This window comes from Allobosea sp. Root670 (assembly GCF_001429415.1).
Classification (GTDB): Bacteria; Pseudomonadota; Alphaproteobacteria; order Rhizobiales; family Beijerinckiaceae; genus Allobosea; species Allobosea robiniae.
Window position 1 is genome coordinate 55,970 of sequence record NZ_LMJU01000005.1, and the last position, 47,044, is coordinate 103,013.

The 47,044-nt window shown below is 64.5% G+C and carries 38 protein-coding genes; 14 read left to right on the plus strand and 24 right to left on the minus strand.

What is annotated here, in order from left to right; genetic code table 11:
* Positions 1 to 16: 16 nt before the first annotated feature.
* From ASE61_RS08400 to ASE61_RS08415, 4 genes are all read right to left on the minus strand, one after another.
* Entirely contained in the window at positions 17 to 1,711 is a 1,695-nt protein-coding gene (locus ASE61_RS08400) for a flotillin family protein (RefSeq protein WP_061966444.1), read from the minus strand.
* A 3-nt stretch (positions 1,712 to 1,714) separates the two neighbouring features.
* Complete coding sequence (locus tag ASE61_RS08405; protein WP_061966445.1) at positions 1,715 to 2,365, minus strand: OB-fold-containig protein; 651 nt, start codon at positions 2,363 to 2,365, stop codon at positions 1,715 to 1,717.
* A complete protein-coding gene (locus ASE61_RS08410; protein ID WP_162260082.1) occupies positions 2,365 to 3,453 on the minus strand; it encodes a PspA/IM30 family protein in 1,089 nt (362 codons plus the stop codon). The genes ASE61_RS08405 and ASE61_RS08410 overlap by 1 nt, the downstream gene beginning before the upstream one ends.
* Before the next feature lie 114 nt (positions 3,454 to 3,567).
* Entirely contained in the window at positions 3,568 to 4,179 is a 612-nt protein-coding gene (locus ASE61_RS08415) for a TetR/AcrR family transcriptional regulator (RefSeq protein WP_061966447.1), read from the minus strand.
* A 124-nt stretch (positions 4,180 to 4,303) separates the two neighbouring features.
* Between ASE61_RS08415 and ASE61_RS08420 the strand changes: the two genes are divergently transcribed.
* The 9 genes from ASE61_RS08420 to ASE61_RS08455 all read left to right on the plus strand — a co-directional run bounded on the left by ASE61_RS08420 (position 4,304) and on the right by ASE61_RS08455 (position 13,992).
* A complete protein-coding gene (locus ASE61_RS08420; RefSeq protein ID WP_061966448.1) occupies positions 4,304 to 4,999 on the plus strand; it encodes a PspA/IM30 family protein in 696 nt (231 codons plus the stop codon).
* A 39-nt stretch (positions 5,000 to 5,038) separates the two neighbouring features.
* Positions 5,039 to 5,317, plus strand: coding sequence for a YiaA/YiaB family inner membrane protein (locus ASE61_RS08425; protein WP_061966449.1), 279 nt, complete (start codon positions 5,039 to 5,041; stop codon positions 5,315 to 5,317).
* Positions 5,318 to 5,423: 106 nt separating this feature from the next.
* Positions 5,424 to 8,831, plus strand: a complete 3,408-nt coding sequence (locus ASE61_RS08430; protein ID WP_061966482.1) for an acyl-[ACP]--phospholipid O-acyltransferase — start codon at positions 5,424 to 5,426, stop codon at positions 8,829 to 8,831.
* Positions 8,831 to 9,793, plus strand: a complete 963-nt coding sequence (locus ASE61_RS08435) for a hypothetical protein (protein WP_061966450.1) — start codon at positions 8,831 to 8,833, stop codon at positions 9,791 to 9,793. The genes ASE61_RS08430 and ASE61_RS08435 overlap by 1 nt, the downstream gene beginning before the upstream one ends.
* Entirely contained in the window at positions 9,790 to 10,671 is an 882-nt protein-coding gene (locus ASE61_RS08440; RefSeq protein WP_061966451.1) for a ThiF family adenylyltransferase, read from the plus strand. Before ASE61_RS08435 ends, ASE61_RS08440 begins: the two co-directional genes overlap by 4 nt.
* On the plus strand, positions 10,668 to 11,888 hold the full coding sequence (locus tag ASE61_RS08445; protein ID WP_061966452.1) for a hypothetical protein: 1,221 nt from the start codon (positions 10,668 to 10,670) through the stop codon (positions 11,886 to 11,888). The genes ASE61_RS08440 and ASE61_RS08445 overlap by 4 nt, the downstream gene beginning before the upstream one ends.
* Positions 11,885 to 12,706 (plus strand): GNAT family N-acetyltransferase, encoded by an 822-nt coding sequence (locus tag ASE61_RS08450; RefSeq protein WP_244492761.1) that lies wholly within the window; start codon positions 11,885 to 11,887, stop codon positions 12,704 to 12,706. Before ASE61_RS08445 ends, ASE61_RS08450 begins: the two co-directional genes overlap by 4 nt.
* Complete coding sequence (locus ASE61_RS27070; RefSeq protein ID WP_244492762.1) at positions 12,703 to 12,999, plus strand: hypothetical protein; 297 nt, start codon at positions 12,703 to 12,705, stop codon at positions 12,997 to 12,999. Before ASE61_RS08450 ends, ASE61_RS27070 begins: the two co-directional genes overlap by 4 nt.
* Positions 13,000 to 13,002: 3 nt before the next feature.
* A complete protein-coding gene (locus tag ASE61_RS08455; RefSeq protein WP_244492763.1) occupies positions 13,003 to 13,992 on the plus strand; it encodes a hypothetical protein in 990 nt (329 codons plus the stop codon).
* Positions 13,993 to 14,003: 11 nt separating this feature from the next.
* Here the strand turns inward: ASE61_RS08455 and ASE61_RS08460 are convergent, their stop codons facing one another.
* From ASE61_RS08460 to ASE61_RS08515, 12 genes are all read right to left on the minus strand, one after another.
* A complete protein-coding gene (locus tag ASE61_RS08460; RefSeq protein ID WP_061966453.1) occupies positions 14,004 to 14,318 on the minus strand; it encodes a hypothetical protein in 315 nt (104 codons plus the stop codon).
* Positions 14,319 to 14,923: 605 nt separating this feature from the next.
* Complete coding sequence (locus ASE61_RS08465; protein WP_061966454.1) at positions 14,924 to 16,504, minus strand: sulfite reductase subunit alpha; 1,581 nt, start codon at positions 16,502 to 16,504, stop codon at positions 14,924 to 14,926.
* The gene (locus ASE61_RS08470; RefSeq protein WP_061966455.1) at positions 16,501 to 18,297 is read right to left on the minus strand and encodes a NirA family protein; all 1,797 of its coding nucleotides are present in this window, start codon (positions 18,295 to 18,297) and stop codon (positions 16,501 to 16,503) included. Before ASE61_RS08470 ends, ASE61_RS08465 begins: the two co-directional genes overlap by 4 nt.
* An 11-nt stretch (positions 18,298 to 18,308) precedes the next feature.
* Positions 18,309 to 19,103, minus strand: coding sequence for an ABC transporter ATP-binding protein (locus ASE61_RS08475; protein ID WP_061966456.1), 795 nt, complete (start codon positions 19,101 to 19,103; stop codon positions 18,309 to 18,311).
* Positions 19,104 to 19,111: 8 nt separating this feature from the next.
* Positions 19,112 to 20,020 carry a nitrate ABC transporter permease gene (gene ntrB, locus ASE61_RS08480; protein ID WP_061966457.1) on the minus strand — a complete coding sequence of 303 codons (909 nt, stop codon included), beginning with the start codon at positions 20,018 to 20,020 and terminating at the stop codon, positions 19,112 to 19,114.
* Positions 20,021 to 20,079: 59 nt separating this feature from the next.
* Positions 20,080 to 22,767 (minus strand): nitrate reductase, encoded by a 2,688-nt coding sequence (locus tag ASE61_RS08485; protein ID WP_061966458.1) that lies wholly within the window; start codon positions 22,765 to 22,767, stop codon positions 20,080 to 20,082.
* Positions 22,767 to 23,978: an NAD(P)/FAD-dependent oxidoreductase gene (locus tag ASE61_RS08490; RefSeq protein ID WP_061966459.1), complete on the minus strand. Its 1,212-nt coding sequence runs from the start codon at positions 23,976 to 23,978 to the stop codon at positions 22,767 to 22,769. Before ASE61_RS08490 ends, ASE61_RS08485 begins: the two co-directional genes overlap by 1 nt.
* A 4-nt stretch (positions 23,979 to 23,982) precedes the next feature.
* Positions 23,983 to 25,311, minus strand: coding sequence for a CmpA/NrtA family ABC transporter substrate-binding protein (locus ASE61_RS08495; protein ID WP_061966460.1), 1,329 nt, complete (start codon positions 25,309 to 25,311; stop codon positions 23,983 to 23,985).
* Between the two features lie 383 nt (positions 25,312 to 25,694).
* On the minus strand, positions 25,695 to 26,279 hold the full coding sequence (locus ASE61_RS08500) for an ANTAR domain-containing response regulator (protein WP_061966461.1): 585 nt from the start codon (positions 26,277 to 26,279) through the stop codon (positions 25,695 to 25,697).
* Positions 26,280 to 26,465: 186 nt separating this feature from the next.
* Positions 26,466 to 27,095: an Isoquinoline 1-oxidoreductase subunit gene (locus ASE61_RS08505; RefSeq protein WP_320409861.1), complete on the minus strand. Its 630-nt coding sequence runs from the start codon at positions 27,093 to 27,095 to the stop codon at positions 26,466 to 26,468.
* Positions 27,095 to 29,275 carry a xanthine dehydrogenase family protein molybdopterin-binding subunit gene (locus tag ASE61_RS08510; RefSeq protein WP_061966462.1) on the minus strand — a complete coding sequence of 727 codons (2,181 nt, stop codon included), beginning with the start codon at positions 29,273 to 29,275 and terminating at the stop codon, positions 27,095 to 27,097. The genes ASE61_RS08505 and ASE61_RS08510 overlap by 1 nt, the downstream gene beginning before the upstream one ends.
* Positions 29,276 to 29,278: 3 nt before the next feature.
* The gene (locus ASE61_RS08515) at positions 29,279 to 29,737 is read right to left on the minus strand and encodes a (2Fe-2S)-binding protein (RefSeq protein WP_061966485.1); all 459 of its coding nucleotides are present in this window, start codon (positions 29,735 to 29,737) and stop codon (positions 29,279 to 29,281) included.
* Between the two features lie 201 nt (positions 29,738 to 29,938).
* Here ASE61_RS08515 and ASE61_RS08520 point away from each other — a divergent pair, with 201 nt between their 5' ends.
* On the plus strand, positions 29,939 to 30,559 hold the full coding sequence (locus tag ASE61_RS08520) for a TetR/AcrR family transcriptional regulator (RefSeq protein WP_061966463.1): 621 nt from the start codon (positions 29,939 to 29,941) through the stop codon (positions 30,557 to 30,559).
* A 241-nt stretch (positions 30,560 to 30,800) separates the two neighbouring features.
* Here ASE61_RS08520 and ASE61_RS08525 read toward each other — a convergent pair whose 3' ends face one another.
* From ASE61_RS08525 to ASE61_RS08560, 8 genes are all read right to left on the minus strand, one after another.
* Positions 30,801 to 31,553: a hypothetical protein gene (locus ASE61_RS08525; protein WP_210171883.1), complete on the minus strand. Its 753-nt coding sequence runs from the start codon at positions 31,551 to 31,553 to the stop codon at positions 30,801 to 30,803.
* A 274-nt stretch (positions 31,554 to 31,827) separates the two neighbouring features.
* Positions 31,828 to 33,960 (minus strand): type I secretion system permease/ATPase, encoded by a 2,133-nt coding sequence (locus ASE61_RS08530; RefSeq protein ID WP_162260083.1) that lies wholly within the window; start codon positions 33,958 to 33,960, stop codon positions 31,828 to 31,830.
* A 72-nt stretch (positions 33,961 to 34,032) separates the two neighbouring features.
* Entirely contained in the window at positions 34,033 to 35,451 is a 1,419-nt protein-coding gene (locus ASE61_RS08535) for a TolC family protein (RefSeq protein ID WP_061966466.1), read from the minus strand.
* An 809-nt stretch (positions 35,452 to 36,260) separates the two neighbouring features.
* Positions 36,261 to 38,033 (minus strand): DUF5801 repeats-in-toxin domain-containing protein, encoded by a 1,773-nt coding sequence (locus ASE61_RS27385; RefSeq protein ID WP_061966467.1) that lies wholly within the window; start codon positions 38,031 to 38,033, stop codon positions 36,261 to 36,263.
* Complete coding sequence (locus ASE61_RS08545) at positions 38,030 to 38,398, minus strand: DUF5801 repeats-in-toxin domain-containing protein (RefSeq protein WP_061966468.1); 369 nt, start codon at positions 38,396 to 38,398, stop codon at positions 38,030 to 38,032. Before ASE61_RS08545 ends, ASE61_RS27385 begins: the two co-directional genes overlap by 4 nt.
* Positions 38,374 to 39,480 (minus strand): hypothetical protein, encoded by a 1,107-nt coding sequence (locus ASE61_RS08550; protein WP_061966469.1) that lies wholly within the window; start codon positions 39,478 to 39,480, stop codon positions 38,374 to 38,376. Before ASE61_RS08550 ends, ASE61_RS08545 begins: the two co-directional genes overlap by 25 nt.
* Before the next feature lie 315 nt (positions 39,481 to 39,795).
* The gene (locus ASE61_RS08555; protein ID WP_162260084.1) at positions 39,796 to 40,776 is read right to left on the minus strand and encodes a transglutaminase-like cysteine peptidase; all 981 of its coding nucleotides are present in this window, start codon (positions 40,774 to 40,776) and stop codon (positions 39,796 to 39,798) included.
* Between the two features lie 666 nt (positions 40,777 to 41,442).
* Positions 41,443 to 42,276, minus strand: a complete 834-nt coding sequence (locus tag ASE61_RS08560) for a GGDEF domain-containing protein (protein WP_082617310.1) — start codon at positions 42,274 to 42,276, stop codon at positions 41,443 to 41,445.
* A 211-nt stretch (positions 42,277 to 42,487) separates the two neighbouring features.
* Between ASE61_RS08560 and ASE61_RS08565 the strand changes: the two genes are divergently transcribed.
* The 4 genes from ASE61_RS08565 to ASE61_RS08575 all read left to right on the plus strand — a co-directional run bounded on the left by ASE61_RS08565 (position 42,488) and on the right by ASE61_RS08575 (position 46,832).
* Positions 42,488 to 43,843 carry an HlyD family type I secretion periplasmic adaptor subunit gene (locus ASE61_RS08565; protein ID WP_244492764.1) on the plus strand — a complete coding sequence of 452 codons (1,356 nt, stop codon included), beginning with the start codon at positions 42,488 to 42,490 and terminating at the stop codon, positions 43,841 to 43,843.
* Positions 43,843 to 44,448: a ribbon-helix-helix domain-containing protein gene (locus tag ASE61_RS08570; RefSeq protein WP_061966473.1), complete on the plus strand. Its 606-nt coding sequence runs from the start codon at positions 43,843 to 43,845 to the stop codon at positions 44,446 to 44,448. The genes ASE61_RS08565 and ASE61_RS08570 overlap by 1 nt, the downstream gene beginning before the upstream one ends.
* A gap of 823 nt (positions 44,449 to 45,271) precedes the next feature.
* Positions 45,272 to 46,552, plus strand: coding sequence for a tyrosine-type recombinase/integrase (locus ASE61_RS25890; protein WP_082617311.1), 1,281 nt, complete (start codon positions 45,272 to 45,274; stop codon positions 46,550 to 46,552).
* 10 nt (positions 46,553 to 46,562) lie between these two features.
* Complete coding sequence (locus tag ASE61_RS08575; protein ID WP_082617312.1) at positions 46,563 to 46,832, plus strand: hypothetical protein; 270 nt, start codon at positions 46,563 to 46,565, stop codon at positions 46,830 to 46,832.
* Positions 46,833 to 47,044: the final 212 nt, after the last annotated feature.

Here is a 47,044-nt window from a genome sequence, read left to right on the forward strand (position 1 = left end):
TGATGGAAGCCTGGCTCTACGTCTTCGGCTCGGCCGCAGGCGCCGGCTGCGCGGGCGCCTTGCTCGCCCCGCCCACGGACGCGGCCAATAGCGCCTGCGTCGGATCGGCGCCCTCGAACCCGGCCTGCTTCAGAATCTCGTCGAGGATCGGCTTCTGCGCGGTGAAGCTGAGCAACTGGCTCGACAGATCGCGGACCGCGCCCGCCTGCTCGCCGCCCGCACCGCCATTCATCGCGCCGACGAGATTGCCGGCACTGAAGATGCGGATATCGGAGATCTTCTCGATCGGCTTCATCGCCTGTGCCAAGGCCGCCGGCACGATGTCGACGCGGGCCTTGTTGAGCTCGAACTCGATGATCGCCGGCGACAGGGCGTTGCGGGCCTCGTTCTTGGCCCGCTCGGCGCGCGCCTGCGCCTCGCCGAGCTCGATCACGCCGGCGGCACGGATCTTGGCGGCTGCCGCCTCTGCCTCCGCTTCGATCTTGGTCGCGGCCGCGAGGTTCTCGGCCGCCTGGCGCTCGGCCTCGGCCTTGACGGTGACCGCCGTGGCTTCCTGCTCGGCGATGCGGCGCGCATCGAGCACGGCGATGCGCTTGGCGCGCTCGGCGATCTCGACTTCGCGGGCCGTCGTCACCTGCTCTTCGGCGGTGATGGCGGAAGCCTTGGCCTCGTCGGCGCGGGCGCGGGCGGCCTGCTCCTCCTCGGTCTTCTGGGCAACGGCGATCGCCGCCTCGATACGCGCGGTCTCGGTGATCTTGCGGGCTTCCGCCTCACGCTCGGCAATGCCGCGCTCGGCGGCGATGCGGGCGGATTCACGGGCCTGGCGCGTCTCGGAATCGCGTTCGGCGATGCCGCGCTCGGCTTCGAGCCGCGCCGTCTCCTCGTTGAGGCGGGCGAGCTGCTCGGCCTTGGCCGCCTCGGCGCGGGTTTCGGCCGTCTTGTTGGCGATGTCGCGTTCCTGGCTGAGCTCGGCGTCGCGCTGCTCGCGCTCGATCGTCAGGCGGCGCAGCGAGGCCTCGCGGTCCTTGGTCGCGATCTCGACCTCGTTGTCGCGGACGATCTGGTTGCGCTCGCGCTTGCGCTCCTCGGTGATCTTGGTGAGCGCCGTCAGGCCTTCGGCGTCGAAGGTGTTGTTCGGGTTGAAATGCTTGATGTCGGTCTGGTCGAGCCGCGTCAGCGAGACCGATTCGAGCTCGAGGCCGTTGGACTGCAGGTCATGCGCGACCGCCGCCTGCACCGATTTCACGAACTCGGCGCGCTGTTCTTGCAGGTCGCGCAGCGACATGGTGGCGGCGACCGAGCGCAGGCCGTCGACGAACTTGGCCTCGACCAACGCCTTCAGCGCATCGGCGTCGTTGGTGCGGTCGCCCAGCGTCTGTGCGGCGAGAGCGATGTTCTCCGCATCCGGCTTCACCCGGACATAGAACTCGGCGGTGATATCCGCCCGCATCCGGTCCTTGGTGATCAGGGACTCGTTCTCGGCGCGCTTCACTTCAAGGCGCAGCGTGCTGAGCGAGACCCAGGAATAGGAGTGGAAGATCGGCAGGATGACCGAGCCGCCGTCGAGCACGACCTTCTTGCCGCCGAGGCCGGTGCGGACATAGGCCTTGTCGCGCGTCGCCCGCGTGTAGAGCGACGTCATGATGATGCCGATCACCACGATGGCGACGAGAATGCTGGCGGCGATGATGCCGAGCGAGAAGAAATCCATGTCTCAGACCCCCGTTGAGGCGCTGTTTGCGACGCTGTCCGGAGCGGGAATGGCCTCGAACAGGCCATCCGCTCCATCGACGATCAGCACCAGCGTGCCCGTTGCCATCAGATGTCCCGGCGCCGCCCTGGCGCGCAGGATGTGAACATTGTCGTACCGGTCCTTCACGCGAACCGCGCCGGGATGGCCCTGGTCGAGCGGGCCAATCGTGACGGTGCCGATCAGGCCGATGAACTCGGCCTGGCTCAACGCATTGGTCTCGTCGCGCGGGATGACCTTGGCGATGCCGCGGCTCGCCCAGCGCGTCGCCGGCACGGCCGCCAGCGTGGCGGCTGGCACGGCGATCAGGAGCGGCAGCGGCCGCAAGATATGCGCGGCCAGGCTCTGCAGCGCGAAGCCGAAGACGGCGAAGGCGGTGAGCAGGATCACCGCCAGGACCAGGATCGGCACGCCGCCGGCATTGAGCCAGGACATCCAGCCGCCGAGCAGGCCGGCTTCGTGGTCGCCCGGCCCGTGATGGCCGAGCCCGTCATCGAGCAGGCCAGAGGCCGAGGCGCCGATCAGGACCGAGACCAGCTCGATCAGGCCGAGCCCGGCCACGACCATCAGCGCCACCCAGAAGGGCGCGGTGCCCGGCTGGATGATGTCGCTCATCAGCGCTGGCCTTCCCGGAACGCCCTGAGCCTGGCTTCGATCGCATCCTCGCGCTGGATACGGCCGAGCTCATCCACCTCCGCCGCGCCCGTCATCGGCTTGGCCGGAACTCCGGTGACGCGCTCGACGGCGGAAAGGGCCGCGGCGAGGCGCTGATCGTTGCGCTGCGAGGGGGTGGAGGGATCGCTCGCAGCGACGGCACGTTCGGCGCGCCTGGCATCGTCGAGCCGCTTCATCGCATCGGCGCGGGCCGAGGCGATGCTGCGCAATGTGGCCTCGGCTTCCGCGATCTCGCCGGCATTCTCGGTGACGGCCTTGGCGAGCGCGGTGCGCTGTGCTTCGAGGTCGATCTGGACGCCGGTCGCCGCACGGGCAAGGTCCTCGCGGCCCTTCTCCAGCCCCGTCTTGATCTTCTGGTCGAGGTCGCGGATCTCCTCATCGAGATCGGCAGCCTTGGCCTTGAGACGATGGCCGGCGGCAACCGCGACGCCGAGCGCGGCTCGGGCCTCCTCGGCGATCTTCTCGATCTCGCGCACGGCCTGCTGTGCGACGGCGGTGGTGTTGGCGCCTTCGGCGGCGTCGACCGCATTGTTGACGACGCCGGCGATCACGCGACCGAGGCGGGCAAGGATTCCTTCGTTGGACATCGTGCTCTCCCTGTGTGTGTGAATTCCGGCCTGGACAGCGACGAGGACGCTGATCGTCGATCCCTGGAAGGACAGACGCGCCTCGGCAAAGTCGTTCCAGCCGCCGCGATAGCCATCCACCGAATAGGGGACGACAATCCGCCCGTTGATGGTGGCGATGCTGATGCTGTCCGGGCCCTTGATGGCGAAAAGCTTGGAATCGAGCGGGATTTCGACGGTGGGCTCGTTTGGCTGTTGCCGGCTGTGGTCGCGCAGCGCCAAGGTCGCCATGCGCGAGGGCAGGCCGGTCCGCGCCCGGATCTCCTCATAGGCTTCCTCGTGCAACGCCACGAGATTGGCGCCTGTCGTGCCGTCGAGGATCGCCATGGCCTGCCGGTAGGCGGCGAGGGTGGCGTTCAGCGCCTCGCGATCTTCGTCGCTGGGCGCCAGCAGAAGCGCCATCGTGGTTTGAGGCTTCTTGACCATGTGGTTTATATAAAGCACTTCATTGGTGCTTTCAAGGATGGGCGCTGCACCGGGCTCCGTGAAAGTTAACGCAGGTTAACGGCTTTGGCCTCAATTCGCGGCAGATAGGCCACGGCAGGCCAGTCGCACCAGCCCCTCGATCTGGCGGTCGAGTTCGGGGCGGGGAACGGCGATCAGCTTCTCCTCCAATCCGATCGCGACGACGCCGTGGACGGCCGAGAACAGCGTCCGGCCCAGGAGGTTGCGGTTCTCCGCGCTGCGATCCGGCACCAGCGTGCCCAGCGGCTGGAGAATGTGCCGGAACATCATCATCTGCTCCGAGACGGCCCAGTCGGGCACCACGGCGCCCTCAGCCATGCGGTGTTCGAACAGCACGCGCCATAGCTGCAGGTTGTCGCGGGCGAAAGCCGAGTAGGCGAGGGCGACCGCGACGAGGGCTTCCGTGGCCTGTTCCTGTGACGAAACGGGTGGGGATGCGGCGTTGAGCGCCGCGTCAAGCCGGGCGAGGGTGCGCGAGCCGACCCGCAGCACGAGCTCGTCCATATCCGCGACGAGATTGTAGATCGCGCCGAGCGAGCAGCCGATCTCCTGCGCGAGCTCGCGCGCCTTCAGGCCCGCAAGGCCTTTCCCGGCGATGGCCCGCTCCGCCGCATCGATCAGAAGGTCGCGCTGCCGGTCGCGCCGCGCTGCCGTGGTGGTCATCTCTGCGTTCTCGCCTGGTCGTCTGTCACCTGACTGTGAACGTCGTTCAAAATAATTCTTGAACGACGTTCATAGACGCGCTATCGATTCATTAATGAACAACGTTCATAGCAGGGGAAAGCCAATGCTCAAGATGTTTCTCACCTTCGTTCGTGGCGGCGCCGCCGTCGCCGAGGAGCGCTTCGCCGATCGCAACGCCCTTCTGATCCTCGACCAGCAATTGCGGGACGCAGCCGGCGCCTTCGAGCGCGCCAAGAAAGCGCTGGCGATCGCAATCGCGCAGGACCGGCAGGAGACCGAACGCCTCGCCTCAAGCAGCACGCGCATCGCCGATCTGGAAAACCGCGTCGCAGCGGCATTGGTCGCTGGCGACGAAAGCCTCGCCCGGGAGGGCGCCGAGGCAATTGCGGCGCTGGAGGCTGATCGCGAGGCGGCTTCAAGCGCGCAGGCGCTTTTCGCTGCGGAAATCCTCCGCCTGCGCCGCCATGTCGCTCAGGCTCAGGCGCGGATCGCCGAGCTCGATCGCGGCCGGCGCCTCGCCCGTGCCTCGGAAGCCGTGCGCCAGATGCGGCAGGGCCGGATCGAGCCCGGTCCCGCCCATGAGGCGACGCTGGCCGAAGCCGAGCAGACGCTGAAGCGATTGCGCGAACGCCAGGTCGAGGCTGAGGCGGCGGAGACTGCGCTCGACGAGCTCGATGGCGCAGCCGCAGTTTCCGTCACGGAAAAGCTGGCGGCCAAGGGCTTCGGCCCCCGGCTGCGGACGACCGCCGAGGATGTGCTGGAGCGCCTGCGCCAGCGTGCGCCCGCCCCTGCGAACTGATCGAGCGGCAATCGCATTTCAAACAGGGAGATCGTCATCATGAACCAGAACGTTCAGCCGCATAGCGGCGCCTGGGTCAGCTTCACCTACGCCTCCTTCTTCGCGGCCGGCGCGATGGTCGCGGCTGGTATCCTGTTCCTGCCGCTCGACTGGTGGGCCAGGGGTTATCTCGCCATGGGTTGCGTCATGCTGGTCCAGTCCTGCATCACCATGACCAAGACAGTGCGCGACATGCACGAGGCGTCCAGGCTGGTGAACCGCATCGAGGACGCCCGCACCGAACGCCTGCTGATGGATGCCGGCAAGCCGGCGCCGTGAACCTCGCCGGTAAGCTCCGCTTAACCGCAAGATCGCATCGCCCGCCGCCGGCAAGGATTGCTTTGCGGGGGCGATGCGAACCTTCCTCGAACCGCGCGAGTGCATGATGTTCGACACCTTGATGCTGAAACGGCGCTTCGCGCCGCTGTTCTGGGCGCAGTTCTTCTCCGCCTTCAACGACAATTTCCTCAAGAACGCGCTGGTCTTCATCATCCTCTACCGGCTCGCCGGTTCGCATGGGGAAGCGCTGGTGACGCTGGCCGGCGGGCTCTTCATTCTGCCCTTCTTCCTGCTCTCCGGCATCGGCGGCCAGATGGCCGACCGCTTCGACAAGGCAATGATGGCGCAGCGCCTGAAGCTCGCCGAGATCGGCGCGGCCGGCGTCGCGGCGCTCGGCTTCACGCTGCATTCCGTGCCGATGCTGTTCGCTGCGCTCTTCCTGTTCGGCGTCATCGCGGCTTTGTTCGGGCCGATCAAATACGGCATCCTGCCGGATCACCTGAAGCGTGAGGAACTGCCGGCCGGCAACGCGCTGATCGAAGGCGCGACCTTCATCGCGATCCTGCTCGGCACCATCGCCGGCGGCCTGACGGCACGCGAGGGTGGCGATGCGGCGCAACTCAGCCTGCTGATCATGGTCTTCGCACTCGCCTGCTGGGTCTCGACCCTGTTCATCCCCAAGACCGGCGCGGCCGCGCCCGATCTCGCGATCGACCGCAACATCCTGCGCTCGACCCGCGACCTCCTGAAAGACCTCTGGGCCGATGCGCGGCTCTGGCGCACCGGCGTGATGGTCTCGCTCTTCTGGTTGATCGGCGCCGTCGTGATGGCGCTGCTGCCGGCGCTGGTGAAGAACGGCATGGGCGGCACCGAGATGGTCGTCTCCGCCTATCTCGCCACCTTCGCGATCGCGATCGCCGTCGGTTCCGGCATCGGCTCCTTCCTGGCGAGCGGGCGCATCGTGCTCCTGCCCGTGCCGGTCGCCGGCATCGTCATGGGCCTGTTCGCGCTCGATCTCGGCTGGGCCGTGTCCGGCGTCATCGCGCATCAGCCGGCGCAGGATATAGGCGTCTTCTTCGGCGGTTCTCCCGCCTGGCGCGTCGGCATCGACCTCGCCGGCCTCGCCATCGCCGGCGGCATCTTCATCGTGCCGTCCTTCGCCGCGACCCAGGCCTGGGCGCCGGCCGAGAAACGCGCCCGCATCGTCGCCGCCGTCAACGTGCTCTCGGCTGCCTTCATGGTCGCTGGCGCGGCGGTCGTCGCCCTGCTGCAGGCTGCGGGCCTGACGCTCAGCCATCTCTTCATGCTGATCGGCGTCCTGACCATCGCGGCTTCCGTCTGGATTTTCCGGACGCTGCCGACCAATCCGCTCAGCGATTTCCTCTCGATCCTGTTCCGCGCCTTCTACCGCGTCGAGGTCACCGGCCGCGAGAACATTGCCAAGGCCGGCGACAACGCCATCATCGCGCTGAACCATGTCTCCTTCCTCGATGCCGCGCTGGCGCTCTCGATCCTCGACAAGGAGCCGGTCTTCGCCATCGACCATGGCATCGCCCAGCGTTGGTGGGTAAAACCCTTCCTGAAGCTGACACGGGCGATGCCGCTCGATCCGTCACGCCCACTGGCGACGCGCTCGCTGATCAACGCGGTCAAGAACGGCGAGAGCCTGGTGATCTTCCCGGAAGGGCGCCTCACCGTCACCGGCAGCCTGATGAAGGTCTATGACGGCGTCGGCATGATCGCCGAGAAATCCGGCGTGCCGATCGTGCCGGTCCGCATCGAGGGGCTGGAAGCGACGATCTTCTCGCGCCTGACCCGCGAGCAGGTCCGCCGCCGCTGGTTCCCCAAGGTGCGCGTCACCGTGCTCGATCCGGTCTCGCTGACCGTGCCCGACGAGCTCAAGGGCAAGCCGCGCCGCCAGGCTGCGGGCGCCGCGCTCTACCAGATCATGTCGGACCTGATCTTCAAGACCACCGTTATCGACCGCAGCGTCTTCGAGGCTGTCGCCGAGGCCGCGAAGCTCAACGGCAAGGGCCGTGTCGCGGTCGAGGACCCGATCACGGGCACGCTGACCTACAAGCGCCTCCTGATCGGCGCCGAGGTGCTCGGCCGCAAGCTGATGCCGCTGGCGGCAAAGGGCGACGCGATCGGCGTGATGTTGCCCAATGCCAATGGCGCGGCGGTGACGCTGCTCGGCCTGATGTCGGCGGCGCGCGTGCCGGCGATGATCAACTTCACGGCCGGCGCCGGCAATATCGCCGCCGCTTGCAAGGCCGCGCAGGTGAGGACCATCGTGACCTCCCGCGCCTTCGTCGAGAAGGGCCGGATGGGGCCCCTGATTGAGGCGCTCTCCGCCGACGTGAAGATTGTCTATCTCGAAGACGTCCGCGCCACCGTCTCGACCGGCGACAAGCTCAAAGCGCTCTGGCGCCATGGCCATGCGATCGAGCAGGCGAAGGGCTCGGACCGCGCCGCAATCCTGTTCACCTCGGGCTCGGAAGGCGCCCCCAAGGGCGTCGTGCTCAGCAACAGCAATATGCTGGCCAATGCGGCGCAGGCGGCGGCCCGCATCGATTTCGGCCGGCGCGACAAGGTCTTCAACGTGCTGCCGGTCTTCCACTCCTTCGGCCTGACGGCGGGGCTGATCCTGCCGCTGGTCTCGGGCGTGCCGGTCTATCTCTATCCCTCGCCGCTGCATTACCGGATGGTACCGGAACTGGTCTACGGTTCGAATGCGACGATCCTGTTCGGCACCGACACCTTCCTCACCGGCTATGCCCGCGCCGCGCACCCCTACGATCTGCGCTCGCTGCGCTACATCGTGGCCGGCGCCGAGCCGGTGAAGGACACGACGCGGCGGACCTATGCCGAGAAATTCGGCCTGCGCATTCTCGAAGGCTATGGCGTCACCGAGACCGCGCCGGTGCTGGCGCTGAACACGCCGATGTTCAACCGCTTCGGCACGGTCGGCCGGATCATGCCGGGCATGGAAGCCAGGCTCGAGCCGATGCCGGGCGTCGAGGAGGGCGGTCGCCTGCATGTCCGCGGCCCCAACATCATGCTGGGCTATCTCAAATCGGAGAACCCCGGTGTGCTGGAGCCGCCGCCCGAAGGCTGGCACGATACCGGCGACATCGTCGTGATCGACAAGGACGGCTTCGTCACCATCAAGGGCCGGGCCAAGCGCTTCGCCAAGATTGCGGGTGAGATGGTCTCGCTCGCCGCGGTCGAGGCGCTCGCCGCCGAATGCTGGCCGGGCGTGCTCTCCGGCGTCGCGAGCCTCCCCGATGCCCGCAAGGGCGAGCGGCTGGTGCTGGTGACGCAGCAAAAGGACGCGACGCGCGCGGCCTTCCAGGCCTTCGCCAAGGCCAGGGGCGCGGCGGACCTGATGATCCCGGCCGAGGTCGTGGTGGTGCCGGCCGTGCCGGTGCTCGGTTCCGGCAAGCTCGACTTCGCGGGCATCACCAGGCTGGTCAAGGAACGGGTTGCGGCGCCCGCCCCGGTGGAGGCCTGATGCTCGGCTTCTGGCTGAAGGCGCTGACCCGGCCGACGCTGGACCTGAGGCTGACCACCGCGCCGGGCCAGCAGACCCGCATCATCGAGCGGCCCGGCGCCGTGCTCGACGATGCGGAACTCGCCGCGCTGGTCGAGCAGTTGCGCACGGTCGCGGGCCGGACGCTGGCGCAGGGCGCGTTGACCTATGGCGTCTTCTCCGGCGAGCGCGAGCGCCTGAGCCAGAGCATCGTCACCCTGATCAGCGAGACGGCGACCGGCCGGCCGATCGCCTTCAATGCGCTGGCGCAGATGCCGCTCACGCTCGCGGGCGAGCCCGAGCAGGTCACCCATCTCGGCCTCGTCATGGTCGATCCCGAGGTACGCGGGCGCGGTCTGTCCTGGGTGCTCTACGGCCTGACCGTGCTGGTGCTGTTCGTGCGCGGAGGTTTGCGACCGCGCTGGATCTCCAACGTCACGCAGGTGCCGAGCGTCGTCGGCATGGTCTGCGAGACCTTTTCGGAGGTCTATCCCTCGCCCGATCCGGGCAGCCGCCAGAGCTTTGCGCATCTCTCGCTCGCGCGGCAGATCATGCGCGATCACCGCCATGTCTTCGGCGTTGGCCCCGAAGCCGGCTTCGACGAGAGCCACTCGATCATCACCGATGCCTATACCGGCGGCTCGGACGACCTGAAGAAGAGCTTCGAACAGGCGACACATCACCGCGAGGAGCGCTACAACGCATTCTGCCGCGAGAAGCTCGATTACGGCCGCGGCGACGACGTGCTCCAGCTCGGCCGCATGGATTTAGCCGCGGCGCGGAGCTACCTGCTCGGCCAGGTGCCACGTTCATCGCTGCCGGGACTGCTCGGCGCTTCGGCCTTCCTGCTGGTACAGCGCCTCCTGCTGCCGCTGGTGCATTGGCTCGACGATAGCCGCCGTTTCGGTACGCTGCGTCCGCGCACGGCAAGGACGAAACCATGATCCCCGGCTTCAGCTACGAGCTTTTCGCCACCCGCAATATCGGCTTCGTCTCGGAGGCCGAGCAGGCGAAACTCAGGCAGGCGACGATCTTCGTCTGCGGGGTCGGCGGCATGGGCGGGGCGGCCTTCATGGCTCTGGTCCGAGCTGGGGTCGGCCGCTTCGTCATCGCCGATATCGACGTCTTCGAGATATCGAACCTAAACCGGCAGGTCTTCGCCAATGCCGGCACCATCGGCCGGCCGAAGGCCGAAGCGGCGGCCGAGGCTGCGCGCGCGATCAACCCGGAAATCGAGATCGAGGTGCTTGGCGCCGAATGGGTCGAGCGCCTGCCGGAGATCGCCCGTCGCTGTCCGGTGATCGTCAATGGTATGGACGACATTGCGGCCGGCTTGCATCTCTACCGCACGGCCAAGATCGCGGGCGCGACCGTCATCGACGCCTATATGGCGCCTTTGCCCTCCGTGATCGTGGTGCGCCCCGGCGATCTGCGTCCCGAAGAGCGCCTGGGCTTCCCGACGCTCAGTAAGGACTGGCGGACGCTATCGGATGATGACAAGCGCGCGGCCATGCTCTGCGAGGTCACGCATGTCATGCTGCATTCGCGCTCGCGCCATCATGTCGATCTCGCGATCGCCGGCGAGGTCGCTGCCGGGCGGCGCAGCCGCATGTCCTTCGCGCCGATGGTCATCACCACCGGCATGATGATGGCCTATGAGGCGATCGCGCTCACGCTGGACCGGCGCACCGGTACCGATTGCCGAGGCTGGTTCTTCAATCCCTACCGGCCGGCGGTGGAGCGGCCCTGGCCGGCCCCGGTCGCGGCGCTGCTGAAGCCCTTCGTGGCGCGCGCGCTGGCCAAGATGGTCTCTGGGCCATGACCGGCGGCTTCGCCAACCCAGGCTTGGTGGCGGATTCGATCGTCGATCTCTGTGGCGCGCTCGGGCTCGCGGTGGCCATGGCGACCCTGCGCCGACGCGATCCGCGTGGCGCGCTGGCCCGGCGCTTCCTTGTCGCGATGGGGCTGGTCGCGGCGCTCTTCCTGCTGCGGGCGCTGGGCTGGTGGAGCGGCAGCGTGCTGCTCGGGCGGCTGGCGCTCGCTTGCGCCGCACTGTTCCCGCTCGGTGCGCTGACCGTCACTGAGGGTATGCTGCGGCGGCATGCGCCGCGCCCGGTCAAGATCGCAGTGCTTGCCGGCTCGCTCCTGCTGGTTCTCGCCGGTCTCCTCGGCTTCGACGAGCCGGGCCGGACCTATGATCTGGCGCTGGCCGGCTTCCAGCTCCTGACCATCGCCTTCTGCGGGCTCCTGCTGTTCCGGCGGGATCAGGCCTCGCTGACCGTGTCCGAGAACACCAGTGTCTGGCGACTTGGGCTTTGCGCTTTCCTGATCCTGCCCTTCGCGCTCAGCGATTTTCGCGAGTTGCTGCCGGGTCTGCCGGTGAGGCTCGGCGGCGTCGGTGCCCTGCTGCTGGTCTCGATCCTGCTGGTGACCGGCGGGGCCGCTCCGGCGCGGCGGCAGCGATTTGCGATGCTCAGCTTGCGCGTCGTCGCTGCGCTGCTCCTGGGCTTGGCGGCGGCGCTCGTGACGCCCGATGCCGGCTTCGCCCATGCCGCGCGGCTCTGTGCCGTCGCGCTCGCCGGCGTGCTCGCCATCGCCTTGGCTGTCGATGCCTTGTCGAGCGCTTTCGATGCGGAAGCGCCCGGAATCCTCGATTCCCTTGCTCGGTCGCGAGCGCAGACGCGGGAAGCCTTGATCGCCCAGCTCGCCACGCATCCCTTGTTCGGCAGTGCGCGCCGGCTCGATGAAGCCGGACTCGCCGATTATGACCCGGCGATCCTGCGGCCGGCCTTGCATGGCATCGGTGTGCTGCACGCCTCCGGGCGCGGCTGGCCCTGGCCGGCGACCGATCCGGCTGCCGAGCGATTGGCGGCGCTGATGGCCTCCCATGCCGCGAGCCATCTGCTCGTGCTCGGCGAAGCGCCGCTCGACCTGCTGCTAGTGACCGTGCCGGTGGTCTCTGCCGATCCGGCGACCGAGACGGCACTGGCCTTGGTGCGCCGCTTGCTGGCAACCGCACCGAGCGAGGCAGCCGCATGATCGAGATCTGCAGCAACGACCGCAAGGCGGCCTTCGTCGTCACCGCCAACGCCTATCCGCCCGATAGTTCTTATGTCCCGCCGATGTGGTCCGATTTCGATCGCATGCTCGATCCTGCCCGGAATCCGCTGGTGACGCAGGGCCATGGCCGTTTCGAGCTGTTCACCGCGCTGCGCGATGGCCGACCCCTCGGCCGCATCGTCGCGGCGATCCATGACGCCTCCAACACCAGGCACGGCACTCTGCGCGCGCAGTTCGGCTATTTCGACTGCGCTGATGATCCCGAGATTGCTGCGGCCCTACTCGGCTCGGCGGAGAATTGGGCGCGCGAGCGCGGCATGGCCGAACTCGTCGGCAACTTCAATCTGACCGCGATGCAGCAAGCCGGTGTCGTCACCGGCGGCTTCGACAACGCGCCCTTCACCGACATGCTCTGGAGCCCGCCGTATATCGCGCGCCTGCTCGAAGCGAACGGTTATGCCCCGACCTTCCCGATGACGACCTTCCGGATCGATCTCGCCGATATCGATCCGCGCGGTCTGCTCGGGCCGAAGCAGCAGGAGATCCTCGCCGATCCCGATTATCGCTGGATGCCGATCGACCGCCGCCATTTCGCGGAGCGCCTGGAGGATTCCCGCCTCATCCTCAATGACGGCTTCGACGACAACCCGATGTTCGTGCCACCGACTGCGGAGGAATATCGCTTCCAGGCCGGCGACATGATGTGGGTGATCGACAAGCGCATCTCGACCGTCGTCCACCACAAGGGCGAGCCGGTCGGCGCAATCATCGCCATCCCCGATCTCAACCCGCTGTGAAGGCGACCGGCGGGCGAATGGGCCTGAGCTTTCCCTTCCGATTCCTGCAGCATCGCTGGACGAATCGGCGCGCGGTCATCGTCTACCAGTCGGTCAGCCGCGCCTTCCACAATCGCGGCCTCAATGGGGCGATGCTGTTCAAGGTAGCGAGCGCGCTCAAGGAGGCCGGCTATACGGAGCTCGGCGGCACCTGGATCGCCGACGTCAACGGACCGAGCTTGCGCCAGGCCGAGAAGGCCGGTGCCAAACCGCTGCATCGGCTGCATCTCTTCGCGAAGTCCTTGCGAGATTGAGCGATGCTCGATAGCGACCTGTTCGAGACGCTGATCGCCGAAGCCAGCCTGGCGCCAAGCGTCCACAACATCCAGCCGACGCGCTGGCGCCTGCTCGCGGCCGACACGGTGCTCGTCCTGGAGGATGGCGAGAGGCGCCTGCCGGCAGGGGACCCGACCGGCCACGATGTCCGGCTTTCGCATGGCGCGGCGATCGAAGGATTGTCGCTGGCCTGTGGCGGACATAGCCTCCGGATCGCGCGTATGGAGCTGGGCGATGGCTCGGATGAGGTCTCGGGGCTGCGCGTGATCGCCCGTCTGACGCTTGGCCCCGGCGGGGCGGCGGACCCGCTCGCCTCGGCTGTCGCAGGCCGACGCTCCTGGCGCGGTCGCTTTCTGCCGGCCGATGCCGATCTACAGGAAGCTCTTCAAAAGCTGGCGTTTGGACCCGATCTCCTGGTTGTCCCACCAGGCCTCGCCGTCGCGGAGATCGCGGAGCTGGCGGACCGCGCCGGCTTCCATTTCCTGTGCGAAGATGCGCATCGGCGTGAGCTGCTCGCCTGGATGCGGTTGTCGCGCCACGATCCGCGCTATGGCCGCGACGGCCTCAATGCGGAGGCGATGGCGCTGGGCAGCGTCGAGGCGATGGGAGCATCCCTCGTGCTCGGGCCCTTGTTCCCGCTGCTGAAGCGCCTCGGCCTCGCCGAGCCGCTGACGCGGGAGCGCGCGAAGACGGCATCGGGCGCGATCGCGCTGTTTCACCGGCCGCTGGGCGAGGACCCGCTGGAGACGGGCCGTGCCTTATACCGGGCCTGGCTCGCGATGGCGGCGCAGGGGCTCGGCGCCTGCCCGATCTCGGTGCTTGCCGACTGGCCGGTCAGCAATGCCGCCCTCGTCGCGCGCCATCCGTTGCCGGCCGGGCGCAGGCTCGTCAACGTCTTCCGGCTGGGTCGGGTGCCGCCGGACGCCGCTTTGCATCGCGCGCGATTGCCCATCACCGAGCTGATTGTCTGACCGCGGCGGACTCAATCCCGCTTGCGCCAGGCCCGGAAGCGGTTGAGCGCACGGACGCACCAGAGCGCGAAGCGCGCCATCGGCCGCTGCAGGAACGGCACGTCGGCTGCGAGCAGGAGCAGGCCGAGCGGCAGCATCCACAGCCCCAGCAACGGCAGGAACGAGAATACGCCTCCGGCGATGAGGGCGATGCCGGCGGGGATGCGGACCAGCCGCGAGCGGGGATGGCGCAGCCATCTCAGGGCCGCCGCCATCCGGGTCGGCAATTCCTGCTCGATATGCCGGAAGGCACGACGCAGTTCCTGTTTGGCTGATAAAGCTTGCATGACCTTGTATTCATCGCGCCACGGAGCGGAGGCGCGGCTTTGCAGGAAGCAGCTAACGGACGACGTGGCCGTGCCTGCGCCCATTCCGGGGCGTGCGGCATGAGCAATCGTCGCCCAGAGCGGCCGGTCGTCGGAGCGTGCATTGGCGCGATGCCGTTTGGCAATGACGCCCGAGTCCGCTCGTCCGGTCGGCCCTGCGATAGAGCCTGGCCGGGGATGGTTCGTACGGGCGCAGAGCATTGGCGCCGGAGCCAATGGCTGGCCCGGCGCCGGGAATGCCGCCCTGGCTCGAATGCAATCGGATATCCGGGACATGGTCGGTGATCGACGGCGGCCCCAGGCCTTGCCGCGGCCCGCCCGGATACAAGGGGGCATTGCCGGGCGTCGCGTCGAACTGGGCATGGGCGGGCAGCGAGAGCAGCATGGCCAGCAGAGCCGCCATCGCAGCGATAAGATTGCGCATCGTGCCGTGCCGGTTCTCCCGCATCGATGCACTCTACCAGCGTTCCCGCCGATCTTCCACCGCCTCCGACCGGACGACGGTCAGGATCGCGGGGCGCTGCGGCGCCAGCCTAGCCCTTTGATGGCGTTGAGAGCATGAACCTCTAATAGACATCAGCCTGATAGCGGCCGGCCTTCCGCAGCGCGGCGACATAGGCGATCGCGTCCTCGGCGGAGCGCCCGCCATGCGTCACGACGACGTCGACCAGGGCCCGCTCGACATCCCGGGCCATCCGCTTGGCATCGCCACAGACGTAGAAATGCGCGCCTTGCTCGAGCCATGACCAGAGTTCGCTGCCGCGCTCGCGCATGCGATCCTGAACATAGATTTTCTCGCCATCGCGCGACCAGGCGAGCGTCAGGTTGGTGAGGAAGCCGGCATCCTTCATCGCCTGCAATTCGTCTTCGTAGAAGAAGTCGCAGGCACGCCGCTGATGGCCGAAGAACAGCCAGTTGCGGCCGGGCGCCCTGGTCGCCTGCCGTTCGTGCAGGAAGGCGCGGAACGGCGCGACGCCCGTGCCCGGGCCGCACATGATCACCGGCGTCGCCGGATCGGCCGGCAGGCCGAAGCCGTGGGCGCGCTGGACATAGATCGGCACCTTGTCACCGGGGCGCACGCGCTCGGCGAGGAAGGTCGAGGCCACGCCCCAGCGCGGGCGCGAGCCGACCTTGTAACGCACGGCATCGACCGTTAGCGAGATCCGGCCGGGGGTCGCGTTGTGCGAGGAGGAGATCGAATAGAGCCGCGGCTGGAGCGGATCGAGCGCCTCGACGAAGGCCTCGGCCGAAAGCCGTGCCTGGGAGAACTTGTGCAACGCCCCGAGCACGTCGAGCCGGTCGAGATCGCCATCCGGATCCTCACCGGCAGCGAGGCGCCTGGCCTTGGCCCGGGTCTCCCCGCCGGTGACATAGGAGATGAGCTGGAACAGGGCGTCGGGCGCGGGACCGAGCGCGCAATCCTCCATGAGCTTCTCGCGCAGGGGCTTGCCGCCGATCTCTGCATCCGGCCGCGCGCCCAGGAGGGCGATCACGGCATCGGCCAGGCGGGCATCGTTCTGCGCGAGGATGCCGAAGGCATCGCCGACGACGTAATCGAGGCCGCATTCCGAGAGGTCGAATTCGACATGCCAGGTCTCCTTCTCGGAGCCTTCGCCGTTGAGTTTGCGGCGCGAGAGGAAGGTCGCGAGTGCCGGGTTCTCGCGGCAGCGCCCTTTCGGCCCGGGCTCTGCCGCCGGCGCGGTCTCGATGGGAGCGCTCGCGGCGGCAGCGGCGGGCTCCTCCATCAGCGCCTTGACCTGGCGAAGCGTCTCCTTGCCGCCCGGTGCACAGAGATTGAGCCGGCTTTCGGCGCCTGACGCGATGGCGGCGGAGTAGCTTTCACAGACATAGCCGCATTGCCCGCAATCCTGCTGGGCCATGGCGGCGTAGAGCTTGCGTGGCAGCGGCCTGCCTTCGGCCAGCTTGATGCGCTCGGTCATCTCCAGCGACGGGTCGTGCCAGGGCGCGCCATCCTCGGCCTCGGCCAGGACGGCTGCATTCTCGGCCGGTGACAGAGCGGTCACGCCGGCATTGTCGAGCGACAGCAGCCCGGCGAAGAAGCCGTTCAGCCAGGAGCGCTGCTCGTCGCTGAAGGGCGCGGTTTCCGGCAGGACCTGGACGATCGGGCTCGCGCTCTGGACGGTCATGCCGCATCCCCGATCTGCTCGACCATGGCCTGCAGCGCCGTGATCTCGTGGCGGCGGGCGAAGGCGACGAAGCTTTCGTCGGGTGCGGCGCGATGTGCCTGCCAGCTCCGCAGGATCGCCTCGACCAGGGTCGGCGCATCCTCCGCCTTCACGTTGGTCCGGAATTCGCGGCCCATGCCGCCCTCGACGCCGAAGCCGCCGCCGACGAAGACATGGTAGCCGGGCACGGTGTCGCCCTCGTCATTGACCGGAATCTTGACGCCGATCAGCCCGAGATCGCCGATATAGTGCTGGGCGCAGGAGTTGTGGCAGCCGGTCAGGTGGATATTGACGGCCGTGTCGAGCGTGATGCGCGGCTCGCAATGGGCGGCGATGGCGAGCGCATCCTCCTTGGTATGGGCGCCGGCGAACTTGCAGCCGGTCGCGCCGGTGCAGGCGATCAGCCCGGCGCGCAGCACCGAGGTTTCGGCGGAGAGGCCGATGGCCTGCAGATGGGCGAGCACGTCCTCGACCTTCGCATCGGGCACGCCCGAGATCAGCAGGTTCTGCCAGACGGTGAGGCGGATATCGCCATCACCACATCCTTGCGCAATCGACGCGATGACGCGCATCTGCTGGACCGTGAGCTTGCCGACGGGCAGCGCCACGCCGATCCAGTTCAGGCCGGCCTGGGTCTGCGCGTGGACGCCGATATGGGCAAGCCGGTCATAAGAAGGGCGTGGCTTGACGAAGGCGCCGTCGAGCCGGATCAGGCGGCGGCCGAGCTTCTCCTCGACAGCGGCGAGAAATGCGTCGAAGCCCCAGGCATCGAGCACGTATTTGAGGCGGGACTTGTTGCGGTCCGTGCGGTTTCCGTTGGCGATGAAGACGCGGATGATCGCATCGGCGATCGCAATCGCATCGGATGGGGCGACGATGACGCCGGTGTCGCGCGCAAGGTCCCTGTGGCCGGTGATGCCGCCGAGCGCGAGGCGATACCAGATGCCGGGCGCGACCGGCTGCTCCTCGAACGCCGCCCCGTCCATGACCTCGATGGCCTGGAAGCCGATATCGTTGGTGTCCTCCAGCGTCGCGACCGAGCCGGCGCCGTCGAAGGCGACGTTGAACTTGCGCGGCAGCCCGTAGAGCGAGCGGTCGTTCAGGATGTGATGGTGCCAGGCGCGGGCATGCGGGCGGGTGTCGAGCAGTTCGAGCGGGTCGATGCCGGCGGTCGCCGATCCCGTGATGTTGCGGATGTTGTCGGCGCCCGAGCCCTTCGCGGTCAGGCCGAGATCGGTGAGCCCTTCCAGCAGAAGCGGTGCGTTCTCGGCGGCGATCTCGCGGATCTGGAGATTGGCGCGGGTGGTGACATGGCTGTAGCCGCCGCCGAAGTGCTCCGCGAGATCGGCGACGCCGGCGAACTGCCAGGCCGTGAGGATGCCGTTGGGGATGCGCAGCCGGCACATATAGCTGTTCTGTGCCGGCGCCACGTAGAACAGGCCGTGATAGCGCCAGCGGAAATTGTCCTCGGGCTTGGGATAGGTGCCCGACGCGGCCTGATCCTTGAAACGGGCATAGGCGTCGAATGGATGCTCGGCCGCCTTCCACTTCTCCTGATCGACGAGCTTGCCACCAGCCGCGACCGTCCTGGCCTGCGCCTCGGCATGCTCCCTGTCGGGGCCATCAGGCTTGGCCGGGGCGCTGCCCGGCGCGCCGCCGAGCGGGCCGAGGCCGCGCGCCGTGCGGGCCGACTGCATGCCGCTGACGAAGCCTTCGAGATAGCGCTTCTGGTCGGGTGTGAAATCGTCGCTCATGGCCGTCGCTGTCACGCTGCCTCGACGAAGCGATGGCGCTCGTAGAGGAATTTCAGCACTGCCTCGCGCGCGGCGATGTAGGTCCGGTCCGAGACCAGCTCGAGCCGCTGGCGCGGGCGGGCGAGACGTACGTCCAGAACCTCGCCGATGCGGGCGGAAGGGCCGTTGGTCATCATCACGATCCGGTCGGAGAGCAGCACGGCCTCGTCGACGTCATGGGTGATCATGATCATGGTGTTGCCGAGCGCGGCATGGATCTGCATCACCGAGTCCTGCAGATGCGCGCGGGTCAGTGCGTCGAGCGCCCCGAAAGGCTCGTCGAGCAGCAGGATCTTGGGCTCCATGGCGAGACCACGCGCGATGCCGACGCGCTGCTTCATGCCGCCGGAAATCTCGCCCGGGCGCTTGTCCCTGGCATGCCCCATCTGGACGAGGTCGAGATTGTGCATGATCCAGTCATGCCGCTCGGCCCTGCTCTTCGAGCCGCCGAAGACCTTGTTCACGGCGAGCGCGACATTGTCGTAGACGGTGAGCCAGGGCAGCAGCGAGTGGTTCTGGAAGACCACGGCGCGGTCCGGCCCCGGCGCGTTGACCTCCTTGCCCTCGAGCAGGATGCCACCGGTCGTCGCAGGCGTGAGACCCGCGACGATGTTGAGCAGGGTCGACTTGCCGCAGCCGGAATGGCCGATGATCGAGACGAACTCGCCCTTGTCGATGACGAGGCTGATGTCCTTGAGCACTTCCGTGGTGGCGGCGCCGCGCTGGAAGCGTTTATCGACATGGTCGATCTTGAGATAGCTCATCACTTCGCTCCTCAGTTGGTCGCGGTGCCGCGGGTGACGACATGGCCGACGAGGGCAACGAGGCGGTCGAGCAGGAAGCCGACCACGCCGATATAGACCAGCGCCACGATGATGTCGGAGAGGCGGGACGAGTTCCACGCGTCCCAGATGAAGAAGCCGATGCCGACACCGCCGGTCAGCATCTCTGCTGCGACGATGGCAAGCCATGACAGGCCGACGCCGATCCTCAAGCCCGTGAAGATGTAGGGCGCGGCCGATGGCACCATGATCTTGAAGAAGAACTCGATCTGGTTCAGCCGCAGCACCTGCGCGACGTTGCGGTAATCCTGCGGGATGTTGCGGATGCCCACCGCCGTGTTGATGATCACCGGCCAGATCGCGGTGATGAAGATCACAAAGATCGCCGAGGGTTGGCTGTCGCGGAAGGCCGCGAGCGAGAGCGGCAGCCAGGCGAGCGGCGGCACGGTGCGCAGCACCTGGAAGACCGGGTCGAGTCCGCGCGTCGCCCAGACCGACTGGCCGACGAGCGCTCCGAGCAGCACGCCGACGACGGCGGCCAGGCTGAAGCCGATGGCGACGCGCTGCAGCGAGACGAGGATGCGCCAGCCCAGCCCGATATCCTGCGAGCCCGCCCAGTAGAACGGTTCGACGATCAGGTCCTTCGCCTCCTCCCAGATCTTGCTCGGCGTCGGAAGTGAGGATTGCGGGCCGGAGGCGGCGAGCTGCCAGAACAGCAGGATCAGCGCGACCGTGATCAATGGCGGCAGCAGGTTGGCAAGCGCGCCTTTCGCAAGGGGAGCCAGCCGGGCCGGGAAGGACTTCGCGGGTCCGGCCGGCAGGGGCAGAACCTCGGAGGGTTTTCCCGGGAGCGTGACGACCGTCGCGCCGGCAGCCGCGCCTTTCAAGACAGGCAGACCCATGTTCCAGTCTCTCCTCTGATCGCGCTCTTGCCTCTGATCGCGCTTTTCCGTCGCATGCGTCATGCGGCCTCGCTTGCGCCGGCCTGCGAGCGGATGCGACGGATTTCGGGAAGGCAGGAGCCGCAATTGGTCCCCGCCTTGAGCTGAAGGCCGATCTCTTCGGCCGTCGCGGCACCGGCTTCGAAGGCGGCGCGGATCGCGTTCAGGCCGACGCCGAAGCAGGCACAGACGGTCGGGCCGGGATCGGTGCCGCCGGGATCGCGTCCGGCAAGCAGCGCAAGCCGGCTCTCCACGGCTGCCGTTGGATCGGCGAAGATGGCCTTGACCGTGTCCCAGAGCGGGGCGCGGCCGGCAGGAGCGAGAAAGAAAGCGGCCAGGAGCCGGCCATCCCGGAGCACGGCACAGCGATAGCTGCCGCCGTCGCGGTCTATCAGCTCGGTCAGTTCGTCCGTGCCGAAACGCTCGCGCATCAGGGTCGCGATTGCATCGATGGACAGGTTGGTGGCGAAAAGCCTGCCCTCGCCGCCCTGCACGGCAAGCCGTGCCCACCAGCTCTCCGCCGGCAGGGCGAAGGGATCGCGCGCCAGGACGAAGCCTTCGAAGCGATAGGCGACAGGCGCAATCGAAACCGGCGTCGCCTTCATTTCGGGCTGGCCCGAGAAGGGGTCGCAAAGCGGCTGCGTCAGGGCGCCGATGCGCGCGTCGGACGCCGTCTCCCCCGACCAGTGGATCGGCGCGAACGCCGCTCCCTCGGCCACGCCGCCATCGGCCACGACCCTCAGGATCGCGGTGCCGTGGATGCTGGCGAGGCGGGCGAAGCCGCCTTCCGCCAACCCTGAGCGCGCGATGTCGGCGGGATTCACGGAGACCGAAGGTTCGGCGATATGGGCGCTGAGCCGTGGACTGAAGCCGGTCCGGGTCATGCTGTGCCAGTGGTCACGGACACGGCCGGTGTTGAGCAGCAGAGGGAAGTCTTCGCTCGTCTGCGCGGCGAGCTTCGGTGCGGCGAGCGGGCGCATCTGCGCGCGTCGTTCGGGGCCGAAAAAGCCACCGTCTCCGAAGAGGCGGTCGGTGCCGCCGGGCTGCCGTGACGGCGCAGGCCATTGCACGGGCCGAAGCCCGTCATAGCCGGCCCGGTCGAGGCCGGCATGGGCGCCGATGTCGAAATCGCGCGCGCCGTCGTTCTCGAAGGCGGAGAGCGCCGCGTGTTCGGCATAGATCTCGTGCGGGCCGGCATAGGCGAAGGCCTCGCCGAAACCGAGACGCTTCGCGACCTCGCCGATGATCCACCAGTCCGGCTTCGCTTCGCCCGGCAGCGGCAGGAAGGCGCGCTGGCGTGAGATCCGCCGCTCGGAATTGGTGACGGTGCCATCCTTCTCGCCCCAGGCCGCCGCCGGCAGGATGTAATGGGGTCTGGCCTCCAGGGTGTCGTTCGAGAGTACGTTCTCTGAGACGATGAAGAGGTCCAGCCCGGCGAGCGCGGCGCTGACCTTGTCGGCATTCGGGAGAGAGACGGCCGGGTTGGTCGCCATCACCCATAGGGCGCGAATGCGACCATCCGCGACCGCGTCCAGCATCTGGACGGCTTTCAGCCCCTCGCGGCGGGCGATGTTGGGCGCCTGCCAGAAGCGGCGGACGCGGTCGATCTCGTCCGGCGCGTAGCCCATATGGGCGGCGAGCATGTTGGCGAGCCCGCCGACCTCGCGCCCGCCCATGGCATTGGGCTGGCCGGTGAGGGAGAAGGGCCCGCAGCCGGGCCGCCCGATCCGGCCGGTGGCCAGGTGGCAGTTCAGGATCGCCGCGACCTTGTCGGTGCCTTGCGCCGACTGGTTGACGCCCTGGCTCCAGGCCGTGACCACATGTGGCGTGCTGGCCCAGAGTTCGTAGAAGGCCGCGATCCGCTCCTCCGGCAGGCCGGTCGAGGCGGAAACCGAGGTGATGTCCGGCGCAATCTCCCGCGCACTGGCGAGCGCTTCGTCGAAACCCGCGACATGGCGCGCGACATAGCTGCGGTCGATGAGGCAGCGATCGGCGAGATGGACGAGCAGCCCGGCGAGGAGCGCCGCGTCGGAGCCCGGCTTCAACGCCAGCACCATGTCGGCATCGTCCGCCGTCGCGGTGATGCGGGGATCGAGGACGACGAGGCGCGCGCCGCGCTCGCGCCGGTTGTCCTGCATCCGCCGGAACAGGATCGGATGGCACCAGGCCGTGTTCGAACCGACGAGGACGATCAGGTCGGCGCTGTCGAAATCCTCATAGGCGCCGGGCACCGTGTCCGAGCCGAAGACCCGGCGCTGCGCCGCGACCGTCGAGGACATGCAAAGCCGCGAATTGGTGTCGACATGGGGCGAGCCGATGAAGCCCTTCATCAGCTTGTTGGCGATGTAGTAATCCTCGGTCAGGAGCTGGCCCGAGAGATAGAAGGCGGCTGCCTCCGGCCCGTCGCGGTCGATGATCGCGCGAAAGCCGTCCGCCACCGCATCGAGTGCCGCATCCCAGCTCACGCGGTCGTAGCCGCCCGCTGCGTTGCGCTTCAGCGGGTGCAGCACGCGGTGGCCCAGCCCCAGCGTCTCGCCGAGCGCGGAGCCCTTGGAACAGAGCCGTCCCCGATTGGTCGGATGCTCTCCATCGCCTGCGATGGCCGCGCCTCCCAGCCCGTCCGGGGTCGCCAGAACGCCGCAGCCGACCCCGCAATAGGGGCAGGTGGTGCGCGTCGCGGCCGGGGCGAGGGGAGCGTCATGGCGCATCAGGCGGCTTCCCTGACGCAATAGCTTTCGCCGAAAGGCAGGTCGGTGCGGATCGCGCTGATGTCCTGTCCCGAGCGGATCAGCCCGAGATAGAACAGCGCGCCCTGCGTATCGCCGACCAGCACGCAGCCGGCGAGCCGGCCGTCGCGCAGCACGAACTTGCGGTAGATGCCGGCGGCGGGATCGCGCAGCACGACCGTCTCGGTGCCCTCGCCGGCATCGAACTCGCCGGCCGAGAAGACACCGACGCCGGAGACCTTGAGATTGGTGGAGAGCAGCGAGCCGGTATAGCGCTCCCTCCGGTCGGCGAGCCGTGCCGCCAGCACCCGCGCCTGCTCATAGGCCGGCTCGACCAGGCCGTAGGTCTGGCCGCGGTGCTCGGCGCATTCGCCGATGGCGAAGATCGCAGGATCGCTGCTGGCAAGCCCGTCATCGACGTCGATGCCGCGATTGACGTCGAGCCCCGCCGCCACTGCGAGCTCGACGCGCGGGCGCACGCCGATGGCGACGACGACGAGATCGGCCGGGATCGCGCTGCCGTCGGGCAACTCCACCGCCTCGACCCGACCCTCGCCGACGAAGCGCTCGGCGGTGCAATTCAGCCGGATGTCGATGCCGCGCGCGGCCATCGCAGCGGCGAGCAGGCTCGCGCCCTCGCGGTCGAGCTGGCGCTCCATCAGCCGGTCGGCCAGATGCAGGAGCGTGACCTTGCCGCCGATCCTGGCGAGTCCGTAAGCCGCCTCCAGACCGAGCAGCCCGCCACCGATCACCACGACATGCGCGCCCGCGGCCACGGCGCGAAACCGTGCGGCATCGGCGACGTCGCGGAACGTGGCGACTCCGGGCAATTCGAAGCCCGGCACTGGCGGCATCAGCGGCCGCGAGCCGGTGGCGAGGACGAGCTTGCCATAGGGCAGGCTGAGCCCGTCGCTCAGCGTCACCGTCTTGGCGGCGCGGTCGATCACGGTGACGGCGCGGCCGTAGAATGTCGAGACGCCTCGTGCCCGCCACCACTCCGCCGGCTTGAGCTCGATCTCGCTGCCGCCGATCTCGCCCGCCAGCAGGGGCGAGAGCAGGACGCGGTTATAGGCGAGGCGCGGCTCGTCCCCGATCACGGCGATGGAATAGCGCCCGAGCGCGCGCTGGCTGAGCTCATCGGCCAGCCGTGTCGCGGCCATGCCATTGCCGACGATGATCAGCGGCTCGGCCATGGCGTCAGGCCACCCGCTTGATCTTCAGTGCCTTGAGATAGTCCAGCGGCGCCGCGGGATCGAACTTCATGCCGTCGAAGAAGGTCTCGACGCCGCGGGAATCGGCGGTCGGGGCATCGGTGACGCCGAGCGTCTTCGCGGCCTCGCGCCAGAGATCGGCGCGATTGGTCTTGTCGACCAGCGCCTTGATGTCGATCGTCGGGTCGAACTTGCCCCAGCGGATGTTCTCGGTGACGAACCAGGTGTCGAGGCTCTTCCAGGGATAGGAGGTCGCGCCGCCTTCGCCCCAGAACTTCATGTAGAGATTGGTGCCCTTCGCCTCGCGGCCATTGCCGTAGTTGATATCGCCGAGCAGGCGCTTGTTGATGTCGCCGGTGGGGACGTTGAACCATTGCCGCTTGCCGACGATCTCGGCGAGTTCCTGGCGGTTCTCCATCTTGTCGGCCCATTGCTGGGCTTCCATCACTGCCATCAGGATGGCCTGCGTCGCCTTTGGGTTGGCGTCGACGAAATCGGCGCGCATGCCGAGAATCTTCTCGGGATGTTTGAACCAGAGCTCGCCGGTGGTCAGCGCGGTGTAGCCGATGTTCTGGTTGACGAGCTGTTCGTTCCACGGCTCGCCGACGCAGAAGCAGTCCATGGTGCCGACCTTCATGTTCGCCACCATCTGCGGCGGCGGCACGACGATGACCTTGATCTCGGTATCGGGGTCGATGCCCCCGGCAGCGAGCCAGTAACGGATCCAGAGATCGTGGGTGCCGCCCGGGAAGGTCATCGCGGCGGTTAGTTCCTTGCCGGCCGCCTTCTTGCGTTCGAAGGCCTGCTTCAGCGGCGAGGCGTCCTTCTGGACGTTCAGGTCCTTGTATTCGTTGGAGACCGAGATCGCCTGCCCGTCCTCGTTGAGGTTGAGCAGCGTGTACATCGGCAGAGGTTGGCCGTTCTGCATGACCTTGCCGGTCGCATAGAGATGCGTCTTCGGGCGCAGGATGTGGCCGCCATCGATGCCGTTCGCCTTGAAGCCGAGCGCCATGTTGTCGCGCGTCGCGCCCCAGGAGGCCTGCTTGGCGATCTCCATGTCGGGCAGGCCGTGCTTGGCAAAGAAGCCTTTCTCCTTCGCGATGATCAGCGGCGCGGCGTCGGTCAGGGCGATGTAGCCGAGCCGCGTGCCCTTGACCTCGGGGCCTGTCGCCTGCGCGAAGGCGCCGGAGGGCAGGGCCGCTTTCGCCGCGGCAAGCAGCGCGGCCGTGCCGGACAGGTGCAGGAAGTCGCGGCGGCTTGCGCTCGTCTGCCGGGCAGCGACCGTCCGGATGTCGGTCGTGTAGCTGTGCGTCATGGATCGCCTCCCGATTGCTGAATGGCTGCCCGCCTGAAGCCACCCCGAACGCGAAAACGCCTGGCAGGCGCATTCGACAGCGACGTTGCTGTGTCTTCCGGATCGGGATGGCGCGGGCAGCTTTGGCCGCGTCGCAACATATTCTACAAGGATCGTGCCAACCGCTTCGCCGGCGGAGCCGGGCTTGAGTTGCGGGAGATTGCGCGTTCGGGACGCCCACGCGCCGGGGCGGGCGCGCATTGTTGCGGTGCACAATTCCGACGCGGTTGCCTAATTCATGGGCAACAATTCGCCAGAGACGAAAATGCCTTCAAATTGAGCGGGAGGAGGGAGCTTCGCGGCGTCGATCGGCGGCGTGGAGCCGACCCGCAGGTGCAGCACCGTCATTTCAACATCTCCGCGGCGGTGATCAGGGAGCGGGCGATGTCGACGAGCTTGCGCTTCTCGTTCATCGCAGTGCGGCGCATCAAGGCATAGGCGTCGTCCTCGGAGAGGCTCTTCAGCCGCATGACGATGCTCTTGGCCCGGTCGACCGTCTTGCGATCCTCGAGCTGCGAGCGGGCTTCGTCGAGCTCCTCGCGCAGCTTTCGGACAGCATTGAAGCGGCTGATGCAGATCTGCAGGATCGGCTGCATCCGCTCCTTCTTCAGCCCGTCGACGATATAGGCGGAAATACCGGCCTCGACCGCCGCTTCGATCGAGGCCGCGTCGGATTGGTCCACGAACAGGGTGATCGGGCGGCGGACATGGCGGCTGACCAGGAGCATGTCGGCCAAGGCGTCGCGGCCGGGGTTCTCGAGGTCGACCACCACGACGTCGGGATCGTGGGCCTCGATGGCAGCAACGAGCCCCGTGGTTGCGGTGAGGTGGACAAGTTGCTGGTAGCCAGCTCCACGCAGGCCTTCCGTCATGATCGCAGCCCTGACCTGGCTCGCGCCGACGATAAGGATACGCAGATTGGGCACCATGCCTTGCCGATGTTCCCGGTTGAATGATCAGGGATCACTCAATCAGGAATCGTGCCATCCCAGTTTGCCTGTCCGCATGACGAAACGGCCGTCGCGTGGACGGTCGCGTTGAAGGGTCGAACGCGCCCCCTGGCCGGGCGACGCCGGCCAGGTTGCGTCTGCAGGGGGCGGGCTGCGTTGTGTCCGCTACGGTGCCGGACAGGCTGCGCCGCTATCGGCCCAGGCCTGCATCAACGCGCCGAATTCGGCCGCCGTGCCGGGAGCGGGCGTGCGACCCTTGCCGGGTTTCCAGCCCCAGAGCACGAGGGTGTCGGTGGTGACGTGCTTGATCAGCGCCGCGGCGTCGCGGCTGCCGTTGCGGTTCTGGTCCTTCAACTGCTCGCAGATCTGGCCGATCGTCTTGCCCTCCCAGGCCATCGAGGCCGGTGCGAGCGCCCAGTGCCCATCGCCCGGAACGCCTGCCGGGTCGAAGTTCTGTTTGCCGTGACAGGTTGCACAAGGCAGGCCGGCCGCGCCGTGGCCGTCCTTGCCACGCACGACGACGGGCTCGTGCAGCTTGCGCAGATCGCCCTGGCGCGGCCGCTCCGTCGCGGGGTGGCAGTTCATGCAGCGCGGATGGGTGAGCACCTTGCCCATCTCGTTGAACAGTGCGACCGAGCGGTCGTGCTGATTGGCGATCGAGGCGAAGCTCGACGCCGGGCGCAAGGCCGCGCCGCCGGATTGGGCCTGCCCGGCATTCTGCGCCAGGGTCAGGGCGCTGCCACCGAGGCAGACCGCGAGCGCCGCGCCTGCGGCGAGAATCAGGTTGCGGCTCATCAGACCGAGCCTCCCTGCATCGGCAGCTGTCGCGGCCGGCCATGGCCGAGCGCGGCGAGCGCATTGGCGACGGCGGGGCCGATCGGCGGCACGCCGGGTTCGCCGATGCCGCTCGGCTTTTCGGTCGAGGCGATGATCGCCACCTCGACCTCCGGCATCTCGTGGATGCGCAACGAGCGGTATTCGTGGAAATTGGTCTGGACCGGCCGGCCGCCGTCGAGCGTGATCTGGCCGTAGAGGGCGTGGCCGAGGCCAAAGCCGATGCCGCCCTCGACCTGCGCCCGGATGATGTCGGGATTGACGGCGACGCCGCAATCGACCGCGCACCAGACCTTGTGTACCTTCGGCTCGCCCTCCGGCCCCATCGAGACTTCCGCGATCTGGGCGACGAAGGAACCGAAGCTTTCGACCACGGCGACACCGCGGGCGCGGCCGTCGACCGGCCCCGGCCCCTTCCAGCCCGCGAGTTCGGCGACGGCCTTGAGCACGCTGGCTGCGCGTGGATGCCTGTCGCCCATCAAGGCAAGCCGGCCCTGGACCGCATCCTGCCCGGCCGCCTGGAGCAATTCGTCGACGAAGCACTCGACGGCATAGCCGGTATGGGTGTGGCCGACCGAACGCCACCACAGGGTCGGCACGCCAACCTTGGGGTTGTGCACGTCGCAGCGGAAATCCGGGACTTCGTAGAAGATCTCGTTGGCGCCCTCGACCGAGGTCGCATCGATGCCGTTCTTCACGACCATCGGCTCCATCGGCGTGCCGAGGAAGAAGGATTGGCCGACGAGCGTGCTCGACCATGCCGCGATCTTGCCGTCCTTCACCGCGCCCCGGAAGCGATGGACGAAGAGCGGGCGGTAATAGCCGCCGGTGAGATCATCCTCGCGGGTCCAGACCACCTTGACCGGGCGGTTCGGGCCGATCGTCTTGGCGACCGTGGCGAGCTCGGCCGCCAGATGCTGGCTGACCTGCGCGCGCCGGCCGAAGCTGCCGCCGGCGAGCATGGTCTCGAGCGTCACCTTCTCGGGCGGCAGGCCGAGGACGCCGGCGATGGTCTGGTGTTCGGTGGTCTGGAACTGGCTGCCGAAGCGGGCGTGAGCCCTCTCGCCGTCCCATTCCAGATAGCCGTCGAGCGGCTCCATCGGCGCATGCGCCAGATAGGGGAAGACGAACTCCGCCTCGATGACGCGCTCGGCTTTGGCGAGTGCCGCCTCGGCATCGCCATGGCTGCCGGCGACGGTGCCAGGCTGGCGGGTGAGCCTGCGATATTCGGCGATGAGCTCGGAGCTGCCGCGCTTTTCCGCCTGGCTGTCGTCCCAGGTCACCTTCAGCGCCTCGCGCCCCTTCAGCGCCGGCCACATGCCGTTGGCATAGACCGCGACGCCGTAGCCGATCGACTTCACATCGACGACGCCCTTGACCTTCAGCGCTTCCGCCGCATCGAAGCTCGCGACCTTGCCGCCGAAGCGCGGCGAGCGGGCGACGACGACCGTCAGCATGCCGGGCGCGTGGATGTCGATGGTGAACTGCGCCTTGCCGCGCGACTTGTCGGCGCTGTCGAGGCGCTTCACCGCGCCTTCCTTGCCGATGAACTTATAGGCCGAGGCCGGCTTCAGGGGCGGGTTCTCGGGGACCGACAGCTTGGCGGCGGCTTCAGCGAACTCGCCGAACGATCCCTTGCGGCCGGAGGCGTGGCTGATCACGCCCTCCTCGACCTTGATCTCGCCGGCCGGGACCTTCCAGCTATCGGCCGCGGCCTGCACCAGCATCATGCGCGCCGCGGCGCCCGCCTTGCGCATCTGCTCCCAGCTATTGGCGATGGCGGTCGAGCCGCCGGTGCCCTGCACGCCGAAGGCGAGATTGGCATAGAGCTTGACGTCGGCAGGCGCATGCTCGGCGCGCATCTGGCTCCAGGCCGCGTCCATCTCCTCGGCCGCGAGCGTGGCGAGCCCGGTGAACGGGCCTTGCCCCATTTCGATATGCTTGATCAGCACGGTCACGGTGGAATCGGGCGCGACGCGGATGAAGGCGTTCGGCGCGAAGGTGGCGTTGCCGCCCGGTCGATAGGCCGCGCCGGCGCCGGACTGGGCCTTGGCGCCGCGCGGCAGATGGAAACCGATGACGAGGGCACCGGCGCCGGCCAGCAGCGAGCGGCGGGAAAGCTTGGGATCATGCGCGGTCATGGCTCAGATCTCCAGCGCACGGGCCGCGTCATGGATCGCGGCGCGGATGCGGACATAAGTGGCGCAGCGGCAGATATTGCCGTTCATCGCGAGGTCGATATCGCGATCCGTCGGCTTCCTGTTTTCCTTGAGCAGGGCGATGGCGCTCATCACCTGGCCGGACTGGCAATAGCCGCATTGCGGCACGTCGCGCGCGGTCCAGGCGGCCTGGACGGCATCCGCCTCCTTGCCGGCGAGGCCCTCGATCGTGGTGATCTCGCTGGTGCCGACAGCAGAGGCCGGCGTCACGCAGGAGCGCAGGGGCTGGCCGTCGACGAAGACGGTGCAGGCGCCGCATTGGGCGACGCCGCAGCCGAACTTGGTGCCGGTCAGGCCGAGATTGTCGCGGATGACCCAGAGCAGGGGCGTGTCGTCGTCGACATCGACGGTATGCGCCGTCCCGTTGACCTTGAGAGAGACCATGGTTGCCTCCGATGCTGGCAAGACGCAGCGCGGCACCATGGTGCGGATCGAGGGCTCGCCCTCGATGGCCCGATCTGACATACCAGATGGCGGGCGATGGATCCGTAGCCCTGGGTCGCGCGACTGGACTATTTAGACGATTTGAGTCTAATGAGGATGGTTGCGCGCAGTTTGGATTTTGTCAAGACTACTGACGCCGCAATGCCGAACAAAAGCGAAAGTTCCAGCCCGCTCCCCGTCGACGATGCCCATGCCCGCGTCGACCAGATCGCCGATGCGGCGCTGCGGCTGTTTGCCCGCTATGGCTACAAGCGCAGCTCGATGGACGATATCGCCAAGGAGGCCGGGCTCGCCAAGGCGACGCTCTACCTGCATTTCAAGGGCAAGGACGACGTCTTCCGGGCCATGCTGGACCTGCTCGGTCGCCGCGTCGAAGCACGTTGCCGTGAGGTGGTCGCAGCGCAGGGGCCGTTTCCGGAGCGGCTTGCTGCACTGCTCCAGGCCCATCACGGGCAGGCCTATGCCAGTTTCGGCACCGGCGAGCATCTCGTCGAGCTGAAGGCGGTGATGAACACCATCGCGACGCGCCAATTGCAGGCTTTCGAACGGATCTTCACGACATTCGCCCGCGACCTGCTCTTGCAGGCCGAACAACGCGGAGAGATTGCCTTGTCGCGTCTCTCGGCCAGCGCCGAGGATTGGGTTGCCAGCCTGCTCTTTGCCGCTGCAGGAGCGAAGCTCGGCACCGCACCGGGCGCCGAGGACTATGCACGCAGGCTCGAGGCGATCGCGTCGGTCTTCGCTGCAGCCCTTGCACCATAGGTGTGAATGGTCACGGGGGGCCTGGTCCGCAGGTCCCGCCGACTTTCACCAGGAACGGTACGGAAATCTGGGCCGCGCCGTGCGGCGAGAACAGGGCGGCCGTCATCGACGTTCAGCGTGCAGCTGAATCCGCCGGCGCGGGGTCGGCGATGACGGGCCGGAAGGGGTGGACCTCCAGCCTAATGGCGCGCCATTCAGGATAAAACCGCTTTGTAATCGGCAGAAAGGCAAGCCTCGCTGTCTAACGCGTTTCCTTCAGTAAGTTCCAGTTTTCAAATGCGCGCGAGATCAACTCATGTCCGGGGCGCGCCAACTCCATCGTTAAGGTATATGAAGTTCCCCCCTGAGGCCTCACGGGCACATCAATCCATTGGCTCCGGAGCAGAGCGGATACAATATTCTTCACAGCCTGCGTATCCGCGGAAGGAACAAACAGGAACTCGCCGTCGGTTGGGTTGCGACCGACCATGTCAAGCGGCTCTCCCGAGCGTTCACCGGTCCGGCGCGTGCGTGGAATTCCGAAGTCAGCCCCGCTTTCGCCGGCAAGTTTGACTGTGATCGCCAAGCCCTTACCGGCCTCCGTGGACGCTAGGGAAAGGCTCAGAGAGACCTCGCTCTCATTGATTGTAAGTATCCCGATCACGCCAGAAGCCCGGTCGTCAATGCCAGATGTGGAGGGAGTGGCCGACCAGGCCACCTTGCCGCCCTTGACGGTGGGCTGACCGAGGTCGTCGGTGTTGTCTTCAATCAACCCGCCGCGAACGGTTCCGCCTAGAACGGGTTGCTTGGTCCTTGCAAAGGCGCGATCTACATTCTTGTCCTGCGTGAGATAAGGTTCGTCTACGTTCAGTGAAAATTTAGTCCCAAAGCGCCCTTGTCCGAAGAGAGTTAAAAGTCCATCGGACCGTGTGCCAGCCGTGAAGAGATTGCCCATTTGCCGGGAATGAAACAATTCTGATCTGAATAAACTCGCGGCATCGCCACATTTCTTCAAGGCCTCCGAGAGGTCCCATTCTATCATATTAAGAACGTGACAGGGGGGAGGAGAGACCGTCGTGCTTTTACCTACGTCAGCTCGACCTTGGGCGAAGGCTGACCCTGCCTGACCAAATGCTATCCACAGTACCGCGAATAACGCAGCACGCCGCCAGCGGCCGGACCAAGCTGACCCAGGTTTGGCCTTGGCGAGTCGTGACATCACATCACCGCCCACATCCCTGCCTCTAGCGGCACGCAATCCGCTGCATGGCACAGTTTCAGGTGAGCGATCAGACTCCACCAGCCTTCTCGTTGAGTAATCGCAAAATCTTCTCCACAGGACCATCCGCAACCACGCGTCCACCGTCAACGACAATCACGCGTGAGACCAAGGCGAGAACCGCGTTGCGATGCGTCGTCACGATCAGTGTTTGATCGGGACGCAATCCTTCTTTGAAACGCGTCACGAACTGTCGCTCTGTAGCGGTATCCATGGAGCTTGTCGGATCATCGAGAAAGATGATCCGACCCGGCGAGAGCAGCGCCCGAGCCAGTCCGAGGATTTGCCTTTGCCCGCTGGAGAGTTGCTGTCCGCGCTCGCCGACTTGCCGTTCGAAACCTGCTGGATGCGCTTGAACGAAATCCGCCAGGCCAGACAGTCTCGCGACCTCCAAAAGCTCCGCGTCGGAGGCATTAGGATTGGACAGGCGTAAATTCTGCCGGACGCTGCCGTTGAAAACGTGCGTATCGTGCGTCACGACGCTGATCGCAGATCGAATTTCCTGCGGGTGGTACTGACGAATGTCGACACCATCGATCAGCAGCTCTCCAGAATCGACTTCGTAGAGACGTCCTAGGAGCCGGCCTACTGTAGTCTTACCCGCGCCAATGCGCCCAAGAATGGCGACCCGTTCGCCAGGGTGAATCTTAATATTGATTCCGTTCAAAACCGGACGAACTTGCCCGGCATACGTAAAATTGGCAGCTCGAAATTCGATATCACCACGCTCGATGACGCGCGACACCAGCATACGTTTGTCGCTACGTTCATCAGGCAGCTTCATAATGGCATCGAGGCTGTGATAGGCACTGACTGCCTGGCGCACGCGTGACAGCATCAGCGCGATCTGAGCGAGGGGCGCAATAGCGCGGCTGCCAAGCATGGCAGAGGCGATGATGCCGCCAGTCGTAATCATCCCAAGATCAAAAAGGTAGGCGCCCACCACGATGGTGACGACCGTCACGATGTTCTGAAGAAGGTAGGACAGGTTCGCGGCGAATGCCGCATAGTTCTTGATCCGGTGCGTCGTGTTCGTTGCAACGGTGGTGATATCGCGCCAGCGCCGCAGGAAAATGCCTTCTGCCCGAACAGCCTTGATAGTCTCCAAGCCGGCGACGATTTCGACCATTAAAGATTGCCGATGCGAGCTTGATTGATCAGCCTTGCCGATTTCCGCCGCGATCAGGCGCTGCACCACGAAGCCGAGCAGGACGAGAGAGGCGATCGCGAAGACGGGAAACAGCGCCAGATATGGGCTGATTGCTAAGATGACGCCTAAAAAAATAAAGGCAAAAACGAAATCGACGAAATAGATGACGGTATTGGACCCAATGAACTCGCGCAGGAATTCATATTCCGAGATTCGTTGGACCGTGATGCCGGTGGTCGGCGTGTTGGCCTGGAGGGTCGTGTTCATGATCCTCTCGATCAGCAGGCTCGAAATGCGGATGTCGAGCTGCCGTGCCATGTGATCGACGAGGAACGCTCGCGCAGAGCGCAGGAGCACGTCGAAGATCAGTGCCGTCGCTGCTCCAATGGCCAGAACCCACAAGGTCGAGATCGCCTTGTTGGGCAAGACGCGATCATAAACGTTCATGGTGAAGAGCGGGCCGACGAGAGCCAGCAAATTCACGAAAGCAGATGCGAAGAAAGCCTCGAAATAGCTGCGCCAATGGGGGCGGATGGCGGCCCAAAGCCAATTCTTGTCGACATCGAGAGTTTCTTCACCGGCGGGGTCGGTCGCCGTCAGGTTCGGCGAAAATCGTAGAATGTCGCCTCCATCGATACCTTTCAGCGCCTCGACGGGGACCTTTGAGGTGATGTGCTGTCTCGGCGCGTAGATCTCGGCATGCCTACGATCCGGGGTCAAAGAGCGCAGGAGAACTGGTGCTCCTTCCTGCACCCAGGCCACAGCCGGAAAATCGGTTTCCACCGGTGCGCCAGCGTCAAACCGCACCCAGTCAGCGCGTAGCCCAACTCTCTCGGCTGCACGGATAAAATGCTCTAGAGAAAGCCCATCCTCGCTGACGGGCAGCCCAGCGGTCAAAATCGAGACTGCAGTTGGGCGCTCGAAAAGCGTCGCCAACTGCACAAGGCAGAGCAGCAGAGGGTCGCTATTTTCACTGAGATCTGAAATCGACAAGGGAGGCGCTTGCGCACCTCCCTCAAGTGGCACTGATGTGCCGTGCATGGCAATCTGCCTCTCGGCCAAGACTTAAAGCGCCGGAGGAGGAACGGTCAGCCGTCCCTTGTTCGGCGAATAGCGTGGCAATGTCTCTGCATCGGCGGTCGGCGGGACACCAGCCTCGGTGCGAGCATAGGTCTCAGCCTGTTTCGGTGCGCGTAACCCGAAAGCCGATACTAACTGGCCAGTCGAAGCCAGGATACGATACTCGGAGAAACGCGCAGCCATCTGGGCGGTCTCGTGCAGGACTTTTGCATTGTAGCGCGTGTTCTGTGCGTCCAGCAGATCGAGAAGCGAACGGCGCCCGACCTGGAACTGTTCAGAATAGGCTGTCACAAGCCGATCGCCAACGCCGGCCTGCTGACCGAGGACGCCTGACAGCTCACTCTGCCGCTGTCGCCGTTCAAACGAGAGTTTCACGGCTTCGCGCACTTCGCGCAGAATCTGGTCCCGATTGTGCTGAGCTTCCGCAACACGCCGCGTCTGCTCCTGGATTGCGGCTTGGTCAATGCCGCCATTGTAGAGATTCATGCGCATGACGGCGCGTGCCTGCAGGTCGTTCGTGCGCCCTTGTACGCCGTCGATATCCCGACCGGCGCGCGCTCTGCCCTCGAGGAAGATCTCCGGCAGCATCTTGCCGCGTGCCTTCTTCACAAGAGCGTGGGCCGCATCGATATCGGCGGTAGCGATGTGAATGCGAGGGTTGTTCCGCACTGCGAGAACAAGCCCGCTTTCGACCGATTTGGGCAGTCTGGCGGCCATCGAAGGCGGTAGCGCACCCCTGACAAACGGCTTGCCCACAAGCCGTTGTAGGCGCACCTTGGCTTCGTTAAGAGCTTGTTTGGCTTCGATTACCCGCGCGCGAGCTGCGATCACTCGCTCTTCGCCTTGTCTCAAATCCGCATCGGTGAGAGAGCCGTTGCTGACATTGCCGCGGATACGTTGTGCCGTATCCTGCAGGTAGCCCACGTTCTGTGAAGCAAGTCCGACGAGACGCTCTTGTAGCAGGATATCGAAATACTCGCGCGCAACCTCAAGCGCCAAAAACTCTGAACGTTCCAGTACCCGATGCGAGGCACCATCTACGCGCGACGCCTGCCGTTCGACCTCAGCATCGGTGGTGAAGCCGTCAAAAAGTCGCCACGTTCCAACGATGCCGATCTCGACCGGAGAATAGCCCGTCTTGGCGCGCGCGCCCGTCAGGTTATCGATGGCGCTGCCTCGGCGATCGAGATCGCGGGCTCCGATCGAGGTTTCGGCATCGACGCGCGGCATATAAAGCCCGCGAGCCTGACGCAGCTCGAACTCGATTGCCTCGCGATTCTCGATCGCGGCCCCGATCTGCGGATTTGAATCAATCGTGGTTGCGATGGCTTCGCGCAATGTGAGCGCAGAAGCACGCGTCGCAGCTGAAATCGGAAACGCGCCGATAACTACGCTCAGCAGCATCGCTCGCGATGCAGGGCCTCGCCTGTTCAAACTCACTTCAACGCCCCCCGGTGATCTATTCGAGATCTATAACCCACGGCCCTTGACTATGGGTGAGAGAGAATACGAGAATCGTTCATGCAATGTCTAACATCATACGTGAAACGGATATTTAGCACGTTATCCTGAATGGATGCTGACTTTGCGCTACCGACTCATGGTTGCGCGCATCCGCGCATGGTAACATTCACAATTCCAAAGCCGATCGGGATCTAGCTCGCGATACGACAGCATCCCTGATGCAATGCCGCAGGCCGTGCGGGAGGCGTAAGCCCAGGTGATCCGTTCTGAACGGCTGGCCTCGGTCGATATCGCTACGGAAACCGCTCGCGCTTCAGCATAGCGTGCGTCAATCTCTCTCTGAATCACAGAGAAGTCCTGCTCTCGCGCCAATGCAGAATGGCCTTGGGCCTGGCAGATGGCTGGCAAGCCTCGGGTTGGAGGAGCTTTGATCAGGTCAGCTGCGTGGGCCCCAAGGGGCGGAAGGAGTAGCATGGGCAGCGCGCAGACTAAAAAGGGAAGGCGCATTGGCATACTCCGCGCGCTCATTGTTTTGTTCCGTTCTAAATAACATCGACCGACGGAGGATGAGAAGACGTTGCCGTAACGTTTTGCGGGGTAGCTGCAGCTTAAGGGTAGGTGTTGTAAAATGGCAACCGATGACAAAAGAGGAGTTCCGGCAGAGGCGACTCTGCTGTCGCCTCTGCGTCGACAAGAATTTGAGAGTAAATTCGAGCCGCGTGCCATGCGGCTCGAGTTCGTCGATAAGATTAGACGACGGTTGTTGTCAGCTTGGCATGAGTGTTTGAGTCATCATAGAGAATTTGAACGGAACCAGAAGCGGGTGCTGTCGAGAAGTGAGCAACCTCGACGAAGGTTCCGCCTGCGGAAGTTCCGTGATCATTAACCTGAAGAGAGGCGCCGCCGCCCGCGACTGCGACGACATTGACCACCGCATCGACTTGCGCTGCAGTTGCGGGGGCATTGGCGCCCAGCGACGCCAGCAATGTGCTTAAATCGATCACGTCGCTTTGGCCGCCCTTTCCGCTATAGTCGGTAATCAAGTCTGAGGCTGCAACCATCAGGTGAGATGGGTCAATCACGAAAGTGTCTGCGCCAGCTCCGCCAGTCAGCGTATTGGTGCCGACCCCGCCAATCAACACGTCGTTACCGTCATTGCCGATCAGCGTGTCGTTGCCGAGTCCGCCGAAGAGGACGTTTGCTGCTGCGTCGCCGTTCAGGGTGTCGTTGTAATCGGAGCCGACGATACTCTCGCCCAGCGCGGCGCTAGCTGTATAAATGTGAGAAGCGCCAGAACCGTCTAGAGAATGGTCCTGTATTCCACTAGAGGTCAGGGTTATTCCAAGGGCGGCGCTGGCGGCGTCACCGTCTCCGTCAACGACTTGGATGGGGACGTTGAAGCTGACTGGGGCCGATGACGGAACGGCGGACCCGAACTCGCCAATCTTAAATGTGCCTCCGCTCAGATATTGGTACTCAACACTGTTGAACCCACTCGCAGTTGAGATGGCGACATTTGTTCCTACGGCTTGGTTGCCGCTCGTGCCGTAAATGCCGTCGACTGAAACGCTTCCGTTTCCATCCGCGTTAAATGTAACGGTGTAAGAATGCCCTCCAATAACATGACTTCCGCTTGATGTGAAAATCCAAGAATCGTTGCCATATGCGACGATGACCTGCGAAATTGTATCTATCGATCTGTCGGCGGGGTTTGTTTCGCCAACAAGGTTAGTGTTTGTGTCGTGATCATCATATGCGGAGATCAGAATCTTTGATCCATTTGTCGCGGTAAACGTCGCCGTCGTGTTATTCGTCGTATAGTGCTGATCGAAGAGGTACCCTCCGCCCACTCCGTTGCGCAAATCTTGAACGAAATCAACGCGGAAGGTTTCTCCTGATCCAACGGAAGCTCCATCGCCAATGCCGCCGCTATTTGCGCTGGTGTTGACGGTGCCGCCTATTCCCGTCAGCAGAAGATCGGAGCTGTTGTTGTCTTTGGGACCGGAGACCGAGTCTCCCGTCGGGACGAAGCCCGTCCAAGCCTTATTGCCGCCGACGAATGCGTAGCCATTACCGCTGAAATTGACCGAAGTGAGACTGTCGACCGTTCCGTTCATGGCCACTGAATAGTGCGCCGTTGCTGGATCAAGCGTAATGGTGAAGACGGCTGTATCGCCTGCGGAGTAGGAGAGCGTCCCGTCACTGTTCGTGTAACCGATCAGCGTATGGCCACCATTCGACAGATGGTAGTAGATCGCTGCTCCACTTGATTTCAGCCCGCTGTCGGCGCCTTCTGCCACGGCAAATGTCACTGTGCCGCCATCGGCGCCGTAATTGTTGGCCAAGGTGTGATCCTGGTCGAGGTCGAATGTGCCCGAATGATTGATACCATTTTGTAGGAGCGCATACGTAGGCGTCGGCGCAGACGGGCCGTCGTCGAGGAAGCTGAGATTGCCGCCGATATCGAGCGTGGCGGCGTTGCTGTCGCCGTCCTTGTCGGTGATGGTCGCGGTCAGCGTCACGTCAGCGTCACCAGGCTGGCGGCCGACAGGGTCGCCGGCTCGTTCGGGTTCGCGGTCGGRTGGACCACGGCGCGCTGCTGGTCGAGCGTCACGTCGCCATTGGCGGCGACCGTCACGGTGAACACCACCGGACCGCCGGCCCCGGCGCGGCCCTCGACCGTCGTGCCGTTCATCACCAGCACCACGGCCTGGCCGGTCGCGGTGTCGACGAGGCCGCTCGCGCCGGCATTGACGCCCAGCGCATAGGTCACCGTGCCCTGGCCGTCGGCGCCGAAGCTTGGCGTGAAGGCGCCGGCGAAGCTCGCCGTCGCATCGCTCCCCAGCGTGGTCTCGTCGACCGTCAGCGCCGGCGCGTTGCCGGCCACCGCCGCGATCGACGGGCCGTCGTCGGGCCGTCGTCCGTCACAGCGATCTGCACGCTGCCCTGAGCAGTCCCAGCCCCCGTCTGGACGACGACGTCAATCGAGCCAAGATCAACCGTCTGAAGCCCACCGCCCGGTGCATGCGGCAGCGGTCCCAGCAAAGTGGCTGTAATAACAATCTCCGCCGTTCCAGTTGCCTGCCCGGAAACAGGCTCGATCTGGAGCAGGACGGTATCGACGCCTCCGACCCGACCGACGATGGCGGTATCCGACAGTCGAACCCAAACGATATCCGCGCCCGGAAGGCCGTTTATCTCCGTCTGCAACGAACCAAGATCGGGAGCAAAATGGATACCGGATACCGGTAGCGAGCCGGTGTTGAAGGAGAGAGCGGCACGCCCGATTTCGTCCGGACGGGCGCTGTCGGATCCACTTGAGAGCGCCGCTTCCGAAAGCGTTACGCTAGCGGTCGACGATAGTGCGCTCGGACCAACACTAAGCCTGCGCACGCTGCCGATTTCGCGTTGCTCAAGGGTGGGAAACTGCAGGTCCGTCGGGGGGAGCAGGTCCGTAAGACCGAAGAAGCTACCAACATTGCCATTTGGGACGGAAAAGTTGCCGCCGGAGCTGCCAACATTGGAGGCCTGTGCGCCCGAGGGGCCTGCGGCGGCGACGATCCCTTGACTGCTGAAAACAGCTGCCAGCGTCTCAACGGGCACTTCAACATCGCCTACCATCAAGGTCGGGACGTTCGAAACGCCATTGTCGATCACAATCGAACGACCATCCGCCTGCTTCAGGACGATGTCCTTGCCGGCGATCTCGATGTTCTCCAGCGATGTTCCCTGGGGAAGGCGGACGACCTTTGAAGTTGCAGCATCGAAATGCACCGCGGGAGGCGGTGCGACGGGGGGCGGGGAGACCTGAGTGGGAGGCGATACCGGCTGGTCAGCCGGCCTTGGCTCCGCTTGCGTCGTAGCCTGTGCCAGCTGGACGCGGCCACCAAGATCGGAAACGCCAACGGCTGCCCCCTGCGCAGCCTCGACAAGCCCTTCAAAGCCGCTATCGCCAAGACCTTCGGTCATGATGCCACCCACTCGCCCTTACGCTTGGTCATAGGCTTTGCCGGTTTTCTATCGCGAGGCAATAGTTTCCGTATAATATGATATAACAGTGGGGCGGAAAATTTACGGATGCTTAACAACTAAGGCAGGCACCCTTGGGTGAGCATGGCTTCTAAAAGCATCGGCCGATGTTATGGCTTTGCGTCGGCCGTCGAGCGCGCTGCGGAAACGCCAGCTCGCCGCAGCCGTATGCCGGGCGGACAGATGGAGCTGCGAAATCGACGCAAAGAAGGCAGATCGGATTCTCGCCAGGTCAGCGATGATACGATCGATAGATCAGGAGGAGGAGGACGCTTTTCGGCTCATGCCGTGAATGTAAGTCTCCCCCTCGATGAAAGAGAGTAGCGGCTTGTACTCTTTCACGTCGGTGTCGGTCCGCGCTCCCGGAGCGATGTTGTCGAGCACGATCTGCCCTGCTGCGGTGTTTACCACCAAGATGGCATGATCCTGGCCTGTCGCCGGGATTTTGACGAGCTGCAGCCGAAGCTGTGAACGGTCGAAACCGGCGGCGCGCAGCATCCACATCTTGAGGATGGCGTATCCTTTGCAGTCGCCCGCACCGCGCTGAAGCAGTTCCCCAGCCGTGGCCCAATAGTCTGGTACGCCATAGTTGTCCAAGTCACTGCGGTATTTCAGTCGAGCGTTGACGGCTGCGTTGATCGATCGGATCGCGGCCTGATCGTCTTGTTGCCGGGCCACGGCGACGGTCTCGATCAACTGCTGCCGCAGCCTGGATCCGCAAGTGGCCCATTCGGCTTGGCACTCGCCTTCAAAATAGGAATCCGCCCGTTCCTGCAGGACCGCGCGCCAACGCTGCGTCAATGGCGCGTTGGCGATCAGAAGCGTGACCGATCCCAAAACGTCGCGGGGTACCGCGAGCTTACTGCGATCGCGTTTGCCCGAAGGGAACGAGGTTGTACCGAGGCGCTTCCAATAAGTTGCGGCCGAGGACGATGCCTCGGCTGCGGTCTCGGCGAGAGGAAGGGAGACGGACAGAAGACTGGAAACGCCAAATCCAGCGCTCAGACCGGCCGCGCCTGCATCCCCCGACGGTGGCACAGGCAACCCGGGCGGCATGCCATCGACAGGGAACGCCGCAGCGAAAAATGGCAGCGAGAGCTTTGGCGATGTCAGGTCGACACGCTGCTCGGCGGCGGTGCTGGCCAAGGCCGCGTTCGAGGCCATGATCGCGGCGATCGACAGAGCCGCGAAGCCGCCCTTGATCAAGTTTTTCAGGTGCCGTTCTACCCAGGCCATCATCGCAACTCCCGAACAGGGAGGGATGATGCGGGCTATTCAGCTGAATCAGCTGAAATAATCAGATAAAAATTTATGCAGGCGCCGGAATTTATACTCGTATTCTATTCTATAAATTCAATGGCAAGAAATGAAGTGCAATTTGCAGAGGCTTTTATATCAAAAATTCATCATAAATGGAGCTACTCAAAAGGGGTCGGTAATTTCTTCAGCCCGCGATGCAGTTTCCCGATTGCTGTCCAGGCTTTTGGCGCCATCGATTCCTCATTCCTTCGGTGGCCGTTTGGAATCTTGGCGGCGCGGGGCTGCGTTCAAGGCCGTGCATGAAGTGGAAAGCGGCAGATCCGCAAAACTGGATGGCAGGGCAAATACGCCAGGCTTCCTGCCTTCAAGCTTTAGCCGGCGGCAGGACCGAGCAAAGAACTAAGCCGACCCGGATAGCTGCACCGCCTGAACCTGTGATGGCCTCAACCAGGATCATGTATGGCGACAGCTCGAGCGTTGGATCTGCTCGTTGAACATATCCCTTTCGAGAAACGCGTTCGCGTCCGTAGCCCACGGTGGAGCACCGATTTCCGTATGCGCATCCGCTGGTTTTCGAGCTCGTTGACTGGCCGGCAAAATATAGCGGCGCATCTTGGGGCCGGGCGGAACGGCGTGTCGAGTTTAACTCTTCTGGCGAACCGGGGACTCAAAGGCGCGGGCCCGATCCAGCAATTCGTCGAAATTTGTTTCACTGGGCAATCGTTCGACGGCGGCGACCGCAATTTCGGGCATGGCCTGGCCAAGCAGCAACGGCGGCTGAGCGGCAACGGCATTCTTCAGCCGATGTGCGATGCTGATCGCGGTGGGCGTGGTGGCACCGAGCAGCAGAACGCAGAACTCCGAGGCCGAAACCCGCGCTACGATATCATAGGGCCGAACGAAGCTCTTCAGGGTGTCGGCGACATGGAGCTCGATAGTTTCAACGGCGCTTCCGACCCCTTGCGCTTTGAGCATGTCGTAGCCGTCGATCTTCAACAGGATAAGGGAAAGTGCATTGTCCTCGCGCTGGGCGCGGCTGAATTCCTGCATGGCCCGGATCTGCAGCCATCTCCGGTTGCCAAGTCCGGTGACGGGATCGATATCCTGCAGGCGCTCGACCTCCAGGCGATATTTGCCGATTTCGTCATTTGCCTTCTGCGCTTCCGCTACCAGATCATCGGCGATGCCTGCACGACTGGTCGCGGCGGAGCCGTCGCCTGCAAGGACCCGGCTCGCAGCCTTCATCTGCCGAAGCAGCCGGGCCAGGGAGCGCATGGTTCCGGCCAGCGCGATCGCGGAGGCCGATCCGAGGCCGAGGGGCAGCCATGGCGGCAGGGGTGTTCCAAGAGCCAGAGCCGAACCGGATGCGACGACGCTAGCCGCGATGCTGGTCGCCAGGATGCCACCCCAGATCTTGAGGCCGGGCATTCCGTTGTGTTCGTCGCGTGCAGCGTGCTCGGAAGGGGAGGATGTCATAGGTCGCTCTTGGGTGGTTCTCGTAACGTCTATAGGCCACAAGATCCGTAGCTAATGTCCTGCAAATTTCGGTAAATTTCAGTAACGAGAAGTCGTTTACGTTAAATCTTGATGTCCGCAGTGAGTTTTCTCGTCTTGTTGCCGCCTTTGTGGTACCTGAATTGGGGCCGGCGTAGCTGGGCCTGTCATCATGCGCGGGAGCGCTATCCACGTGACGTCGATCCTTGGCCGCGAAAGGCTGCGCTCCGTTCCCTGGTTTCGCATCGGAAAGGAGAAGCGGAGTTTTCGTATGCGCGATCGGCCGCCGCGGCTGGCCTCACAGGCGATCCGGCTGATCGGCGCGTTCCTCGTGGCGGGGCTCGTGTGGGCGAATTTCTCCCATGTCGAAGAAATCACCCGCGGGTCCGGAAAGGTCATTCCGTCGGCACGCACGCAGGTCATTCAAAGTTCAGAGGCAGGAGTGGTTCGCGATATCTTCGTGCGTCAGGGGCAACGGGTTGCCCAAGGCGAGCTCCTGATCCGGCTCGATGATACGCCAAATGCGGCGAAGGCAGGTGAGGCGGAGGCGCAAGGACGAGCGCTGCGGGCACAGATTGCGCGTCTTGAGACAGAGACTGCTGGTCCGGAATCGCCATTTGAATGCCCGAAGGATATCGAAGAGGCAGTGCCTGCCATCTGTCAGAACGAGCGTAAGCTGCTAACCGCTCGGCAGGAGAATACCCGCGCACGTATTGAGAGCTTCAAGGAACGACTGGAGCAACGCAAGCGAGAAGTGGGAGAAGTCACGGCGCAGATTCAGCGTTTCACAGAATCGCTCGTGCTTGCCGAAAAGGAACTCGCCATCATCGCGCCAATGGCGAGCAGGAACATGGTCTCCCAACTCGAGCTCATCCGCACGCAGCGGCAGGTGGTTGAGCTGAAGGGGCAGTTGAGCGGAGCCAAGGAAACATCGGCAAAGCTGGAGGCGGCGTTACGAGAGGCCGGCTTGCAGGTCGCCGAGCAAACCTCGCAATTCCAGCGTGAAGCCCTGGCTGAGTTGACGGCTCGTAAAGCGGAATGGTCCGTGGTGCAGGAAACCCTTCGGGGTGCGGAAGAGCGCGTCCGCCGTACGGATATCCGCTCATCCGTCGATGGCGTCGTGAACTCTCTGGCAGTGAATACCGTGGGTGCCTATGTCAATCCAGGCGAGCGATTGCTCGACATCGTGCCATCCGATGGGAAGCTGCTGATCGAGGCACGGGTCAAACCGTCCGATATCGCCTTCATTGTAGCCGGACAAAAGGCTTTGATCAAAATATCGGCCTACGATTTCTACCAATATGGTGGCTTGAACGGCATCGTTGAGCAGGTCTCTGCCGACAGCATTTATGATGCGAACTCAAAGGAAACATTCTACGTCGTTCTTATTCGCAGTGACGAGACTAAATTAAAATTTGGACGGTCTAATCATTCTGTCATCCCAGGCATGACTGCGGATGTCGATATCATCACAGGCGAAAAGACTGTCCTCACCTACTTGCTCAAGCCTATCAATCGGGCCAGGCATGAGGCATTGACCGAACGCTGATGGATAATGCCGAGGAGAAGACGGGTCCGAACAGTGTTCTCGAACAACGTTTTCGCCTGCTGACAATCGCCGGCCGTCGCCGTGCCTTCAAGCTAGAACCTGCATTCTGGCGGGCGCTCGAGCAAATGGCGCGCCAGCGAGAGGAGCGGCTTCCGACATTGGTCGCTCAACTCGTTGGCGACGGGGCAGGCAACGCGACCGCGCGACTGCGCGTTGCCGCTGTCGAGTGGTATGCTCAACAATCTCAAGCGAGCCGGGTGCAGAAGCAGAAGGGACTGTGGCAACGCGTCATCGATTTGATGAGCGAGCCAGCCTTCATCATTGATCAGAGCAAGCGAATCTTGCTCTTCAACGGCGCAATGCGTGCGCTCGTCGTCGATTCAGGGGCACATTCTCAAATCCGCCTTGAGCTTTCCGCTGAAGTTGGACGCATTTTGGCTGTTTTCAGGGAGAACGAGCAGAAGGTCTTGTCCATACCGGGGGTGCTAACCACAGGGCAACGTCCCCTCCAGGCTAAGATTCGCATAACACTGCTGGAGCAGGTCGACGGGCGGGCGCTTCTTCTCTGTGCCCTTCACACTCTACCATCAGAGAGCAATAGGTGAGCGGGCTTGGCGGCTAACCGGCGGCGCCTTGATCACACCGCCGGCAGAGACTGGCTCAAGCGTCAAAAGCACGGTGAAGCAGGGATGACGAGACCCGAAGCGCTCTCTGTTTCGACCGCAAGGAGTCCAAGCTCGCGTCAGACAGCAGCGCCAGCGACATCCTTCAGCCGTCGTTTTCGATACTCTTTGAAAGTGACAGGAGAAAGCTTGGACCACGGGGGCTTGATCCATCGCTGCTGGAGGAAGACCTCTAGCCTCCTGTTCTCCGAGAGGACACACGCTTCGAGGGTGTGACATCGCGCTTATAGCGCTCGATAATGCCCGCTGTCGTGATCCGATCCAGATGGCCAGGATCACAGTGAATTCACTCGATCCAGTTCGCCTTCTGTCTGTCTGATCCCGAGAATCGCATCAGAGCGATAGATAAATGATCGCGCTCGCGGGGGATGCCCCGTCCGGCGGACCTGCGCCTGCCACTTGCCCTTGCGTTTGCCGAGAGAAGCCATGTCTCGGCCCTTCGTTCGGTGTGACCGGTTTGTGACCGGCCGTTCCGACGCGGCTTTCCAAGGGACGTTAGCTATCTCAACCTGCTGGATTTGCAGGAAGTTAAGTGGCGCGCCCGACACGATTCGAACGTGTGACCTTTGCCTTCGGAGGGCATGGCTGCATTTTTCAAGGCGTTTCCGCGGGGTTCCATAAGTTAATGAAAATGCTCGTCTTATGCCGCAATCCACGGTGAGGTTCAGCGTTCTGTTGCCTCTCATTTCTGTAAAATGCGCTGAGCGGTGGCGACTCGGTGGCGACTCGTGTGCTAGGAGACGACATGCCAACGATCAAGATCACCCGCCGCTCCATCGCCGCACTGCCCTCTCCAGAGAGGCAGCTCATCTACTACGATGAGACTTTGCCGGGTTTCGGTCTGAAGATCACACCCACCGGCGCGCGTAGCTGGATCGTGGAGTATCGACCAGGCGCGGGCGGGCGCGGAGTTTCAAAGAAGCGGCTCGTACTCGGGCCAGCTTCAGTACTATCTCCCGAACAAGCGAGGGAGATGGCCGCTACTACATTGGCGCAGGCAAAGCTCGGCGCTGATCCTGCAGTCAACCGCGCGACCGAGCGCGCCGATATCACGGTCACGGCCCTTTGTGACCGTTACCTTGCCGAGGGGTGCGCCATGAAGAAGGAGAGCACGGTCAAAACTGACAAGAGCCGTATCGAGAGGCATGTTAAGCCGCTGCTCGGCCACCGGCGAGTGCGCGATGTTCAAAGCGTTGATGTCGATAAATTCTTACGTGATGTCGCGTCGGGGAAGACAGCGCGCGATGTGAAGACCGGCAAGCAAGGCCGCTCAATAGTTACGGGTGGGAAAGGTGCTGCAACCCGCACTGTGCGTTTGCTGGGCGGCATTTTCACATGGGCCGTATCGCAAGGACTGCGCGACACCAATCCGGTTGCAGGGGTGGCCAAATTTCCTGACAACGAGAATGAGCGCTATCTGAGTTCAGACGAACTCTCTCGTCTTGGAAACGCAATTCTAGAGGCCGAGACCATCGGAATCCCGTACCGATCATCGGACAAGAGAACCGCCCCAAAAAACTCACGTTCCAAGATTGACGCTTATGCCGCTGCCGCCTTGCGGTTGCTTATATTCACTGGCTGTCGGGTTTCCGAGATACTGAAGTTGCGCTGGAAGGATGTGGATTTAGAGAGGGGCTTGCTGTTCCTCCCTGACTCAAAAACTGGCCGAAAGACCATAGTTCTCTCAACGGCAGCGGCTTCGATAATTGCCGGCCTTCCGCGCGTTGGAACTTACGTGATCGCCGGCGAAACCGCAGGCCAGGAAAACGAAAAGCCGCGCTCCGATCTGAAACGTCCTTGGACGTTGGTCTGCCGACGCGCCGAACTAGCCAATGTGCGGCGCCATGATTTGCGGCACAGCTTCGCTTCTGTCGGGGCGGGGGGTGGCATGGGACTGCCGATCATCGGGAAGCTCCTCGGGCACGCGGATCCCGCCACGACCCAACGGTATGCGCATTTGGATGCTGACCCGGTGCGCCGCGCCACTCGAGATTTGGGAACGTGTCGAAGATGGGCGCGAGAATGAAGCGCGGCAGATGGCAATTGCAGATCTCGAGGCCGGCTGCGCAGATGCCGATGTGCAGGGAATAGCGGCCTACCTATTGCGCGGAAAGAAGCGCTCCCGCGGACGCCCCTCGCACAAGCCGATGAAATACTTGGCGGCGGGCGAGACTTTTGAGAGCTTAACCGCCGGCGGGATGAAGTACGAGGCGGCGATTTTGGCGACAGCGGAGAAGATCGGACAATCTCCCGAACACGTCGAAACAGCAGTCGCCTTCTATCGAAAAGCGCGTCACCCGGATTAATGCCGAATTACTAAGGTAAATTCGGAGGCCCGAGATCAGCATAATGCCCCTAGTTGCCGCGAGCGTCGCGGCCGTGGAGGGTAATGGATGAACGTTCGGGTTCGTGAGGCGGCTGTGACCTGAGCCCCTGATCTTCCTCCAGATTTGAGTAGAGTCCGTCACTCACGGAGACGGACGATGCGGCGCTCACGATTCACGGAAGAGCAGATTAT

Bases quoted from the DNA above. Each gene is read 5' to 3' on its own strand.
- ASE61_RS08550 (WP_061966469.1), bottom strand. From the start codon at position 39,480: ATGACCGAAGGTCTTGGCGATAGCGGCTTTGAAGGGCTTGTCGAGGCT.
- ASE61_RS25890 (WP_082617311.1), top strand. From the start codon at position 45,272: ATGCCAACGATCAAGATCACCCGCCGCTCCATCGCCGCACTGCCCTCT.
- ASE61_RS08515 (WP_061966485.1), bottom strand. From the start codon at position 29,737: ATGGTCTCTCTCAAGGTCAACGGGACGGCGCATACCGTCGATGTCGAC.
- ASE61_RS08430 (WP_061966482.1), top strand. From the start codon at position 5,424: ATGTTCGACACCTTGATGCTGAAACGGCGCTTCGCGCCGCTGTTCTGG.
- ASE61_RS08410 (WP_162260082.1), bottom strand. From the start codon at position 3,453: ATGGCGCTTCTGCTGGCGCCCAGCGACGAAGATCGCGAGGCGCTGAAC.
- ASE61_RS08510 (WP_061966462.1), bottom strand. From the start codon at position 29,275: ATGACCGCGCATGATCCCAAGCTTTCCCGCCGCTCGCTGCTGGCCGGC.
- ASE61_RS08405 (WP_061966445.1), bottom strand. From the start codon at position 2,365: ATGAGCGACATCATCCAGCCGGGCACCGCGCCCTTCTGGGTGGCGCTG.
- ASE61_RS08500 (WP_061966461.1), bottom strand. From the start codon at position 26,279: ATGGTGCCCAATCTGCGTATCCTTATCGTCGGCGCGAGCCAGGTCAGG.
- ASE61_RS08440 (WP_061966451.1), top strand. From the start codon at position 9,790: ATGATCCCCGGCTTCAGCTACGAGCTTTTCGCCACCCGCAATATCGGC.
- ASE61_RS08490 (WP_061966459.1), bottom strand. From the start codon at position 23,978: ATGGCCGAGCCGCTGATCATCGTCGGCAATGGCATGGCCGCGACACGG.
- ASE61_RS08460 (WP_061966453.1), bottom strand. From the start codon at position 14,318: ATGCAAGCTTTATCAGCCAAACAGGAACTGCGTCGTGCCTTCCGGCAT.
- ASE61_RS08560 (WP_082617310.1), bottom strand. From the start codon at position 42,276: ATGACATCCTCCCCTTCCGAGCACGCTGCACGCGACGAACACAACGGA.
- ASE61_RS08435 (WP_061966450.1), top strand. From the start codon at position 8,831: ATGCTCGGCTTCTGGCTGAAGGCGCTGACCCGGCCGACGCTGGACCTG.
- ASE61_RS08425 (WP_061966449.1), top strand. From the start codon at position 5,039: ATGAACCAGAACGTTCAGCCGCATAGCGGCGCCTGGGTCAGCTTCACC.
- ASE61_RS08445 (WP_061966452.1), top strand. From the start codon at position 10,668: ATGACCGGCGGCTTCGCCAACCCAGGCTTGGTGGCGGATTCGATCGTC.
- ASE61_RS08570 (WP_061966473.1), top strand. From the start codon at position 43,843: ATGGATAATGCCGAGGAGAAGACGGGTCCGAACAGTGTTCTCGAACAA.
- ASE61_RS08420 (WP_061966448.1), top strand. From the start codon at position 4,304: ATGCTCAAGATGTTTCTCACCTTCGTTCGTGGCGGCGCCGCCGTCGCC.
- ASE61_RS08505 (WP_320409861.1), bottom strand. From the start codon at position 27,095: ATGAGCCGCAACCTGATTCTCGCCGCAGGCGCGGCGCTCGCGGTCTGC.
- ASE61_RS08485 (WP_061966458.1), bottom strand. From the start codon at position 22,767: ATGCGCCATGACGCTCCCCTCGCCCCGGCCGCGACGCGCACCACCTGC.
- ASE61_RS08535 (WP_061966466.1), bottom strand. From the start codon at position 35,451: ATGCTGCTGAGCGTAGTTATCGGCGCGTTTCCGATTTCAGCTGCGACG.
- ASE61_RS08450 (WP_244492761.1), top strand. From the start codon at position 11,885: ATGATCGAGATCTGCAGCAACGACCGCAAGGCGGCCTTCGTCGTCACC.
- ASE61_RS08415 (WP_061966447.1), bottom strand. From the start codon at position 4,179: ATGACCACCACGGCAGCGCGGCGCGACCGGCAGCGCGACCTTCTGATC.
- ntrB (WP_061966457.1), bottom strand. From the start codon at position 20,020: ATGGGTCTGCCTGTCTTGAAAGGCGCGGCTGCCGGCGCGACGGTCGTC.
- ASE61_RS08400 (WP_061966444.1), bottom strand. From the start codon at position 1,711: ATGGATTTCTTCTCGCTCGGCATCATCGCCGCCAGCATTCTCGTCGCC.
- ASE61_RS08520 (WP_061966463.1), top strand. From the start codon at position 29,939: ATGCCGAACAAAAGCGAAAGTTCCAGCCCGCTCCCCGTCGACGATGCC.
- ASE61_RS08470 (WP_061966455.1), bottom strand. From the start codon at position 18,297: ATGAGCGACGATTTCACACCCGACCAGAAGCGCTATCTCGAAGGCTTC.
- ASE61_RS08465 (WP_061966454.1), bottom strand. From the start codon at position 16,504: ATGACCGTCCAGAGCGCGAGCCCGATCGTCCAGGTCCTGCCGGAAACC.
- ASE61_RS08555 (WP_162260084.1), bottom strand. From the start codon at position 40,776: ATGGCCTGGGTAGAACGGCACCTGAAAAACTTGATCAAGGGCGGCTTC.
- ASE61_RS08495 (WP_061966460.1), bottom strand. From the start codon at position 25,311: ATGACGCACAGCTACACGACCGACATCCGGACGGTCGCTGCCCGGCAG.
- ASE61_RS08455 (WP_244492763.1), top strand. From the start codon at position 13,003: ATGCTCGATAGCGACCTGTTCGAGACGCTGATCGCCGAAGCCAGCCTG.
- ASE61_RS08575 (WP_082617312.1), top strand. From the start codon at position 46,563: ATGGCAATTGCAGATCTCGAGGCCGGCTGCGCAGATGCCGATGTGCAG.